The sequence below is a fragment of the Paenibacillus sinopodophylli genome, assembly GCF_005930355.1.
GTDB lineage: Bacteria > Bacillota > Bacilli > Paenibacillales > Paenibacillaceae > Pristimantibacillus > Pristimantibacillus sinopodophylli.
Genome location: NZ_VDBO01000001.1, coordinates 115,343 through 173,013, shown reverse-complemented (window position 1 = coordinate 173,013; position 57,671 = coordinate 115,343). Strand labels below are relative to the sequence as shown.

General features: G+C 43.7%; 44 protein-coding genes and 1 pseudogene (2 of these 45 running past the window's edge). 3 read left to right on the top strand and 42 right to left on the bottom strand.

From position 1 onward, the window contains the following. From FGT79_RS00600 to FGT79_RS00520, 17 genes are all read right to left on the bottom strand, one after another. On the bottom strand, nt 1–342 hold the beginning of the coding sequence (locus tag FGT79_RS00600) for an alpha/beta hydrolase (protein ID WP_138750861.1). Its footprint begins 441 nt before the window's first position; the window shows 342 of its 783 coding nt (coding positions 1–342); its start codon is at nt 340–342; its stop codon lies off the left edge, out of view. After that, complete coding sequence (locus FGT79_RS00595) at nt 317–1,231, bottom strand: glycoside hydrolase family 130 protein (RefSeq protein WP_171056027.1); 915 nt, start codon at nt 1,229–1,231, stop codon at nt 317–319. Before FGT79_RS00595 ends, FGT79_RS00600 begins: the two co-directional genes overlap by 26 nt. A 15-nt stretch (nt 1,232–1,246) precedes the next feature. After that, nucleotides 1,247–2,059, bottom strand: a complete 813-nt coding sequence (locus tag FGT79_RS00590; RefSeq protein ID WP_138750859.1) for a carbohydrate ABC transporter permease — start codon at nt 2,057–2,059, stop codon at nt 1,247–1,249. Next, nucleotides 2,056–2,946 carry a carbohydrate ABC transporter permease gene (locus tag FGT79_RS00585; RefSeq protein WP_138750858.1) on the bottom strand — a complete coding sequence of 297 codons (891 nt, stop codon included), beginning with the start codon at nt 2,944–2,946 and terminating at the stop codon, nt 2,056–2,058. The genes FGT79_RS00590 and FGT79_RS00585 overlap by 4 nt, the downstream gene beginning before the upstream one ends. 78 nt (nt 2,947–3,024) lie before the next feature. Further along, on the bottom strand, nt 3,025–4,329 hold the full coding sequence (locus FGT79_RS00580; RefSeq protein WP_171056026.1) for an ABC transporter substrate-binding protein: 1,305 nt from the start codon (nt 4,327–4,329) through the stop codon (nt 3,025–3,027). 139 nt (nt 4,330–4,468) lie between these two features. Next, a complete protein-coding gene (locus tag FGT79_RS00575; protein ID WP_138750856.1) occupies nt 4,469–5,203 on the bottom strand; it encodes a response regulator transcription factor in 735 nt (244 codons plus the stop codon). 41 nt (nt 5,204–5,244) lie between these two features. After that, nucleotides 5,245–7,029, bottom strand: a complete 1,785-nt coding sequence (locus FGT79_RS00570; RefSeq protein ID WP_171056025.1) for a cache domain-containing sensor histidine kinase — start codon at nt 7,027–7,029, stop codon at nt 5,245–5,247. A 116-nt stretch (nt 7,030–7,145) separates the two neighbouring features. Next, nucleotides 7,146–8,681: an ADP-ribosylglycohydrolase family protein gene (locus tag FGT79_RS00565; protein ID WP_138750854.1), complete on the bottom strand. Its 1,536-nt coding sequence runs from the start codon at nt 8,679–8,681 to the stop codon at nt 7,146–7,148. Nucleotides 8,682–8,761: 80 nt separating this feature from the next. Then, on the bottom strand, nt 8,762–10,396 hold the full coding sequence (locus tag FGT79_RS00560) for an S-layer homology domain-containing protein (RefSeq protein WP_171056024.1): 1,635 nt from the start codon (nt 10,394–10,396) through the stop codon (nt 8,762–8,764). Between the two features lie 64 nt (nt 10,397–10,460). Continuing rightward, nucleotides 10,461–13,592 carry a carbohydrate binding domain-containing protein gene (locus tag FGT79_RS00555; RefSeq protein ID WP_138750852.1) on the bottom strand — a complete coding sequence of 1,044 codons (3,132 nt, stop codon included), beginning with the start codon at nt 13,590–13,592 and terminating at the stop codon, nt 10,461–10,463. Nucleotides 13,593–14,089: 497 nt separating this feature from the next. Further along, nucleotides 14,090–15,175, bottom strand: a complete 1,086-nt coding sequence (locus FGT79_RS00550; RefSeq protein WP_138750851.1) for a YhgE/Pip domain-containing protein — start codon at nt 15,173–15,175, stop codon at nt 14,090–14,092. A gap of 98 nt (nt 15,176–15,273) precedes the next feature. Beyond that, nucleotides 15,274–15,729 carry a MarR family winged helix-turn-helix transcriptional regulator gene (locus tag FGT79_RS00545; RefSeq protein ID WP_171056023.1) on the bottom strand — a complete coding sequence of 152 codons (456 nt, stop codon included), beginning with the start codon at nt 15,727–15,729 and terminating at the stop codon, nt 15,274–15,276. A gap of 227 nt (nt 15,730–15,956) precedes the next feature. Next, a complete protein-coding gene (gene speD / locus FGT79_RS00540) occupies nt 15,957–16,379 on the bottom strand; it encodes an adenosylmethionine decarboxylase (RefSeq protein WP_138750849.1) in 423 nt (140 codons plus the stop codon). A gap of 3 nt (nt 16,380–16,382) precedes the next feature. Continuing rightward, nucleotides 16,383–17,270, bottom strand: a complete 888-nt coding sequence (locus tag FGT79_RS00535) for a carbon-nitrogen hydrolase family protein (RefSeq protein ID WP_138750848.1) — start codon at nt 17,268–17,270, stop codon at nt 16,383–16,385. A 15-nt stretch (nt 17,271–17,285) separates the two neighbouring features. Then, the gene (locus FGT79_RS00530) at nt 17,286–18,824 is read right to left on the bottom strand and encodes a bifunctional GNAT family N-acetyltransferase/carbon-nitrogen hydrolase family protein (protein WP_138750847.1); all 1,539 of its coding nucleotides are present in this window, start codon (nt 18,822–18,824) and stop codon (nt 17,286–17,288) included. Between the two features lie 118 nt (nt 18,825–18,942). Then, nucleotides 18,943–19,566 carry a class I SAM-dependent methyltransferase gene (locus FGT79_RS00525; protein WP_138750846.1) on the bottom strand — a complete coding sequence of 208 codons (624 nt, stop codon included), beginning with the start codon at nt 19,564–19,566 and terminating at the stop codon, nt 18,943–18,945. A 133-nt stretch (nt 19,567–19,699) separates the two neighbouring features. Beyond that, nucleotides 19,700–20,602, bottom strand: coding sequence for a DsbA family protein (locus tag FGT79_RS00520; RefSeq protein ID WP_138752867.1), 903 nt, complete (start codon nt 20,600–20,602; stop codon nt 19,700–19,702). A 153-nt stretch (nt 20,603–20,755) separates the two neighbouring features. Between FGT79_RS00520 and FGT79_RS00515 the strand changes: the two genes are divergently transcribed. After that, the gene (locus tag FGT79_RS00515; protein WP_138750845.1) at nt 20,756–21,091 is read left to right on the top strand and encodes a winged helix-turn-helix transcriptional regulator; all 336 of its coding nucleotides are present in this window, start codon (nt 20,756–20,758) and stop codon (nt 21,089–21,091) included. A gap of 63 nt (nt 21,092–21,154) precedes the next feature. On the opposite strand, the gene paiA is transcribed toward FGT79_RS00515, so the two are convergent. The 9 genes and pseudogenes from paiA to FGT79_RS00465 all read right to left on the bottom strand — a co-directional run bounded on the left by paiA (nt 21,155) and on the right by FGT79_RS00465 (nt 30,484). Next, nucleotides 21,155–21,691 carry a spermidine/spermine N(1)-acetyltransferase gene (paiA, locus tag FGT79_RS00510; RefSeq protein WP_138750844.1) on the bottom strand — a complete coding sequence of 179 codons (537 nt, stop codon included), beginning with the start codon at nt 21,689–21,691 and terminating at the stop codon, nt 21,155–21,157. 15 nt (nt 21,692–21,706) lie between these two features. After that, nucleotides 21,707–22,159: a MarR family winged helix-turn-helix transcriptional regulator gene (locus FGT79_RS00505; protein WP_138750843.1), complete on the bottom strand. Its 453-nt coding sequence runs from the start codon at nt 22,157–22,159 to the stop codon at nt 21,707–21,709. A 162-nt stretch (nt 22,160–22,321) separates the two neighbouring features. Next, nucleotides 22,322–23,728 (bottom strand): glucuronate isomerase, encoded by a 1,407-nt coding sequence (gene uxaC, locus FGT79_RS00500; RefSeq protein ID WP_425464981.1) that lies wholly within the window; start codon nt 23,726–23,728, stop codon nt 22,322–22,324. Between the two features lie 92 nt (nt 23,729–23,820). Next, nucleotides 23,821–25,311 (bottom strand): annotated as a pseudogene (larC, locus tag FGT79_RS31725) (nickel pincer cofactor biosynthesis protein LarC). 1 nt (nt 25,312) lies between these two features. Then, the gene (gene larB, locus FGT79_RS00485; protein WP_138750839.1) at nt 25,313–26,065 is read right to left on the bottom strand and encodes a nickel pincer cofactor biosynthesis protein LarB; all 753 of its coding nucleotides are present in this window, start codon (nt 26,063–26,065) and stop codon (nt 25,313–25,315) included. A 29-nt stretch (nt 26,066–26,094) separates the two neighbouring features. Continuing rightward, nucleotides 26,095–27,564, bottom strand: a complete 1,470-nt coding sequence (locus FGT79_RS00480) for a gluconokinase (protein WP_138750838.1) — start codon at nt 27,562–27,564, stop codon at nt 26,095–26,097. A gap of 4 nt (nt 27,565–27,568) precedes the next feature. Next, nucleotides 27,569–28,408 (bottom strand): ATP-dependent sacrificial sulfur transferase LarE, encoded by an 840-nt coding sequence (larE, locus tag FGT79_RS00475; protein ID WP_138750837.1) that lies wholly within the window; start codon nt 28,406–28,408, stop codon nt 27,569–27,571. A gap of 15 nt (nt 28,409–28,423) precedes the next feature. After that, nucleotides 28,424–29,194 (bottom strand): SDR family oxidoreductase, encoded by a 771-nt coding sequence (locus FGT79_RS00470; RefSeq protein ID WP_138750836.1) that lies wholly within the window; start codon nt 29,192–29,194, stop codon nt 28,424–28,426. 21 nt (nt 29,195–29,215) lie between these two features. Further along, the gene (locus FGT79_RS00465; RefSeq protein ID WP_138750835.1) at nt 29,216–30,484 is read right to left on the bottom strand and encodes a nickel pincer cofactor-dependent isomerase, group 22; all 1,269 of its coding nucleotides are present in this window, start codon (nt 30,482–30,484) and stop codon (nt 29,216–29,218) included. 244 nt (nt 30,485–30,728) lie between these two features. On the opposite strand from FGT79_RS00465, the gene FGT79_RS00460 reads away from it, so the two are divergent. Beyond that, entirely contained in the window at nt 30,729–31,889 is a 1,161-nt protein-coding gene (locus FGT79_RS00460; RefSeq protein ID WP_138750834.1) for an ROK family transcriptional regulator, read from the top strand. A 677-nt stretch (nt 31,890–32,566) separates the two neighbouring features. Continuing rightward, on the top strand, nt 32,567–34,585 hold the full coding sequence (locus FGT79_RS00455; RefSeq protein ID WP_138750833.1) for a methyl-accepting chemotaxis protein: 2,019 nt from the start codon (nt 32,567–32,569) through the stop codon (nt 34,583–34,585). Between the two features lie 200 nt (nt 34,586–34,785). Here the strand turns inward: FGT79_RS00455 and FGT79_RS00450 are convergent, their stop codons facing one another. The 16 genes from FGT79_RS00450 to FGT79_RS00375 all read right to left on the bottom strand — a co-directional run. Continuing rightward, a complete protein-coding gene (locus tag FGT79_RS00450) occupies nt 34,786–35,415 on the bottom strand; it encodes a polysaccharide deacetylase family protein (RefSeq protein ID WP_138750832.1) in 630 nt (209 codons plus the stop codon). 268 nt (nt 35,416–35,683) lie between these two features. After that, nucleotides 35,684–36,685 (bottom strand): NAD(P)/FAD-dependent oxidoreductase, encoded by a 1,002-nt coding sequence (locus FGT79_RS00445; RefSeq protein WP_138750831.1) that lies wholly within the window; start codon nt 36,683–36,685, stop codon nt 35,684–35,686. Between the two features lie 82 nt (nt 36,686–36,767). Next, nucleotides 36,768–38,282, bottom strand: a complete 1,515-nt coding sequence (locus FGT79_RS00440; protein ID WP_138750830.1) for an extracellular solute-binding protein — start codon at nt 38,280–38,282, stop codon at nt 36,768–36,770. A 52-nt stretch (nt 38,283–38,334) separates the two neighbouring features. Beyond that, nucleotides 38,335–39,201 carry a carbohydrate ABC transporter permease gene (locus FGT79_RS00435; protein WP_138750829.1) on the bottom strand — a complete coding sequence of 289 codons (867 nt, stop codon included), beginning with the start codon at nt 39,199–39,201 and terminating at the stop codon, nt 38,335–38,337. Nucleotides 39,202–39,225: 24 nt separating this feature from the next. Next, complete coding sequence (locus FGT79_RS00430) at nt 39,226–40,176, bottom strand: ABC transporter permease (RefSeq protein WP_171056022.1); 951 nt, start codon at nt 40,174–40,176, stop codon at nt 39,226–39,228. A 168-nt stretch (nt 40,177–40,344) separates the two neighbouring features. Next, on the bottom strand, nt 40,345–41,943 hold the full coding sequence (locus FGT79_RS00425; protein WP_171056021.1) for a response regulator transcription factor: 1,599 nt from the start codon (nt 41,941–41,943) through the stop codon (nt 40,345–40,347). Further along, nucleotides 41,924–43,675 (bottom strand): sensor histidine kinase, encoded by a 1,752-nt coding sequence (locus FGT79_RS00420; protein WP_138750827.1) that lies wholly within the window; start codon nt 43,673–43,675, stop codon nt 41,924–41,926. Before FGT79_RS00420 ends, FGT79_RS00425 begins: the two co-directional genes overlap by 20 nt. Next, the gene (locus FGT79_RS00415; RefSeq protein ID WP_171056020.1) at nt 43,675–44,658 is read right to left on the bottom strand and encodes a helix-turn-helix transcriptional regulator; all 984 of its coding nucleotides are present in this window, start codon (nt 44,656–44,658) and stop codon (nt 43,675–43,677) included. Before FGT79_RS00415 ends, FGT79_RS00420 begins: the two co-directional genes overlap by 1 nt. A 19-nt stretch (nt 44,659–44,677) precedes the next feature. Beyond that, nucleotides 44,678–45,058 (bottom strand): Rieske (2Fe-2S) protein, encoded by a 381-nt coding sequence (locus FGT79_RS00410; RefSeq protein ID WP_138750825.1) that lies wholly within the window; start codon nt 45,056–45,058, stop codon nt 44,678–44,680. Further along, entirely contained in the window at nt 45,055–46,185 is a 1,131-nt protein-coding gene (locus FGT79_RS00405; RefSeq protein ID WP_138750824.1) for an amidohydrolase family protein, read from the bottom strand. The genes FGT79_RS00410 and FGT79_RS00405 overlap by 4 nt, the downstream gene beginning before the upstream one ends. A gap of 160 nt (nt 46,186–46,345) precedes the next feature. Further along, complete coding sequence (locus FGT79_RS00400) at nt 46,346–49,474, bottom strand: 3-keto-alpha-glucoside-1,2-lyase-like domain-containing protein (RefSeq protein ID WP_138750823.1); 3,129 nt, start codon at nt 49,472–49,474, stop codon at nt 46,346–46,348. Between the two features lie 263 nt (nt 49,475–49,737). Beyond that, complete coding sequence (locus tag FGT79_RS00395) at nt 49,738–51,144, bottom strand: ADP-ribosylglycohydrolase family protein (protein ID WP_138750822.1); 1,407 nt, start codon at nt 51,142–51,144, stop codon at nt 49,738–49,740. Between the two features lie 83 nt (nt 51,145–51,227). Beyond that, nucleotides 51,228–52,082, bottom strand: coding sequence for an AraC family transcriptional regulator (locus FGT79_RS00390; protein WP_138750821.1), 855 nt, complete (start codon nt 52,080–52,082; stop codon nt 51,228–51,230). Nucleotides 52,083–52,488: 406 nt separating this feature from the next. Next, on the bottom strand, nt 52,489–54,933 hold the full coding sequence (locus FGT79_RS00385; protein WP_138750820.1) for a glycoside hydrolase family 27 protein: 2,445 nt from the start codon (nt 54,931–54,933) through the stop codon (nt 52,489–52,491). Between the two features lie 776 nt (nt 54,934–55,709). Beyond that, complete coding sequence (locus FGT79_RS00380) at nt 55,710–56,891, bottom strand: serine hydrolase domain-containing protein (protein WP_138750819.1); 1,182 nt, start codon at nt 56,889–56,891, stop codon at nt 55,710–55,712. A gap of 308 nt (nt 56,892–57,199) precedes the next feature. Beyond that, nucleotides 57,200–57,671 carry the 3' portion of a carbohydrate ABC transporter permease gene (locus FGT79_RS00375; protein ID WP_138750818.1) on the bottom strand. 362 nt of this gene lie beyond the right edge of the window, so 472 of the gene's 834 nt are visible here — the last part of the coding sequence; the start codon falls outside the window, past its right edge; its stop codon occupies nt 57,200–57,202.

The window sequence follows — 57,671 nt, the reverse complement described above, 5'->3', positions numbered from 1 at the left end:
AGCTGCCATTGACGCTAGATGTCCACCTGCCGAGAAACCGAGAACGCCTACACGATTAGGATCTATATTCCAACTCCCGGCTTGTTCTCGAACAAGCCGGATTGCTTGCTGCACATCATATAACGCAGCTGGATGCTTATGTGGTGAGACGCGGTATTTCAGAACAAAGGCAGAAATGCCTAATGTGTTCAGCCAAAGAGCTATGGGCTCACCCTCATATTCTGCTAAGCCCCCATAAGCACCACCAGGACATATGATAATCGCTCCTATTGGATGATCAGCGGCGGCTATATAGGGATGCAATTGTGTCTCCAAATTAAACGCAGGCTGAGATGATGTCATCCAGACGTCCCTCTGCAAGTCCAATATTCGTATCCGCTGCTCCGTAGTAAATCTTGACCGTACCATCATCCTCAACGATCGCATTGCAAGTAAATACGACGTTCGCGACTCTACCTTTCATTTCGTAGTCATGTTCCGGCCATAATATATAGTCCCTTGTATAGCCAATGACGAGTGAAGGATCTTCAAGATCGAGCAAACAAGCTTTGAGCCGGTAAATAAAGCCATTGCAAGTCTGCGATACGGTATGGTAAATCTCAAGCCAGCCTTTGTCGGTCTTAATTGGAACAGCTCCTGCTCCCATTTTGTATCCGTCCCGGAATGGCTTGCCTTCATAGGAAAGTGGTTTGCTTTTCCCCCAAAATACAAGGTCTGGAGAATAACTGACCCACATATAGGAGGGGTTCAATTCATTTCCGAATGGGCGATCGAAACGTAAATAAAGATTATCCCGCTTCTCAGGGAATAACACGCCGTTCCGATTGCCAAGCTCGCTCCCTGTACAAACACGTTCGAAATGGACAAAATCAGAAGTACGCAATATGCCGATTCTCACATCGTTTTGTGATAAATCACTGGCGTATAAAATAATAAATTCGTTATCGCTTATTTGTGTAATCCGCGGATCATATGTGCAGGTTTCTGGATGATCCGGATCAGGAGCAGGCCAATTGACTGGCTCAGGATCTGGGGTAAACTTATACCCATCATGGCTTCTGGCGATCCAAATGCGATGAATGTCATCCAAAGTCGTCACGTCCATCATCATGATGTATTCGTTTTTAAATTTGATTGCCCCCGGATTAAACGTATACAATACCTCTTGTGGCATTAGTTCAGGTGACATGATTGGATTGTTTGCATATTTGGTCAACACTCTAGTTTTCATGATCATTTCCCCTTCTTATTTCACGGCTCCATTAACGACACCTGAAAAAATATATTTCTGCAGAACCAAATAAAAGATAACCATCGGAATCGCTACGAGAATAATAGCAGCAGACTGCATCGTCCAAGACGAGCCATAACTGTTCGAGAACCTCATCAGCTCAGTCGTCACAACGCCTAAACTCTGTGACGGCATATATAAATAGGGTGAATACAGATCATTATAAATACTGATCGTGCGCAAGATCAGAATTGTCGCTGTTGCTGGCGTCAGGAGCGGAAATATAATCGATCGATAAATTCGGAACAAGGATGCTCCTTCCAAATAAGCACTCTCATCCAGCTCATAAGGGATATTCTTAATAAATTGCAAATAAATATAGATTTGCACTACATCAGCGCCTAGTGATAGAAGTACCATAGAATAGTGAGTATTAAACAAACCCAAGTTTTTAATAATTCCGAAGGTCGCTACCTGCGTTGTGATTCCAGGTATGACAAGTGCACCTGCATATGCACCTAGAATCAAAGACTTTAATTTGAATTGGAATCTGCCAAGTGCATAAGCTACCATCGTGCCTAACAAAATATTTCCTGCGAGAGAGAGAATAATAATATACGAAATATTAAAGTAAGAACGCAGGAACTTACCCTTTTGCAAAACATTTGCAAAATTATCAAAGTTGAAGAAGCTGCCTGGAAGTGCATATCCTGCAGATAAGGCAAACTCTGTAGGAGTCTTGAACGCCGCAACAATCACGATGTAGGGCGGGAACAGGATGCAGACTGCTGCAATGAACAGACTGATATATTTGAGCGTACGAATCATTTCTCATCCCTCCCGAAGAACAGCCATCTTTGAGCAAGAACTAGAATGATGGTAATAATCATTAGCAGAACTCCCATTGCCGAAGCTAGACCGAAATCACTATAGCGGAAAGAGGTCAGCAGTGTATTCGTTACGAAGGTATCACTCATACCAAGCGGCGAGCCGGATGGAAAAATGACAAACGGAAATTCAAAGGCCGATAAGGCTCCGTTCAAATTGAGGAAAAAGCATAATTCCAATATTCTTCTTAGGCTAGGCAGTGTAATGAAGCGGAAGGCCTGAAATCCGTTTGCTCCGTCAATGCTTGCTGCCTCATAAATATCATTAGGTATCGATTGAAGGGCTCCTATAATAATGACCATCATAAAACCCATGTACTTCCACGTTGACATAAAAGCCAGCGTATAGTTGATAATCTTCGGATCACTCAGCCAATTCATGGCTAAAGACCCAAGACCGATCTCCTTCAGCACGACGTTCAGAGCACCGACTTCATTGTTCAACAGGAAGGTAAACATGAAAGCGATAGCTACGCTATTAATGATATATGGCGAGAACAGAATCGCACGAAAGATATTTCTTCCACGAAGCTTACTGTTTAGAATGACTGCGAAATAAAGAGACAATCCGATTTGTACAAAGCCTACAAAAAAGTAGATGAGGTTATGACTAAAGATTTCGAAATATTTGGGATCACTAAACACCCGAATATAGTTATCTAAGCCGACTCCTGTTTTGACAGATGAAATACCATTCCAATCTGTGAAGCTTATCGTAATTAAACTGAATGCAGGGTAATAAGTGAATACACCTAGCAGCAGTAAAGGAATAATCAGAAACGACCACAGAATAATAATCTTCTGCATTCTTAATGATAGAACAGCCATATTCAGCAGCCTTTCCGGCTTATTTGGAGAACAGTTGAACGCGTATAGCGAAGCCCCTGCTCTCCAATAATCCCCTTATTATTTTCTTGCATCCGCCCATTTTTTATTGTATTTATCCCATATTGGCTGAATGTTGCTGTCCTTGTTCAACATGATTTCTTGGAGAATCGTTGGATTCGTAATTTGTGATTTATTCAAAATTTGGTTGTACCGATCTGGCGGAGGCAATACCGTAACGATGCGTGGCCCGTTAGCCAGGAACTCGGCAAGCGGAGCATTATTGGATTTCATATCTTTAAGTGCAGGAATCATGCCAGAAAAGTCCTGATAACCTGATTCCTCAATCCAAAATTTGTAGAACGCTTTGGCTGTCTCCATATTTTTGCTTTTCTTATTAATGACAACATTCCAGCCCGGAGTCATCATCGTGACGGGCTCTCCAGAATTATCAATTGGCAGCGGGAAAAATCCGATATCTTCTGCTGGTGTCCCCTCTAACGCTCCCAAGCCGTAGTTAGCCAGATAAAGCATTCCCACTGCTCCAGAAGCCATCTGCTTCCGCAAAATATCCCAATCGCTGGATAATAGATCTTTCTCAAAGTACCCTTTATCTACTAATTCTCTAACAAAACTGAATCCTTTTACTAACGGATTTTCTTGATTGTACGGTGCATCCTCGTTAACCATCTGCTCATACATCGCATTGGAATCCGCTGTATTCGCGAAGGCTACCGTCTCCCATGTACCAAGCGGCCAATTGCTTTTCAGCATGCTTCCCATCGGCAGAATGCCTTTGGCCTTTAATTTCTCCAGAGCAGCAAGCAGCTCATCGTAGGTTTTCGGAGCCGCGTCAATACCGGCTGCAGCAAATGTTTTCTTATTATATAAAACCCCAGTAACGTATACCCCTTCACTTACGGCATAAGCTTTTCCTTCATATACAGAAAGCGGCAAATATGTTTTCCCTTCGTAACCAAGGTCATCAATAGGGGCATAAAATTCCGGCCATAAGTCCGTTGTTGGCGTAATAATTGCATTCATGTACATGACATCCGGTGCCTCATTGGAAGCTAACCTGATTTTTAGAGTGCCCTCATAATCCTTAATAGGTTCGATCACCACTTCAGCTTCTGGATACTTCTCATGGAATTTTTCCGCATATTCTTTGAGTTTCTCATCTACATCCGTACGGTTGATTGCAAATGTAATCTTTCCTTTAATTTCACTAGTTGACGGCGTTTCCGATGCTGCCGCAGACTCGGCTGGAGGTGTGTTCGCCTCTGATTGCCCGTTGTTATTGCTTGCATTATTTCCACCACATGCGGATAACAACGACATAGAAAGAACGACTGCCAATAAACTGCTCAGTGATTTATTTTTCATAGAAATCCCCCTATTTGTCTTATTGCAGCTGAACCATTCGGCCGTATGGTATCGCTTACATATAAAATTGTAACATAGCATTTCCATGACCTTAATGGTCTGTAATTACATTTCCATAGTTACGATTACACTTTTCGACTCAGCACTTATTCCGATATTCCAACGGCGTATAGCCGTTCATTTTCTTGAATAGCTTAGTAAAATACGTTGAATCCTGATAACCGATCTGTTCAGCTACTTCATATACCTTTAATTCAGTCTGTTCCATCAGAAGCTCTTTAGCCTTCTGCATCCGGACATCAATTAAATATCCAGTCAAGCTCTCCCCTGTCTCCAGCTTAAACAAGCGAGATAAATAATTCGGATTCAAATGTACGAGCTCTGCGATAGCCATCATGTCCAAATCCATTTGAAAATGATCCAATATCCAGCTTTTAACGACTCGAATGGCCTTCTTCTCATCACCATTTATTGTTGCCGCTTTAATGAGCGGCTGCTTGGCAAGAAGAATGGCGGACAGCTTCTCATCAAGTTCATCAGGATCTACCGGCTTAAGAAGATAATCAATTACACCGTAGCGCATAGCCGTCCTTGCATAATCGAAATCCGAGAACCCGCTTATAATAAGGCAGGACAAATCCAAATGATGAATCTTAATTTCCTTAATAAGCTCCAAACCATCCTTAAATGGCATTTTGATATCGGTAATAAGCAGATCGAGCTCCCCCGGATGCATAGCATTTATCGCGTTTATCGCTTCTTGTCCGTTGTTGTAGGCAGCTACGATATGATAATTTGCATTCATTTCACCTATAAGCTTAGTCATTCCTTTTAAGATGGTTACTTCATCATCCACAATTGCAATATTTAACATACGGCTCTCCCCTTTCTAGTTGAAAACAAGTTACAATCGATTCAATTCTCCATCATAGGCAGCTTCAATTGTACAATTGCACCTTTACCGAGCTCACTATAAACATACAAGCCATACTTGGCTCCGAAGTGCAGCTTAATACGTTCATTTACATTTTTAAGTCCAATCCCGCTCCCTGAAGCTCTGTTACCATGATCATCCGCATTTCCCAATTGGATTCGGCTGTTCAAATGACTTACCATCTCGGGCGACATGCCAATACCATCGTCTTCGAAGGTGAAGTAGCAGACATCTCCTTCCACCTTTGATGAAATGATAATGGTTCCTGGTCCCGATCTGCTCTCGAGGCCATGAAAGATGGCATTTTCAACAATGGGCTGAAAAACAAGCTTAATCAACGTATAGTTTTCCAGCTTGACGTCAATATGATTCTGCAAGTGAAACCGATTCTCGAAACGGTAGTTTTGAAGCTTAATATAGTTCGTCAGATGCTCGATTTCCTGTTTTACTGTGACGGTTTCTCTCCCTTGAATAATGCTGTATCGCAACAGCTTTCCGAGAAATAACGACATTTGGGATACCTCCCTATCCTCATTAAGCAGCGCCTTCATCCTTAAGCTTTCTAAGGTGTTATAAATAAAATGCGGGTTAATTTGCGCTTGCAGCGCTTCCATCTCCGCCTCCTGCTTCCGATAAGAAGCTGCTTGTACATCTTTAATTAATTCATCGATGCGCTTGATCATTCGATTAAAATGTATGCCCAATATGCCAACCTCGTCCGAGAATCGAACAGGGAAGCTGACCGTGAAATCGCCCTCCTGCACCCTTTTCATTAACCGAGTTAAAGCCCGCAGTGGTTTGGTAACCGCCAAGGAAATGAATACGGAGCTGATCAACGTTATGAGCAAAATCACAGAAGTAATGATAAGGGTAGAATTTCGTACCTTTGTTGCTTTACTGAACAATTCCTTCGTTTTCACGTATACATATACTTTCCAGCCCAGCTTCTGAGAGGTTAGATAAATGGCATAATATTGCTCGCCTTTCTGATTAATATGGAAATTACCCGAATCCTGTTGTGATTTTTCAATGCTTTCCAAGTCTCCCCATGAACGCGATATATTCTCGTAAGCGCTATCAAAAATAACGTTATTTTCATTGTCCACAATCGTTGTTTTACCGCCCGTAATCTGATCCAGATGTTTGAAATAAGCTTCTACCGCGCTTAAATCCGTCTCAACCACTACAAAACCAACAGGCTTATACGTCGTTAAATCAATAATGTCACGAACCATCGTCAACACATATTTCGTTTTGCCAGAAGCTGTTGTAGCCGCTTGCGTATTAATTAATACGGCAGAGCCGCTCTGATCCCTTGCAATTTGCTTTAACCGGTCATAGTGCGTGGCAATCTCCTTGTTGTTTCCATCCAGACTGTTGCGGTAGAAGGTGTTGCCATAATTGTCGAAAATGTAGACCGCATTCGTCCCCTTCTTCATATCGGACATCAAGCGGATAAAAAAATCGATGCGGCTGTCCTTCTCTATTCCCTTCTCAGGAGAAGCGATGTAGCTCTGAAGCTCGCTAGAGTACATCGGAATCTTCGTAATCATACGCATATCTTCAATATAATCTTCAATTCGATTTAGAACCTCCAAGGACGTTTGTGAAACGTAATCAGCTGTATTTTGTTCAATTGATTTTCGGTAATAATTGTAAGAAACGATTGCAGAGATGGTAATTGGAATAATCAGCATGAAAACAAAGATAATGACTAGCTTTCTAGACATGCCTAGACTAGAAAATTTGAATCTAATATTGTGCATCCTGCACCTCATTTCTAACGGTTAGCCGTTAACCTCATTAAAACATATAAAGTGTCAGGAAACATGAAAAAAGCAAGCGAGAACGCTTACTTTTTTCAATATCATCTTATCATGAATCAATAGCCGTTATTTATTAATACAATAGGTATTATCCCTTTGGTAGGACGGCCTACAGATGTCACTTCTATTAAGAGGTCATACCTCGGTTGTGAGAGCCCATGACCGGTTACGGTAAACTCGATTTCAGTCGTGCCGATGTTGCAATGATAGTGCTCTAGCGGAAAGCCTAGATGTGTCCCCGGTGTTACTTCCCAATCAGCTGGAACATGCCATTTCACCTGAATAAACTGCTGCATGTACAAATTATTTTCGATCATCAGCTTAAAGGTACGAGGCTTTCCTTCACTCACCACTGGTTCCTGTCCATAATGCAAGAATGCGTTGAATATAGAAAAGTCATATTTCACCGTAAATGGACTAAGGGATAACGTGTCTTTGAAGCTTCTGTCTTTCCATGCATTAATGTGAACGGGATGGTCAAGCAGCTCGTCACCTTCATTCATGTCAATCAGATAACCTTCGCCTGCATGAAGCAGATCGCAATACTCGGTGCCCAGAAATTCAGGAGCAAGCCTCATTACACGTTCAGTCAGCTCTCCGACTGTACTAGGAATTCGTGTTCCCTGATCACACACATTGAGCGTTATAGTCTTGATAGAGTCGCCAATCGGATCGAGCCATTTCGCAGGAAGCCCCTCTTTGCCAAGAATAATACCCATAATGGACCCGATCGTGGCAGCTGTACAGTCCGCGTCTTCACCACAATTCGTAGCGATGCAAATACTTTTCTCGAAATCACCTTCCCCATATAACCAACCAATGATCATAATCCCAACATTGCTAGGAGCATCGTAACCGATTGGCCCTACTGGAATATCACCTTCAGCTTGAGGTTGTATGGCGGAAGTACTCAGAAGACCAAAGCTTCCAGGAACCGCCGTTAATACATGTATTCTTGCTTCTTGCCAAGTCGCTCCCGATTGATAAGAATGAATGGCCGTATGAACGGCCTTCGCAATCCCCGAATCTTCAGGGATATAGGACAGCCCGATGTCTATTAATCGGTAAGTATCACTTTCTACGAAAGCAGCACTTTCGATAGCTGCGCAGAATACCTCCGCATAGACCCCTTCGTGGCTATGATCAACGATGGCATCCTCATAGGCGTACTTGACGGCAATTTCCGGATGCCCAGGTGCCAAGCAGGCCCAAATCTCGGAGCGTATGAACGCACCGTTGCTGTCGCGGTATAGATTATGATTGTAGCCAGATAATGGAGGCACGATTCCTGCACGCAAGTTGTTTTTCCCTGCTCCATACTCCCCCATATTAGGAGAGATATAAGAAATCCAATATTCGCCTAATATTTGAGCATTCAAAGCGCTTCCATATTTCTCAGCGGCATTCAACCAGATCAGCTGCAAATCCAAATCATCATTCGGCAAAGGCTCCCCATACAGCTCCTGCGTATAAAACGAAACATCGAATACGCCGCGTTTACATTCAAAAGGAGCACCGAGCGTTCCTCCAATATTTTTCCCTAACCAACAGCCTTCCAACTTACTTTTATATTCCTGAAAACTTAGCTTCACTGTATCTCCTCCTGATAGTAAAGATGAACAAGTTTATTATATCGAATCCGATTTTCGATCTTAATGGTCTGACATTACATTTATAGTCCTTCAAGTATGGATATTTGGTTCAAGAGATTCATCATGACCTGGGCCGCTTCCACGCGAAGCGAATTCGACTTCGGATCAAACACATCACCTGATTTACCTCTCATCAAGCCCGCAGCTATTGCCATTTCGACTTCTTTGGCTGACCACCGAGAAACTTCCTCAGCGTCACGATACCCTTCCAGCTCGTTCACTGATTGAATAGATTGCTTGGTTTTCCATTCGAATGCTCTTATGATAAGTGCGGCCATCTGTTCGCGTGTAATCTTAGCATTGGGGACGAATCTGCCGTCGGAAATTCCGTTAATTAATCCCGCTTCATAAGCCATTTCCACATCATTCGCATACCATGCTCCTGCTGCAACATCAGCAAATGCTGAAGAAGCAACAGCTGAACCTTGTGATTTCATGCCAAGTGCTCGAACTAATAATGAAGTGAATTCGGCTCTTGTCGTGGATGCGTTTGGCTTGAATTCATCATCCGTCACACCATTAACGATATGCCGGGCCGCCATGATCTGCAGTGTTCGAGATGCCCAGTGAGCAGCAGGAATGTCCTTAAAGGTTTTGTTGTACTCCAGCAATACATATTTGCTCAGATGATCAAGTGAAACAGCTACACGATCTGTTTGAGCGTCGAGCGTACCGCCCACATACTCCCAACTACTTGCTGCCTCGTTGAAATAATAGACACCTAGAAGCTCTCCATCTATTTCTTTATCCAAGTAAGTGAAAACAAGTTCTACACCTGATCCCACTTGCTCCGCTACTGCTTTGCGCCCGTCAGGTGCAACAAGCACGAGGCTAATATCGTAAGGCTGCCCGACGACTTTCACCTTAGCATGACGCTGTTGCAGCATCATTTCCGCAATTCCTGTCTCATCGACTATTGGAAGAAATTCAACTTTCAACAAGGCATCCTTTACGTTCCCCAATTGGTTTCTCAGTGCTTGTATCACTTCCGGCTTAACGTTAATCGTCAGCAGCGGCGTTTGTACTTTAAGCGGCAGACCTCCAATTTCACTATTTAGAATAGAAGCGAATTTTTGATTGGAATCCACTTTCGCAACTGCTATTTGATCGATTATTGTTACTGGAGTTAAACCATTGCCATTCCCCGCTGCGCCTTTGCTGCCGCTGACAGCAGAATGTGAGCTAATCTGAATGCTAACCCCAGCTGTGGGGGATTGTACGGTCGATAACAATTGACTATTAATCGCTTTGACAGATGTTAAGGATATGGAAGCAGCACCGCTAGCAATCGCCTTAAATTTAAATTCACTTAATGTTAATGATCCATTGTCACCCTGTACAAGACCGATCTTAGTACCCGCATATTGAATTCGATTCTGAGTAACGATAGGATCAATAGCAAAACCGCCAATCTTATCTTTGGTTTCCTGAAGCTGCAGGCGGGTTGAATCGTACGCTAGGTTTACTTCATAGCCATAAAGATCGACGATATTGCTGCCTTCGACTTTAACCGTAAACTCGCTGCCAGCCTGAATTGACAGTGTCGAAGGGATTAAAGAATAAGAAGGCACTGGCGCTGCTGCTGCTTGATTCGGTACACAAACAATAATAGCTAGAGAAATTACTAAGCTTACTAACAGCCATCTATTTTTCATTAATGGACCCCATCCTTTTATGGAAATTGAGAGAGACAGCATCATCGCTGTCCCTCTCATCATTTCAGTTTAATATTAGCTGTGCTATAGCGGCCATATCCGCAATATCAATCACATTGTCTTGATTGTAATCTGCCTTCATATACGTATTGTTCCAATCCGCATCGGCGGACGTTTTCCCATAATAGGAGCCTACTATAGCAAGGTCACCTATACTGATCCTGTTATCCGCGTTTAGATCCCCTCGTTTTTGAATCTGAATCGTATGAGAAATGCCATCCACTTCAAACTCATCTCCTTGACTGTTTGCAACGACAATATCGCTTAAGGCAGTGACCGCTTCTGTGATCTGAGTCGAAGGCTTGGCTTTGAACGTAAATTTCAACCAATCCCCGTTAGGTGCAAATCCCGTCCCTTGTGCTGCTGCAATGACTCTTACTTTCCCAGGCTCAATTTCCTGTCTACTAAGTACAGCAAATCCCGACTTCAAAGAAATGGCGTCGATAAATTCTAGCTTCGCAGAGTCGAATGTGACTACCAGATCCTGCGCGTAGATGTTTTCAAACCCATTTACATTAAAATCTTTCAGACCGTACGTCAGCCCAAACTCTGCCCCGCTGTATATCTGATCGACACCGACAAGTGTTGATTCATTGCTGGATTCCGTAACCCTGCTAATAAAGAAATCATCCAGATAGACATCATCCAGTGAGCCGTCTGACTGGAAGTACATGATTGCGCTGCTAACCGTGCCTGTCCATGTAATATTTTCGACACCGATAATTTCCGTGAAATTTTCATGGCTTATCATTGTTATTGGTGCCGTGAACCATCGTGATCCCGCGCTATCTGTAATATTAAGCGTTACGAATCCCCCGGCAGAGCTGTCAGCATACTTCGCCCATACCCCAAAGGAATACGCTCCTTGTCCATTAACATTCAGTAAGCTTGTAATGTCTTGATTGGCTCCAGCCCAAGTATCTGTACGATTAAAAGCCCAAAGTGAATAATTGCCCGAATGTGCATAGATATTGCTCACATCAATGGAAGCCCCTTGTGCAGCCCATGGCGCTATACCTTCTTCAAATCCAGGATTAACAAGCTCAGTAATATCTGCTAAAGTGGATGCGCTTGCCACGTTGGATAAGAGGGATACATTCGGGATATCGTTCTCTGTTTTAATAGCAAAATAATAAAGGCTGTCAGCCGTTAAAAAAGGCACAGTAACGGACTGTGAAGTTCCAGAAGATTCAGGGAATGGTCGATTTCCCAGTCTCGTAGCACTTGACCAACTCGCATCGGTTATTGGTGAGGTCGAGTAGCGGATATCATAACGATTCGCCGTTCCTGTAGCCCCATCTCTTCCTGATGCTGTCCAAGTTAAAACCGCTTTATTATGATCAATTGAACTTATCGCAAGATCTGTAATTGCACCAGGGACCATGGAAGCACTTGCAGCATCATGTCCACCACTCGTGAAAGCTACAGTAGGTGCCCAACTAATCACATCATGGACTGCGCTGGTTCCTCCATTATTCACCTCAAACCTTATCACATCGTTCTGAGTGATAGATATAGCGTCCAAATTCGTCGCATAGCCTGCCAAATCGTCGGATGAGATTAACTGTGCAGCTTGATCAGCAGGCCAAATAACTTGACCGTTTTTGGTCACGCGAGCCAGTGCACCGTCCCCACCGATTTCATTCTTGAATACTTGTCCTCGAATGCTAAGCACGCCGTTATATGGAGCAGTCCACGCGTTAGATATCCAATGGTCTGCTGAACCAGAAGCGCTTAAATTAAATTGTGAAATATAACCGCCTGCTGTCCCGTACCAATTCTCAGCCAGATCATAGGTCAAGCTCGAGTAGCTATTTCCGTCGAATAGGTGATACGACCAGTTTCCTGTCGTTCCCGTCGCTCCGAATTCGTTTGCAGCATTATTAATTTTGTCAGCGGACGGAATGGACACATTATTAGATATATCCGACCATTCGATAAATTTACTTTCATCAATAATGAATTCATTCTCGAAGAACAGGCTGTCTTTAATGGTTCCAGTTGATTGCCCTGTATCGCTCGTTGCCCAAATGGCCCCAACCCCGTTACGAACAAACGTGTTGCCTAGCACTTCGTTGTTGCTATTGAAATCGGTACCGAATCTGTCCGGAACGACACAATTACATAGCAGCCATTCCAAAGCTCCTCCATAGTTATTAGCAAAATAATTGCCTCTGAAATGATTGGAGTCATTTTTCCCTTCGTTGTCGATAGCAGATTGATCAGTCGAACCCGTGTCCGGTGTATTTAAAAACAGATTATTGGCTATCGTCATATTCTGAGTCCCGAATAGAAAGCTTGCCGTTGTTCCACCACTCTGATTTACGTTGGCAGCTTTGTCTATCCGATTGTCAATCCAATACGAATTTTTTGTACTCATAAATACGAGCGCCTTGGCAGAAATATCATGCAGATGATTGTTTTTGACGACTACGTTTTGGAATGTGCTCGTCGGTGCTGCAGAGTTGTTATGCATAACAACAATGCCATACGAGGATGTTGGACCGATCTCGTTATGCGAAATCTCAACATCTTTCACCAGCCACTGTCCTGAAGTTGGAGTTGCCGCAATATCAGCACTTCGAACTTGCATCGCTATGGCATTAGGGCCTCCTACCATACTATGGATATAATTGTCTCGGAATTTAATACCTTGATGACCCGTTGTGGAGTACAGAAACTGCGGCCCTACGCCTGCATGACTGAATTCCAAATTGCGAACTTCCCAGTAATCAGCATTCAATAACGTAAGCGTCTTATCCGTCGCATTGTTATTTCCGCGAATGACAGGACGATCACCTGTGCCATAGCTATCGACAACGATCCAACTGCTTAGCGTTCCTGTCCCTCCAGCAGGCTTAAACTCTTGTGTCCAACTACTTCCCCGCTCCAGATAGATTGTGTCACCTGCTGCAAATGTCTTTGTATTCACATTCGTGAAATCACACCATGGGCCTTCGTTTCCAGCTGTGAGCGTTCCAGAGCTCCCTGTGTTCTCATTGCTGCAGGCATTATTACTTATGTAATAATTAGCCGCGTACGCAGACGTAGGTGTGCTGAATAGCACAACTAGCATGACGATGAAACTGAAACCGAATACATAATAAAAATATGATGCTGTAAGCTTGCTCTTCATCCTGTTCTCGCCCCTTTAAATTATGGTATAGGGTATCCATGGAATGAACTCCATAATGATACCGCTTACATTAAAAATGTTATCATATTCATTTGGAGCGGATAATGGATCACCGTTACTTTTATAGTCCTATGATGACTATAAAGATCGTTATTTTGTTACAACGGGAGTTCTTATCTTTTTACTATTTCAGATACCGGAAAAAGACCCACTTTATTCAAATTCCATATGATTCGTTATATAGGGATGCTAACTAGTCCGCATTTTCTAAGCTTAGGGGCACTAGCGCAAATTCACTTTAACACGCAAAAAAACGGCAAACCATAAATGGGTCTGCCGTTTTGTCATTAAATAGCACTGTATAAAGACTTTTTTTCCATGTCTACCTTAAGGGGAGCATATCGCTTTCTTGACAGTTCTATTCTTAGTATAAGGGCGTTCAACTCATCTTAAACAAAAAGACATTCATATACATTTTGCTTTTAATTCCCTTTTCTTTAGTGATGTGCGGCAACTGATGCTTGGGCAGCAGGCGCTGTTTTCTTCCTCCTGGCCACACACACCACCGTAACTCCCCAGCTTATGCAGGATATCAACAACAGGTTAATAATATACGAAGAGATTGATCCGCCGCTGCCATAAATGAGCTTCATATAACCTTGAATTGCATTTGGCGCAGGTAGGAATTGACCGATATTTCGATAAGGAGCAGTCAGCATCACAGCAGGTATAATGTTCCCTGCTGTCAACAGCTGAAGCGGAACTAAACCAACATTAAACAAAGGACCAGCCTGTCCGAATAATGCAAACGCCATTTGCGTTACGCAAATGCAAGCTAAGTATACAACCATATGAAACGTCCACATGGTAATGAAAGAACTGCTTACATCCACGAAGAGCATTGCCGCAGCGGTAATAATGAACGGAAAAACGATTGTAAGAAGCAATAAAAGCTTCTGACGGGCGAAGAAGATTTCCCATTTGCTAAACGCACTTTGCAGCTTAAGCGATGATAAATTCAATTGAATGTTCATTGTCATAACGGCAATATAAGAAATAAATCCAAGAATCATCGGAAGCATCGTCGTGGAAAAGTTGCTCACGCTGTTCGTCTTCACAAGTTCCTGATGTACGGGCAGTTCGTTCATACCTGCTAAGCTTCCGCTTACATTGCTCGTAATTTGAGCCGCAACGGATTGCATCATTCCTTTTGCAAGCTCTGAATTGGCTTCATTCACATAATAAGTAATCGCGCCGTTTCCTTTATTTTGCACATCATCCGCCAGTTGATCAGCAATGACAATAATCATATGAATCTCGCCTTCGTTCATTCTAGCCTGCGCATCCTCAAGATTAGCCATTCTCTCTGCATGGAAAGGTGCTTCATTCTCGATTTGATCCGCAATGCCTGCTCCTTGCGTGCCTTCAGTTGCCACAATCGCTACATCCAGCTTATCGAGCCGTTCTGACGCTCCGTCATAACCCGTCATCCATATCATAACAAATAACAAAGGTACGATTAATCCAAAGACCATACCGATCACTGTCGTAGGGGCCTTCATAAAGCTTTTGAATACGTTCACGCTAATTCCTCCATTATCTACTTATATACTGTCATCTGATATATATGCATATGCATGTATGTGCGCGAAAAAAAGTGGGGTTCAACATACCCCAGCATTCAATCTACATCTTCTAATTTGGAGGCAGTACCTAAATTATCATACAATTTATTAATAACACTAATAAATACGTCGATATCGTCCTCCGGAATCCCCTTCGTGGCTTCATCATGGATATGTTCAACATGTGAAATGAGAAGCTCGCTTAGCTCTCTTCCTCTTGGCGTTAAGTACAGTAGAAATGCTCTCCGGTCGGACGGATCATCCTTCCGTACAATAAGCTCCTTCTTCTCCAGCTTATCGAGCACCTTGCCTATGCTCGTCTGATCCCTGACTACCAGCTCGGACAATTGCTTCTGAGAAATACCGTCATTGCTTGAAAGTCGATTAAGAACCCCATATTGCTGCGGCGTAATATCATAAGGCAGCAGTACTCGACTCAACACTTTTTTGTTCGCAATACTTGTTCGCGTGAGCAGAAATCCGATCGAGCGTTGATTGATGTCGAACCCCATATTAATTCCTCCATCACATAAAAATACATGCATATGCTATTATCAATTTCATTATTATATACCCATCTCAATGAAAAAGCCATAACCACTTTGTTGAATGGGTTCGTAGAAACCATCTGCTGAATTATTTCGAAGGTGTTTAATAAATAGAGCAGGCGATTTTAGCACCTGCTCATTAGAATTACTTATTGTGTTACCGTATAATCAAACCTTATTTCTTAACTTTCCTATACATCCGATTGTCCCTCGTTAAGCGTCTCTATCGGTTCGTTCGAACTCAAAATACGAACGTCCATCGCTCCCAAACCTCTCGTTATCTTCACTTCTGATGTGGATTCAGGCTTCAAAAAAGCTAGCATAGCGCGGATCGCCACTTCAGGGTCTACGTTCTCACCGCAGGTATAGCAATCAAGTGCAGCAAAGCCCTTCTCCGGATATGTATGAATAGACATGTGGCTCTCCGACAACAGAATCAGTACCGTGGCGCCTTGTGGCTCGAATTGCTGAGATTGAACGGATAATATCGTTGCACCACTCGCTTCTGCGGCTTGTACCATCTGTGTGCGCAGCAATTCCGCTGCATTTAAATATTCGAACTTTATTCCCCAAGCATCTACCGCTACATGCCGACCATACGTTGAATATTCCACCACTCAACACTCCTCTATTGTCATTTTGTCCCTTTGCTTCCCGTATAGAGCAGGTCGGCGGTCATAAAAAGGCGCGACAGCGCCATGCATGCGATTATTGTGAAGCAGGCTGAAATCAATTTCTCCTATCGTGAGCTCATTCTGATTCAGCTCTCCCACCTGTAAAATACCAGATTCTGTAAATGGAAAATCACAAGGGGAGAATATCCCCGCTTGGCAATAGCCTTGATCGATCTGAGGACGAGCTTCCGTCAACGACCCTACGAGCCCGCTAAGCGCAACGAATACTTGGTTCTCGATAGCTCTCGCTTGGCTGCAATAACGCACTCGGTAATATCCGAAAGCGGTATCCGTATAGGAAGGGCAAAGAATGAGCAAAACTCCCTGCTCCGCAGCCATTCTCGCCAATTCAGGAAACTCAATGTCATAGCAGGTTAGAATCGCCCATCTCCCCCACTGTGTGTCAATGATGTTCAGCTCATTTCCTTCAGAGAGGGGCCATCTCGTTCTTTCCTCTGGTGTCAAATGAAGCTTGTTCTGCTCTTCGATACGGCCATCTGGGAAGAATAGGAACGCTTTGTTGACAAACCTATCTTCTTCCCGGCAAATATGAGTACCCGCCAGAATCATCATATTAAGCTCACGGCTGCTGCGCTGAATAAAAGTCTTATACCTATCGGTGTATGAATCTAATAGCAGGCACGCATCTTCATGACTCAGAAGAGGATGGCACCCAAGCAGCTGCGCAGTGACATACTCAGGTAAAATAAGCAGGTCTGCACCTTTTTCGGCTGCATCACGAAGCTTAAACGATAATCCAGACCAGAACAGCTCTTCGGATGCCACATCCGATAGGCCATATTGAGCTACTGCGACGGTTAGTCTATTCATTGGGTTCTTCCTTGTCTATGACCGAATTTGAAGAGAATAGATGTCCGTACGGCGATCGCGAAAAGTGAGTACATCAGTCGATTTCCGGTGGCGCTGCAAAATCTCCATATCGACCTCGGCCATAATAACCGTCTCCGTATTTTCACTGCATTCCCCTGCAATGCCGTCTCTTGGAAACGAGAAGTCCGCTGGCGTATAAACACCCGACTGGGCATACTGAATATCTACATTGTCCACATGCGTAAGGTTGCCCACCGTTCCCGAGGTAACCGTGAATACTTGGTTTTCAATTGCACGTGCCTGTGCACAATACTTGATACGCAGAAATGCCTGACGATCCTCTGCACAGAACGGTACGAAAATAATTTGAGCCCCTTCTTCCGCAACGATCCGCGAAATTTCAGGATATTCAATATCACTGCTTAGCTGAATCGAAATCTTACCGCAATCCGTATCGAATACTTCCAGCTTCGAGCCGCCGTTAATGCCCCACCATCTCCGCTCGTTCGGCGAGATATGAAGCTTATACTGCTGCTCAATCGTGCCGTCCCTGCGGAAGAGGTGGCCTACGTTATAAATCCGATTGTTCTTCTCGACGAAATGAGAGCCGCCAATAATATTTACGTTATATTTTACCGCCAGTTCTGAGAAGAGCTCTACGTACTGGACGGTAAACGTGCTAAGCTTGCGAACGGCAAGGCTGGGTGAGCGTTCCTCCAAAAATGAGAGCAGCTGCATCGTTACATTTTCCGGAAATACGGCAAAATCCGATTTGTAGTCCGCAGAAACATCGACGTAATGCTCACACTGCGTCGCAAATTCCTCGAAGGAATCAATTTTTTTCATCATATATTGAATTACGCATATTCGTACGGGAAAGGAAAGCTTGTAATGCGTTTTGCTGCTGCTTATTTTATAATCGATATTATTCCATTCCAGCAAAGCGGCAAAGTTTTTCGAATCCTCGTCATCGGACAAATAGTTCGTAATGATTCGCTTCAGCGTAAAACCATTCATCATTTGAAAGGTAAGCACAGGATCGTAAATGTTCTGCTGAAGCACCTCTTCCGCATATTCTCTTGGGGACATCTCGTCGCTATGCTTGTGATACCCCGGAATACGGCCTCCGACGATAATACTCCTAAGATTCAGCTTCTCGGCGAGGCGCTTGCGCGCCTCATACAGCCTTCTGCCGATTTTCATTCGACGGTAATCGGGGTGTACCATAACCTCCATCCCGTACAAGCTGCCACCACGCGGGTTATGATTGCGAATAAACCCTCGATCAGTAATTTCAGAATACGTATGCTGCTCCAAATAATCATCGAAATTGACGATCAGGCTGGAGCAGGAGCCAATAATTTCACCATCCAGCTCCACGCATATTTGTCCCTCTGGAAAAATACGGATATGACTTTCCAAATGATCGACTTGCCAGGGGTTCATGTTAGGAAAGCAAATATGCTGCAGGTTGATGATTTTGGAAAAGTCTGCCGCTTCTATGTTTCGAATGATCACTTTCTTTTCAAATTGCGAGATTTGATCGGATGTCATATAGTCTCCTCATTCAAGCGTTAGTTTCACTTTAGTATACGAGGAGACCTTTATTGGCGTATTAATGGATAGTCATCGGATTGTAAACTTTTGAAATTGCTGTTCTATCCTTCTATCGTTATTTCTTGCATGTTATCGTTATAAAATGAATTGGGGGTTTATTTTCCGCATGCTTGCTTGGCTCATCTATTTCTGACAACTCTACCAGCCCATAATGTTCAAAATCTTGTTTTACGGAATCAGCATCATAAAAAAACATTTTTACGCCGTCCATGATCTCAAAATAGTCTTTATCCAATTGTTTTCCTTTTCCAAACATCGGAGCTTTTTTCGAAACGGTCGTAAATATCATATATCCATTCGGTTTTAACTGATTATAGCAATCACTAATAAACTTTTCTCTCTCTCCTTTATTCAATAAGTGAATGAGTGCATGGCAGAATATACCGTCATATTGTTTGTTATCAAAAGGCATGTCTGTTACCGAACCATGAAAAATCGGAATAGCTAGACCATTCTGTCTCGCCAAATCAATCGCTGTTTTTGAAATCTCAATACCGGTTACATCGATTCCATTGTCAATGAACACCTTTGCATTTCTGCCATATCCGATACCTGGCACCAGTACGTCCTTCACATTCTTTTCATGAAAAAAGTCCTTTGTCACAGCAGCAGAGTCTGTAGGCTCAAATCCCCACATCGTTTGTTTTTCTATAAAACTGGCTTCCCAGAATTCCGTCATCGCTCTGTCCCCTTTATGTTTTCATCTAGTATAATGCTTTTCTGTGTATCAAAAAAGCCACCTCGAAAGGTGGCTAGCATAGAAAAAATCTTCATTTCAATCGAAATAATGTTAATGAATTTAGTGCCTGGTTTTAGTTATTAGTCGTAACATACGTTTCATCTAAAATTTGATGCAGGGTAAAGGATCGTTCTTCCAACTCAGAATTAATATAATTTTCCAAACTGGCCTGCTCAATGTCGTACATGATTTCTAACTCTTTGGAGAATAGCAGCTGTTCTTCCTCTAATAACTTGGATAGACTCGGAAGGTTATTAGGCTTGAGCTTCTGTTTTGAAATTTGCTGAAGAGCGTCCACGTACGTTTTCAAAGATTTTGCCCCTCCGATTTTAACCCCTTTATTGTCCTCGTTTACCAAGATGATCGTTGGAAATCCTCTTACACCGAGTGACGCTGCCAATTGAAGGTCCTGATCCAGCAAATCCTGCGCCGCATCTAAGCCTGACTCTTCAACCACGGTCTTCCCATTTAAACCAAGCTGATCGACGATTCGAACGAGTACCTTCTCCTCTCCAATATTCTGATTGAACACAAACACGGCCTCTCTTGCACGACGCAGAAATTCATTCTCTTTTCCAGCATGTTTACTCTGAATAACCTTGAAGACACGTGACGGTGGATATGATGAAAGAATAGGGTTCGAATGCCATAACGTCCCATCAATTGGCATACGAGAATGAACACCAACCTCTTTCCAATGCTCCGCTACATCAGATGGCTTCTGTATGCCATTTGCTTGATCAGCGAACCCATTCCAATGAGGCAGCAAGCCTCCCATAACGACTTGTATATTGAAATAATGTCCGTACTGGCGAATAAATCGATTTAGTACAGGCTCAAGTGCCCAGCAATGTGAGCAGATTGGATCTGTCACATAATACATTGTAAATTTTTTATTTATTTGGTTAAGGTCAATAGATTGAATAGAATCTTCATCCGCAGCACCACAAACTCCTGTTTCTAGATCACACATCATGTTATTTTGATCGCTCAACTTCTCCACCCCATTGTTCAAAGTTTGATTCATCATGTCTCTTGTATGGTATGATTATAATACTTGATATTATTTAAACAAGTACTATTATATTTATAACCAAGTATCAAAAAAGTGACTAATAGAGGTGATTATATGAAGTATGATTTCAAAATGAATGAGTTATGTCCTGCAACTTATGCTTTCCAAGTTATTGGTGGAAAATGGAACTTACCTATTCTAGCCATAATGAGTGAAAATGAAGTTATCCGTTTTAATGAACTAAAAAGAAGATTGGTCGGTGTTACAGGTACTACATTAACAAATTGTCTCAAAGATCTCATTGAATATGGCATTATACATCGGGAACAATTTAATGAAATTCCTCCACGTGTGGAATATTCTCTCACGGATGCTGGCAAAGAATTAGTACCTATGCTCGAATCCCTTGTTTTATGGGGGCAAAAAAATATAGTTATGATGAATCAGTAACGCTTATGGAGCTTTACACTAAAAGGACAATCCACTCATCTACGACGACGGTGAACTGTCCTTTTAATTGAAATAAATATGCTCATTCAACGATTTGGTCATAATTAAATCTAATTGTTCTTCATCCCCCATATAGAAGGAGTGGACTCCTGTTCGAACAAAGCCCATTTTTGTATAGAAGGTAATGGCACTTTCATTTATATCCCAAACGCCCAGCCAAATCTTCTCTTTTTTCTGCTCCGTCGCTACTTCTATCGCTTTTTTTATTATAGATTGGCCAAGTCCCTGTCTATGCCATACTTCCCTTATATAAATCCTCTCAATTTCAAGCGCAGCATGACCCATATTTTCAGTTTGAGCATCATCCGTGTTTAGTTTTAAATACCCCGCGACTTCCTCATTTGAATAAATAAAATAAAATGCCGATGAGCTATTTGACATTTCTTTTTCTAATTGGTTGACATTAAATGCTTTTTCCAAGTAAATTTTCATATTTTCGGGTGAATTTAGGTTTTTAAAGGTATCATAAAATGTTTCGATACAAATCTTCTGAAGGATTTCTAAATCTTCAAATGTACACTTTTTTATCATGACAGTCATGCACTTGTCCACCTTTTAATATATTCTCTTGTTTCCCTTTTTTACAAACTCCCAATCCTTCTCTACATTCGCTCTGACTTTTTGCAGCAGGTTATGAATCGCTTCCACATCACTTTCAGTCAATCCAGCAAGTGCGACCCTATTGGAATAATCATTTTCCCTTCTTATATACGGGTACACAGTCAGCCCTTTCTCTGTAGGAAATAGCTTTTTAATTTTTTGATTAGATGGATCATCCTTCTTCTCAATAAAACCATTAATCTCTAATTTTTGTATAGCACGCGCTGCAGTTGTTCGGTCAACCTTGATCATTTCCGCCAACTTTTCTTGAATAATGCCTGGATTCTCAACGATCCGCACAAGGTACAAGTATTGTCCTTTTGTAAGGTCAAATGCTTTAAATTCAATATTACTAATAGAATCCAATGCCCTAGCAATCATCCCAACCTCACGTAAAATCTCTTTCAAGTTGCAACCCCTATACGATTTTATTTTTCAATTATAATACTAAAATAGTACTGTTTTTTATTGCATTTGCAACAATAATACCAATTAATAAAAAAACAGAAGCCCTCTAAAAACAAGGAGCTCCTGCTTAACGTTTTTATATTTAGACTACTCGATTCTCCATTATTCGAAAGAGAAATACTTTTCGGCATTATAATAACATATTTGTTGTACAATCTCGCCTAGCTGCTCTTTATCATTAGGGTACTCGCCTTTTGTGACCCACTCACCGAGCAGGTTGCACAAAATTCGCCGGAAATACTCATGCCGTGTAAAAGATAGAAAGCTGCGCGAATCAGTAAGCATACCTACGAAACGGCCTAGAAGTCCAAGTTCAGCTAGAGATTTAAGCTGAACGATCATCCCCTCCTTCGTATCATTAAACCACCAGCCCGATCCAAACTGCATTTTCCCAGCAATACCACCGCCTTGAAAATTACCGATCATCGAACCAATCACTTGATTCTGCGCTGGATTAAGCGAATACAGAATCGTCTTCGGAAGACCGCCTTCGCTCTCTATCGCATCCAACAATTGGGATAATGGTCTAGCTATTGCGCCGTCATTAACTGAATCATAACCAGCATCAGGGCCAAGTCGCTTGAATGCAGGCGTATTATTGTTTCGAAGTACATTCATATGATATTGCATCGCCCAACCACGAGCAGAGTACAAATTTCCCAAGTAGACGAGTAAAGCCGTTTTATAAAGCTTCTCTTCATTGGGGTTTATTTCACCTCCTGCAAGTACTTTGGCGAATACCGCTGACACCTCATCCTTAGTCCCACCAACAAAATGAATATCATTCAGCCCATGATCGGAAACTCGACAACCGACTGAATGGAAAAAGTCGACGCGGTTTTCAAGTGCCTGCAGCAGACTGTCATAATCTGAGACGGCGATGCCAGAAGCACGCTCCAGCTTGCTAATCCATTCCAAGAAATGATTGCCCTTGATATCAAGTCCCTTATCCGGACGGAAGGTTGGCAATACCTTTACATCAAAGGTAGGGTCCTGTTGGATCAGAACGTGATATTCAAGTGTGTCTGTCGGATCATCCGTCGTGCATATGACTTGGACATTCGATTTCACAATGAAATCTCTTGCGCCTAGACTCCCCTCAGTAAGCAGCTTATTCACTTTCTCCCAGATCATAGGAGCAGTATTGCGATTTAGTATTTCGTTGATACCGAAATATCGCTTCAGCTCTAAATGAGTCCAGTGGTACATCGGATTACCGATCATTAGTGGAACTGTTTCGGCAAAAGCAAGAAATTTGTCATAATCGCTCGCGTCACCAGTAATCAGTTGTTCTTCAATGCCATTAGCCCGCATTAATCGCCATTTGTAATGATCCCCGGATAACCAAACCTCCGTAATATTACGATACTTCTTATTTTCATACATTTCTTGAGGATTCAAATGACAGTGATAATCAATAATCGGCATATGTTTGGCATATTCATGATACAAAGTATGGGCAATCGGGTTTTCTAATACAAAATCCTCATCCATAAATACTTTTTCCACAGTCATCCTGCTCCTTTTCTTTACCTGTAATCGATGAAAAATTTATGTTAAAATCAACCATATTTAAAAACCTGGCGATTCGCAATTCCACTCTAATTACTCAAATCTTGCTTCATTAATTCCGCCCTGCGAACGGCATCATATACGTTCTTGAGCGGAATGCCATATGTCCTCGCGATTTGTTTGCAATCCTCATATTCAGGTGCCCATTGGACGACTTCTTCGCCGTATAGTCCTTTCTTCACCGTAATCGGTCCCCATTCGGTATGCACGGTTACAAATATACGCTCTAGGCGATGGACGGACAAAGGGTAATATCGGATACCCAGTGTAGTCGTCTCCCTGAATAGGATGCTTTTCATTTCGTCCACTTTGCGTTCGGAGCAAAGCAGCTGCAGAAGCGTGCCTGGCCTGTTCTTCTTCATAAAGATTGGCGTGTAATAGACATCGTTAGCTCCATGTTCGAAGAGAAGATCCATCACGTAGCCAAGCAGTTCTCCTGACATGTCATCCAAGTTCACTTCCATTTTCACCATCTCGCAATCGATATGCTCATTTGGCGGTGGCAATTGCTTACCCATCAGGAGTACTCCTCTTCTTTTTAGTTATCTCAATTATTCGCCGATCATGACGCGCAGCACATTAGGTTGTTCAGGGAACGTCTTTGTTCCTGCACCGTAACCGATGGACGTAATGCTCAGTGAAGGCAATGGACCGAAGCTTTCCGCTAGAACCGAAACAATTGCCGCGCCTGTTGGGGTCGTAAGCTCGCCTCTTATATGCGACTGCTCAATAGGTATACCTTTTAGCATTTCAAGCGTTGCTGGTGCAGGTACAGGATATATGCCGTGATCAATACGGATTTTACCCATGCCGACTGGGACTGAGGAGCAAATAACCTTCGAAATTTGCAGCTGATGAATCAGAATGGCCGCCCCAACGATATCGACTATCGAATCAACAGCTCCTACCTCATGAAAGTGAACATGCTCTAGCGGGATGCCATGAATTTTGCTTTCAGCTTCCCCTATTTTCCGGAAAATCGATAAAGCCATTTGCTTGACCTTATCCTCTAATATGGAATCCTCAATTAAGCGAGTGATATCCTTGTACGCCCGATGATCATGGTGATGATGGCCGTCGTGTGAATGATGGTCATAATGGTGATCATGATTGTGGTTGTGGATATGATCATGACTATGGTCGTGAGAATGTGAATGCTCGTGGTTATGTGAAAGATCATGTTCGTGTGTATGCGTGTGGCTATGTGTATGAACATGTTCATGGGTATGCTCGTGGCTATCTGTGTGCACATGGCTATGTGAATGATCATGAGCGTGCTCATGGCTGTGCTCATGTTCATGTGCATTCTCGTTTGACAAAGGCAGGAGCACCACATCGAATTTCACAGCGGTGATGCCGTTTTTGACGACTGTTTCCCGCTTAAGCTCGTATTCGCCGTTGATAGCAAGCTTGCTCAATTCCTCCTTGAGCAGATGCAGATCACCGCCCGCGTCGAGCATTGCTCCAATGAACATATCTCCGCTAATGCCGGAGAAGCAGTCGATATATAACGTTTTCATGTCAGCATTCCCCTTTGTGAATAAGTTGATGGATAAGCGCGGCGTTGTAGCCGCCTCCGAAACCGTTATCAATATTGACGACGCTGATGCCTGAAGCACAAGAATTAATCATGGTCAGCAATGCCGACAGTCCGTTGAAGCTTGCTCCATAGCCGACGCTTGTAGGAACGGCTATGACTGGATGAGATACCAAGCCGCCAACTACACTTGCAAGCGCCCCTTCCATTCCAGCTACGACAACGGAAACCGTCGCTTGTTGAATTTCCTCAGCATGATGCAGAAGGCGATGTATCCCTGCAACCCCGACATCATAAATGCGATGAACCTTGCTCCCCAGCACTTCAGCAGTAACTGCCGCTTCCTCCGCGACGCTTATATCGGATGTGCCTGCTGCGATCACGGCAATATATCCTTGACGTACTATGCGTAATTGTTCGAAGCGTTTCCAGTAGAGAATTCGAGAAGTGCTGTCATAGACGTATTCTGGACATACACTTCTAATCGCATCCGCTTTCTCCGCAGTAATCCGCGTAACAAGCACCTCGTTGTTTTGCGCTTGCAGCGACTTTCCAATGCCAATAATCTGTTCTACAGACTTGTTCTCACCATACACAATCTCAGGGAATCCTTGTCGTTTTTTCCTGTGATGATCGACCTTTGCATAGCCGAGATTTTCGAATGGTGCCATCTGCTTCAATGCATCCTCGACACTCATGCTTCCGTCCTGTACCTGCTTTAAAATCCTTTCTAGCATGCTGCCCACCTCCTAGCATTTTGAGTGGCTTAGAATAAAGGCACAATACGAGCTGCGAGTTCCTCGTATCGCTTGTAGATCTCTTCATACTTCCAACTATTCTCACGATTAGGAAGTACCGGATCACTCATTGGAATATTATTCTTTATATCCTCGAAACGCTCTTCTTCCTTAATTGCGACCAATGCTGTCCATGCTGCTCCCCACGCAGCACTGTGATGGTTCTCTGATACACAAATCGCCGTATTGAATACGTCAGCCATCATCTGCAGCCAGATTGGTGATCGTGCTAAGCCTCCACTAACATAAATTTGCTTCGAAGGGCCTGCCAGGTTCTCCAGCGCCCGATAGATTTGATATAAGTTGAACGTAATACCTTCCAAGACCGCTCTTACATAATGAGCTTTCGTATGTGTCATCGTCATGCCGTAGAAGTTGCCCCTCGCTCTTTGGTTCCAAAGCGGCGCGCGTTCGCCGTTAATATAAGGCAGGAATAGCAGCCCTTCGGCGCCGGGAGAAGATTGATCAGCCACCTCTAAAAAGCTTTCGTAACTGCCGGAATCGTTCAGCAACTGCTTTAACCACTGCAGCGCGATGCCCCCGTTGTTCGTCGGTCCGCCAATAATATAGGAATCACTCATAAAAGAATAACAGAACGTTTCCCCGCCTGGACTGACCTTCGCTTCGCGGGTAAATTGCCGAATCGCTCCGCTCGTTCCTACAGATACAGCCACCTCGCCTGCCAATAGTGCTCCGGTTCCCAGATTGGACAACTGGCCATCAGCAGCTCCGATTACGAACGATACAGATGAGGCTAGTCCCATTCGCTCCGCGAGTTCTTCGTTTAATTGTCCTAATACGGTCGTTGGCGGTACAATCTCAGACAGCTGATGTGTATGAATACCCGCAAGCTCCAGCAATTCCGTATCCCATTCTAAAGTGATTGGATTAAACAATCCTGTAGCCGAGGCCATCGAATAATCGATCAATCGTCTGCCAAACCAGCAATAAGTAATATATTCCTTAATAGACATAAAGTACGCAGCCTGATGGTATGCCTCATCTTGTACCTCTTTCATCCAGAGCAGCTTCAGGAAAGGCGTCATGGGATGAATAGGTGTCCCCGTCTTCGCATACAAACGATTGCGCTTTTCTGCCGTCATCTGTTCAGCTTGTTCTGTTCCTCGACCGTCCGCCCAAATGAATGCAGCGGATAAAGGCTCGCCTTGCTCACTTACAGGCAACAGTGAGTGCATGGCAGCGGAGAAACCGACCGCTATAATCTGTTCTCTATCTATCTTCGCCTTGTTTACAGCCTCCCTGACGGCTTGAACCGCCAGCCGTTCAATCTCGGAGGCATCCTGCTGCGCCCAGCCTTGCTCTGGATATTCCGTAACAATCAATAATTCCGCTTCCGTAACGAGATTTCCGATACGATCGAATAAGCATGCTTTCACGCTCGTCGTTCCAATATCGAGTCCCATAACATAATTAGACATGCGATTACCTTCCTTTTTGCAAATCGAGTGAAGATTCAGCTTCCAGATTAAGTGATTTGTTCATACTGCCACTCCGATAACCAAGCAAATCCAATGTGACGAATTTATAACCATAAGACTGCAAACGTTCAACGATCACCTCATGATTGAACAGAACCGCAGCCATATCACCGGCTTCGACTTCAATTCGAGCAATATCTTGGTGTGTTCTCACACGAACTTGGCGAATATGAAGCGATTTCAAATAGGCTTCAGCACGCTCCACCTTTTGCAGCTTCTCATTCGTAATGGTTTCCCCATACGCTATCCTGGATGAAAGACACGCGAAGGAGGGCTTATCCCATGTCTGCAGACCCAATGAGCTGGATAGCTTACGAATCTCAGCCTTGTACAAGCCCGCTTCCAATAGTGGTCCACGAATCCCTCTTTCCTTAGCGGCCTGCATGCCCGGACGATGCTCATTCATATCGTCAGCGATAACGCCATAGACAATATTGGCGAACCCCTTCTCCTCGAGGAGAGGAAGCAAATGGTCGAATAGACTGCTTTTGCAGAAATAACAACGGTTTTTATTATTTTCTGCATAGCCGGGAATAGCAAGCTCGGAGGTCGATATAATCTCGTGACGTACACCAATTAGCGCTGCCAACTGCTCTGCTTCCTTCAGCTCGCTTGTTGGATACGTTTCGGAATCGGCCGTTACAGCAAGAACATGCTGCTCACCCAACGTGTCTATGGCAGCCTTCAACAAAAACGTACTATCAACTCCTCCCGAAAATGCAACGACGACTGATCCCATCTCACGCAAAATTTGTTGCAGGACAATATATTTATCCGAAGTCACTTTCTAGCCCCCTCTCTAAATCGTCATGCTGCCGAAACCGCCGTCCACTCGTAAGAGCGTCCCAGTGACAAATCCGGATGCTTTGTCCGAAGCGAGCCAAACTGCTGCGCCTTGCAGCTCCTCAGGTTTTCCAAACCGATTCATCGGCGTATGCCTCATAATAGAGGCGACACGTTCTTCGCTTAATATTTTTCGATTCTGTTCCGCTGGAAAAAATCCAGGTATAATCGCGTTTACCCGAATCCCTTGCTCCGCGAACTCGCGAGCGAGAAACTGTGTAACACTATTCAAACCTGCTTTGGACACGGAATACGTGAAAACCTTAGATAATGGCGTGATAGACGAAACCGAAGAGATGTTAACAATACTGCCTTGCCGTCCTTGCTCAATCATACGCTTAGCGAACACTTGGCAGGTGAGAACGATACCTTTCAGATTCACATCCATAATGTCATCCCACTCTTCCATTTCCAGCTCAAAAAATGGAGTAGGACTATTCTTGCCCGGCGCGTTGAACAAAATGTCACAGCCACCTGTCCATGCTTCGATTTCAGATGATAATTGGACAAGCGACTCTTTGGAACCGACGTCGGCTTGAAATGCTTTTACACTTCCTCCGTTGCCTGCTATTTCTTCAGCTACCGATTTCGCTTTTTCAAAGTTCCGGCCAACAATTGCGACTTGTGCCCCGTGAGCAGCTAAGCCTGCAGCAATCGCAGATCCAAGCACGCCATTGCCTCCCACCACTACAGCCGTCTTCCCCGTCAAATCAAACAAGTTATCCATTTCTGATTTCCCCCGCTACTGTTATAGTAAGTTGCCTTCGTTATCGAAAGGCAGTTCATACAAATCCTCGATGACTTCCATTTTGGGATGACGCTGTACGTCCTCCAGTAAAGCTTCGGATACTTCAATCATGCCAAGCTCCAACGTGTTTTTAATCCGAACCATTCTGACCTTTTCAAAATGTAAGATGTTGCAAGTTTTAATCGAAGCTTGGATCGTCTCTTTGTCATTGGGCAGTGTCGTGGCAATCTTAGTAGGTGCGACAACCGTGGACGTCAAACCGTTCGCATACGTTTTCTCCCGATCCATTTTGTCGACCAGCCTCTGCGTTGTAAAATCGGCTGTTCCAACGCCATTTGCATTTCCTTCACTCTGATGAGTGAGATCGAGCACCGCCATTTTGTTCACATCAGGTCCACCATGAGCATATGGCGTAGGGTACCTTCCTGTAATATTGGGGTCCATACCGTCACCGCTTATGTTCTTTCCGATCTGATCAATAATGAGAACATCCAGCTGTTCGAAGTACAGCTTAGGAAGCAATGCTTTCGCCTTAACAAGCAGCGCAGGCTCGTGCTCCACAATTTCTTCCTCAGTCATCGTTTCAATGAGCGTTACTTTATCGAAAGCATTCTCAACCGAAGCGACACCGAACAAGAACGGCTTATGCGCCATAATCATTTTGGCCATAGCCGGCACATTCTCAGCCATATATTTGAATCCGAGCTGATGACAAGCCTCCGCTCCCTTTTGCTTGCCCAGCCCAATACTGATCATCTTCATCATGCCGCTCTCAACCTCACCTCGGAATGCTGTATGAGGCTTAATTCGGTTAATAACGACCATGCCGTCCGCAGCGGCAGCATATTGATCCACATAGACAGGCAAACCATTAGGCAGCTCGCCGATTTGAACGACTTCCATTGACGATTTGATTTCACAGCCAACAGTCTCTCTCGTAATCCCTAGATGTGCGAGCACTTCACGCTGCCCTTCCGCCGTCGCTCCGCCATGACTGCCCATACTAGGTACGATGAACGGTTTTGCACCGGCGTCTTGCAGAAACTTCACGGTTACTGCCGTAATCTCTACAAGCCGATCAAGACCTCTGCTGCCGACTGCGATTGCGATTTCCATGCCTGGCTTTACTTTTCCTGCGATCGCTTCGCGTTGCAGCTTTGGCAATAGCTCACTTCCCAACTCATCGATCCTTGTCTCGTCGAAATTCACTTTAACCTTCGCCATTTTCGGTATTGGAATATCTTTTACAAGCTCTTGAAGAATGCCCATTATAATCCCTCGCTCCTTTGTTTGTCTGGTATCATTTTTCGTTCGATTTATTCATATTGACTACTGTTTATTATTCCTCCATAATTAATTTGTTTAGTAAACAAACAAATTATATTAATAATGTAACAAGGCTCTAATTCCTTGTCAATTCTATCTTTGGCCCAATTCACAGACTTTTTTATCCACCATGTTATAATAAACGCTTACTAAACTTATTCGTTCGGATTTGGAGGATTACATACTGATGGTAACTGGCGACGCATCCTATATCAAAAAAATGAATCGATCCTTGATCATGAAATATATTTTACAAAAGGGTATGATTTCCCGCGCCGAGCTTTCCAAAGCAACCGCCTTAACTCGAGCTACGATTTCGGCCCAAGTGTCCGATCTCATCGATGAAGAGCTGGTTCTTGAGAAAGATATGGCGTACAACCTCGTCGGGCGCAAGCCGATCATGCTCACCATCCATGCAGAGGCGGGTTATGCACTTGGTATTGATTTGGAATTAGGAAAAATCTCGTTCGCAGTTGCCAATCTGCAAGGCGCAATTGTGGAAACGGAATCCATACCTATTAATACGACGTTGTATACGGACATTTTGAGCCTGCTTCTAACAGCAATTAGATCCTACCAAGAACGGTATGCCACCTGCAGATATGGTATTGTTGGCGTAGTCATCGGCATTCATGGTCTCGTATCGACAGATGAGATCATTCACTACATCCCATCCTTCGATTGGCATAACGTAACGTTAAAAGCAGACCTCGAGAAATCACTTGGCTTCGCTGTACACCTGGAGAACAACGCTAATCTATGTGCATTCGCGGAGCGTACTTTCTTCCATCACGAATCAGACAATCTGCTGTGCGTTACGCTGTACACAGGCATTGGCTTAGGCATGATGATTAACCATTCCTTCTTCCGTGGACAAGATGGCTTCGCTGGCGAGATCGGCCATATGATTGTCGTTCCTGACGGCATTAGCTGCAATTGCGGCAATAAAGGCTGCTGGGAGAAATATGCGTCGGAAGCAAGTGTTTTTCAACAGTTAAACAAGGATAAAAACGGAAATCCACTTACCTACGAACAAATTCAGCGTTGGATAGCTGAAGGTAAGCATGAGGTCCATGCAGCGATGAAGCACTTTATTTACTATCTATCCATCGGATTAAATAACATTATCAACATTTATAATCCTGAAATCATGGTACTGGATAGTGAGCTGCTGCGGCTTTACCCGAACGCTCTGGATGAGATCCGTAACCTTATGCATTCCCGTATCAGCCATTGCCGCGAAATTAAAATATCCTCAATTGGCAGGCACTCTTGCGTCCTTGGTGCAAGCGCCCTCGCTATTCAAAAATTTCTCCAAGTCCCTACATTGAATTTACGTAGGAGCTAGTTGGGTTGCAACGTCCTCTTGCTGAAATAGATTATGATTGAGGATGAATATACGACTTACTTAAAAAGGCCCGCCAATAAACTGGCTGGCCAAACGGGTACTATGCACTGGACACTTTGAAAAGGGGGACTAGTGCGTAAGTACCCGTTTAGCTTAGTTTTTAAGTTCACTTGGATCTTTATCTGTCGAGATTGAAAATAATGACTAGTTAATAACCGTGTTACCCCCACTATGATTAGCACAACAATGACCGCCAAAAGCATAAAATAGAAACTGAGCTTATACATTCTCTTCATATATTCAACCTCTCCATTTATTTACTCACCAACCATTTCTGCATTAGGCATGCATAACATGTCTCATACGCAAAAGCAAACGCAACAGAGCCCCTGTAATCATCTTTTTAAGCAGTTAAGCCCCCCTATATTTATCAACTATCTGACCTTGCTGGTGAATGCAACTAAAACTTAACTAACCATCATTAGAACAAAATAAATAACATATTAATCACATGGATCATTAATTAAACAAGATATCTCCAAGTATTCCGCAAGCGTTTTCATTTTTAAATTAAATAATATGAAGAATTTACAAATTAAAAAGAAAATAATAGTCATAAAGTTATAGGGTGCAACCGATATTAATAGTACATACATTTTATACAGAGGAGAATAGTAATGCCCTTTAAGAATTCCCGTTTTATACACAACTTGCTTATTCTTGGATCGATTCGTCAGACTGCAGGTAGAATTGTCTTATCCACTCTGCTCATTGTTATCGTTTGTGTCTCAGTCCTCTCGTACACGTTCTATGTCCCAACCGCCAGAGAAGTTCAAATCCAAGCCGAGGAACAAATGGAGCTCTACTCCAGCTTGCTGGCCAAAGAAATTGATGCCAATTTAGTAGAGAAGCAAGCTATTATGCAAGTTATCGCTGAGCAAGGCTCTAAGGTAGAAGCTGATCGGGTGCAGCAGCTTGATTTCCTCGTCCAAGCCCACAAGCAGCATCCCGAATTTGAATCGATTTTTTTCTCGCTTGATTTGATCGGTGCCAACGCTGTTAACGTCAAAAATACGAACGTCAATGTAGCCGATCGGCCATATATCCAGCTTGCCAAAGCAGGCAAGCCGTTCATCTCTAATCCCGTTATTTCTAAGACTATGGGTACCATGGTCGTTATTGTTGGCGCTCCATTAGTTAAGGATGGCAAAGCCTATGGATTTTACGGGGCTTCCTATTCCATTAGCGATGCGGTACATGGTGTTAGCGCAGCTCAATTCGGGGAGACTGGACAAGCTTATATGACGCTGCCTGACGGAACGTTCCTCTCATACCCCGATGAATCGTATCTATTAAGCAAAAAATTGTCTGATCTAGGCATTGCCCCACTCGATCAAGCACTCACGAATGCAACCCAAGGCAATACCAGCGCAATTCATTATTCGGAAAATGACACTAAAAAAATTGGATTTATGAGTGTAACAAGCCTCAACTGGGTCATTACGATGTTTGCAGAGGAAAATGAAATTTTAAAACCTGTTCATACTTTGCTAAATTTAATCGTCCTAGTTGGCTCAGGCATTATTTTTCTTGCCCTCATCATAACCATTCTGATTGCTCTAAGAATTGTACACCCCATTCGCCAATTGACACATGGCATTGATGTTTTGGCGCAAGGAGACTTAACCTACCGCATTCCAGTCAAAGGCAAAAGCGATATTAGCAAGGCGCTTCTATCCTTTAACGCTGCTGGCGACCAAATGCAGCTGTTAATGACGGAAGTTAACGGCTTGTCAGAGCAACTGACAAATTCTGCGAAGCAGCTTGCTGAGGGATCGGATCAAGGCGCACGTGTGGCGCAAAGCATTTCCGAAGCGATTCTCGTCGTAGCTGAGAGCTCAGAGCGTCAAACGTCCAGCTTGCAGGATGGAAGCCAAGCAGCCGACAGCATTGCTGTACAGATTGATGGTATTGCTTCTTATAGTACGAATGCGGCAGGTATTGCTTCTGAGGCATCCAATCTTTCTGATGATGGAGCAGCCTCTATGGATCAGCTTAATGGAAGAATGATCGAAATGGAGCAAGGGATCAGTGAGCTTTCTCAAACGATTCATGCACTTAGCGGATTGTCTGGTAAAATCGGCGATGTCGTAAATATTATTAGTCAAATCGCCCGTCAAACGAATATTTTATCATTGAATGCAGCGATTGAGGCTTCTCGATCCGGAGAGGCAGGGCGTGGGTTTACCGTTGTAGCTTCTGAGATTCGCAAACTTGCCGGCCAATCGATGGAATCTGCAGAGCAAATTGCCGGATTCATCGGAAGTATCCGCATCGAAATTGATCGGACTCTGAAGGCATCCGAACAGACTGTCTCCCAAGCAGCTGCAGGAAGACATACTGGCGAGGAAGCCCGCGAGCTATTTGCCCGCATTCGCTCTTCCATTCAAGAAGTAGCAGCTAGTATTCAAAGCGTATCACAAGCATCTGGCGAAATGGTCTCTGGCACAAATACGTTAGTAGAATCCATCCGCCTCATATCCGACTCTGCTGTTGAAACTTCGGCAGAATCACAAAATGTTTCCGCTGCGGCAGAGCAGCAAATGGCTTCGATGGAAGAAGTAGCCTCATCCTCCGCAGAGCTTGCTAATATGGCTGAGAAGCTGCGTATACAAATTAATAAATTCAAGCTTTAATCTGGAGGTATAACAAAAGTCTCGCTGCATCGTCAATAGCTGGAGACTGTCCCCTAGTTATGGGACTGGGATTAAAACACCTTAAAACATGAAATAACCAGTCACCTCTATTCAACCGGTGACTGGTTATTTCATTTGGTTGGAATACGAACGTCGTTTTCGCCCCCACTACATCATGCAGACCATATCCTATGTAAGCTTTAATCTGTATCCTTCATATTTAGAAGCTCGCTGACCGTTACAAACTGATAACCTTGATCAGACAGCTCCCGTGTTAAAATTCGTACAGCTTCTATCGTTTGAGACCGATCCTCATAACCGTCATGAAAAATTAAAATACTCCCGTTTTTCACGTTCCTGCGTGTTACATTGAGAATATGATCAACTCCGGGCATTTCCCAGTCTCTTGTTCCCAAATTAAGGGCACCGATGGCATGGTACCCGAACTTTGATGTTATTGCATGCACATCCTCGTTATAGTCCAAATAGGGTGGCCTCATAACGGAAGGTGGTGCCCCCGTTATCTGAGTAATCAGTCTCTCTGTCCTTAAAAGTTCATTTTCGCATTGATCGATACTGATTTGAGTCATAAAAGGATGGGAATACGTATGGTTTCCAATTTCATGATTATGCGCGTGTACTGCGGCTGCTACTTCAGAATGTTGTTCAATCATTTCACCAATCATAAAAAAGGTAGCCCGTCCGGAAACCTCACTAAAAATATCAAGAAGTTGTGGTGTGTATAACGGATTCGGGCCATCATCAAAGGTAAATGCAACTACTTTTTGACTTGTTGGTACTTCATTAATGATATCCACATTTAAGCTCATTCTAATTCTCCTTTTCTTTTATTCAGAACCAGTAACGATAGCGCTATAATCTTTCTCAATAACATAAAGCTTTCCAATACGATGCATCGCTCCGAATTTCCATCGACGGGCGTTACCCCATTACGCTAGATTCCAGCTCGTCTAATATATGGTAAGGGATCGATATGAACCAGATCAAGTTTTTTTTGATCAAAGAGCAACCAAAAACATAAAAGCACTCCTCAATTTTTCGAGGAATGCTTTCAAATTGAACTTTATACTGGAAAATTTATTTCAGGCTTAGCTGTGGAATTTTCATGTGACTGCTATGTCCTGGAGACAGCTTCGCCTCTGGGTCGATGTAGGTCATGGCGTTGTTAACTGCCGTCGGTGCCTCCCCGAATCCGACTGCAATCAATTTCACCTTTCCCGGATATTTCGTAATGTCTCCAGCTGCAAAAAAACCAGCAATATTCGTTTGCATTCGACTATCTACTACAACGGCGTTTTGTTCCAAAGCAATGCCCCATTCCGCAATTGGACCTAGTGAAGATACAAATCCGTAATTGACAATAACGGCATCCACATCTATTTTCTCTACAATTCCTGAATGGCAGTGTTGAATCTTTACTTGCTGAATGTGGTTCACACCATCCAGAGACATCAATTCCCACGGTGTCCTAATCTCGATCGCTGAGTTTCTGAGCCGTTCTACGCTATGTTCATGAGCACGAAATTTATCCCGACGATGGACTAATGTTACCTGTTCAGCGATCGATTCAAGCATTAATGCCCAATCGACCGCCGAATCTCCTCCTCCACTTATTAATACTTTCTTCCCTTTGAACTTTTTGAGATCGTTTACAAAATAATGGAGATTCTCCTTCTCGAAGCGCTCCGCATGAGGAAGCTCAATCCGTCGAGGCTGGAATGCTCCTGCTCCCCCGGTTAGAATGACTGCTCTGGCATAATGCTCTCCTTTGTCTGTTACCACTTTAAACAATTGCTCTTCAAGCTTCGTTACACAAAGCACTTGCTCGTTCAAACATATATCAATGGGGAACGGCTTTATTTGCTCAGCAAGACGATCAACAAGCTCTTGAGCAATAACTTTAGGGAATCCCGGAATATCATAAATATATTTTTCTGGATATAAAGCTGCTAGCTGTCCTCCCAACTGCGGCATACTTTCAATCAGCTTAACGCTCGCTTTACGCATGCCGCCATAGAAACAAGCAAACATACCCACCGGACCACCGCCAATGACGAGAAGATCTGTCTTATTGCTCATCTTATATTTCCTTTCTATTCGTCATCTAACGCATTCTACTTCCAAACCAAGTAATGTAATGGGGGACACTAATATCACTTTGTTATTTCTTTGAATACCATTCATTCACCGCATCGATAGCAGCCTTCCCGCCCTTAGCATCGAACTCCTGTGTAAATTTGTCGAACTCCGACAAATCACGTTTACCCATAATAAATTTCATCGCGTTTTCTTCAGCAAAATTACGTAATTCCGGGAATTTTGAATCGAACGCTTCAATGGATGGCGCAAAGTTCGTTTCCTCACGCGATTTTTCAAATGCAAGCTGAGGCTCATAATACGGCAACAAGCTTTTGGCTTTAAGTCTTGCACCAATACCGAAATCCGTATCTCCTAAGCCGTACATCGAGCGCCATGCAATGTTGTCGCTCTGTTCCTTCGACTGCGTGTATTCCCCATTCGCTTCTGTGTAATCCTCATCCTTAATACCGTAATTGAGCAAGACATCCGTTTCCTGCTTATACAAGAAGTTTAGATACTGGGCTGCGCCAAGTTTGTTTTTTGCTTGTTTTGGAATAACAATGTACTGTGTTGAAATCGAAGCATCTTGAATCCCTGATTGTCCATTTATTCCAACTGGAGGTGCAATAAACTGAACAGACCCGCCATTCTTCTTTTCCTGCAATGCCTTGTCAACATCAATGCCTGATGAGAAATACAACGTGTTGAATACAGCTGTTCCGTTAATCAGCTTATCTTTGCTGTCTTTATTTACCGCAAATTCCGGATCTAACAGCCCTTCATCAAACCACTTTTTGAGAGTTGTTATGAATTCCTTGTATTCCGGCTGCACCCATGAGAATTTCAACTCTCCGTCTTTTACGACTGTAGGAGTGGACACGCCATATGCAGCGGCGAATGGGAAGAAGCCATCAAAGAAAGATCCCGCACTTGAGGTGGCCATGGTTAGCGGGGTAATATTTTTCTTCTCTTTAATCGTCTTCATTGTCGAATAAAACTCATCGATTGTTGTTGGCGCATTCAAGTTTAATTCCTGCAAAATATCTGCGCGTGCTAGAAGACCATTCCCTACCTTTAGCGCATTTCGATAAGGAATTGCATAAAGTTCCCCTTCATACCTCAATGCATCAAGCGACTCATTGCTTGCCATTGTGGACAAATTCGGAATTTCCTTTGCAATTAAATCATCAAGTGGTTCAAGCGCACCTTGTTTGGCCAATTTAAAGTAGTCGGATTTGCCAGCAACCATAATTAAATCGGGCACATCACCTGACGCAAAGATAATGGAGATTTTTTGCGATGGATTTTCATTTGGAAGTGACTCATATTGAATATTAAAGCCTGATTCTTCCCTTAGCTTATTAATGATTTTATTATTATTCATGGTATCTGAACCTTTGAACTGCTCCATTACCCCGTGATAAAGCCTTGTAATTTTCAAATCCTTTAGTGCTTTTGCTTCTCCACTGCTCTCACTCGTTGCTGCTGTCTGTTCAGATCCATCCTGACCCGCTTCCTTGTTCGTGCCGCACCCCGAAATAGCAAGCATACACATTACTACGCTAATACTAATGGCCACTGTTTTTCTAAAAAGCATGATTACGCCCCCCTAGTTCATTATTTATATGAAAGTCCAGATTAGAGATGGATTATCCCTTAACCGCACCTAACATAACACCTTTAACAAAATACTTTTGGATGAAAGGATATACACAAAGGATAGGAAATACGACGCAAATGATTGCCGCAGCCGTCGTAGATTCTGGCGTGAGTTCACTTAGAACTCCACCCGTCGTCATGTCTCCTGTCTTGGAATTCGACACGATTTGCATTAGGAATACTTGCAGTGGCATCAGATCTCTATCCGTGATATACATCATGGCTTGAAAGAAGCTATTCCAGTAACCGACGGCATAAAACATCCCGATCGTTGCAATAGTCGGCAGAGATAAAGGTAGATAGATCGAGACAAGAACCCGCAGGTTGGAGGCCCCATCCATAACCGCTGACTCTTCTAATGCCTCAGGCAGGCTCAAAAAATAGTTGCGGATCAGGATTAAATTAAACGGTGCCAAGGCCATTGGCAGCATAACCGACCAGAGCGTATTCAGTAATTCTAGCTGTTTCACAACTAGGTAGGTAGGAATTAGACCACCGCTGAAGAACATCGTGATGATAAAGAACAGCATAAACGCTCTTTTAGTAGGAAAGTTTTTTCTAGAGAGAGAAAACGCAGCTAGTATCGTGACAGCCATGCTGATTACTGTTCCAACTACGGTAATAATCAAAGAATTCCAGAATGAAATGTAAAATTGCTTATACGAGAGTACATATTCATAAGAAGCAAAGTTAAATCCTTTCGGCCAAAGCCAAATTTCTTTAGCTAGAAGATACGTTTCGCTACTCAATGATTTCGCTACGATATGAAGCAAAGGTAAAACGGTTGATAGTGAAAGTAACGACAATACAATGATATTTACATAACTAAATAGGGATACTCTCCGATTTCTTTTCATCACAAACCCTCTACTTTCTATTCTTTAGAAAATTCCTTCTTCCCCCATTTTCCTCGCAAAAACGTTCGCTAGAATAAGAAGTACGCAGCCAATGACTGACTTGAATAATCCCGCAGCTGTCGTTAGACCAAATTGCATAGAGCCTAGGCCCACGCGAAACACATACGTATCGATAATATCCGCCACATCATAGACAGTAGGGTTATACATAACAAGCACTTGTTCAAAGCCTGCATCTAAGATATATCCGATACGCAGCAAGAGAATTATGATGATGGTCGACTTTAAACCTGGAAGCGAAATATGCCAAATTTGTCGAAATCGATTAGCTCCGTCTACGGTAGCTGCTTGATATAGCTCTTCATTAATCCCAAGCAGTGCAGCAAGATAGATGATAGCTCCCCAACCTGCTTCTTTCCAAACATCTGAGCCGACAAGAATCCAGCGAAAAAGTCCTTCATCCGACATAAAAAAGATCGGTTGAAACCCTAACATTTCAATAATTCTATTGATGATCCCGCTGCTTGGAGATAGCATATCAATGGCAAGGCCGCCAATAATGACCCATGAAATAAAGTGAGGAAGATAAGTGATCGTCTGCACCATACGTTTAAGCTTGACGAGTTTGAGTTCATTCAGCAGCAAGGCTAGAATAATAGGAATCGGAAACCCTACGAGCAGTTTCATCAAGCTGATAATAACGGTATTTCTCACCACTCTTGGAAACTCATCAAAAGTGAATAGTTCACGAAAATATTGTAATCCTACCCAATCGCTCCTCCACACACCTGCCATAAAGTTATAATCTTTGAACGCAATAATAACGCCATACATCGGCACATATTTAAAGAGGAGGATAAGGATGACCGCAGGTAACAACATTAGATACAAATCCCAATACTTTAGAAGCTTCGATGACCTCCATTTTGTTAATTTCACTTCCCTAGTAACGACCGAAGAATTTGTCTTCATCATTTGTGATCTCCTTAGCTATCATGCTCTTTCTTGTTTTAACTATAGCCCTTCAGGAAATGAAAAAGTAGACTAATCCTTCTACTTTAATGACAACAAATTCTACGTTTTTGAAATGCAAAAAAGACACCAACAGTTCCTGTTGAATGTCTAGATTACATTAAAAGCTGTTCACTTGTTCATTTCACTCGGCTTAATTCCCCAGTACTTCTGAAAACTTCGCGAGAAGTAATTCCCGTTTTTATATCCGACACGTTCTGCTACTTCATACACTTTGCTCCCCGCTGCCAGCAGTTCCTTAGCCTTTTCCATCCGCAGTCTTAACACGCTATCCGAAAAAGTACTGCCGGTCACCTCTTTAAAGATACGGCTCGCATAAGCATAATTCATATACATCTTCTCAGCTACTAAATATAAGCTTAGCTCTTCTTCATATAAATGGCGATCAACGAAAGCCAAAATTTCGCTCACTGTAATATGTGTTCCCGATTTTCGGCGCTCGCTAATTGATCGGCTGATCCGTGTCATCATGCGATGCAGCCACTCCCTCAGTTGTTCCTTCGTTAGCAACTGATTAAAGTTAATAAAATCCGTGTAATCCTCGGCAAGCGTTTCGCGTAAGCTCCACCCGTGGGAGTTAACAATTCGCGTCAGTAATGACGTGATACGAAGAAGCATCTCTTTCGCATTGACAATGGTATGGTGCGGCGAGAACCCGATATCCATTAACTTGCTGATGAGCTCTGACCGCTTGCTCTCATTGCCTGTTTGCACAGCTATTTCGATCTCTTTCTCCAAATCATTCATATTCAGCCAGACTGACTTTGAGGGAGCATCGTTCCGATAAGGAATCACCGTTTCGTTGCCCAGCACGATGCGTTCCTGCAGCGCCATTCTACTCTGCTTATAAGCAATCGGCAGCAAGGCTAGATCATCCACACAAGTTCCAATGCCGGCACTGGCTGTTAGCTTCAAACAGGATTTAACCGTGCTAAGCAACCTACCGAGAAGCTGATTGACTTTACGTTGAAATCCTGATACTTCTGTACTTGAAGGGGCAAAAAAAATAATCGCCGTCAACCCGTCATCATCATGCAGCACTATGCCGTCCATGTCATCCATAACATCTCGGGTAATGTTGAAGAGGGAATATTGAATTAACGGCCGCTCCCCTGAATGGAAGCGACTATCGGTTTCGGCAATAGGGTCCATATCCAGCGTGACCGGCAAATAAATATTGCCTGCTAGAGATATGCCAATCTCCTGACTGCGTTTCTCTATTTCCCACGTAGACAAACGCCCGTTCAACCAATTTTTATAAAAGGATAGTTTAAGCTGAGGCAACTGCTCGATCCATCTCTGCTTCAACAGCACGATATTATGGATCGCATTCAATTCCTGTTCACGAAGCTGTTTCGCTCTTAACACCGTTTCCAGTACGAGCTCATTCTCCGCTGGCTTTACAAGATATTTAACGACGCCATAATCGATGCTGTCACGTGCATATTCGAAATGGTCAAAGCCCGTTAAGATAATGACCTTCACATGAGGATATTCACTCCTCAGTAGCTTTGCAAGCTCCAAACCAGTCATATCGGGCATATGAATATCTGTAATAACGATATCAATACATTCCTTCTCTACTGCCATAATGGCTTCTCTGCCGTTTCCCACAGCTCCGGCAATTTCAATGTCATAATCTATCCATGAAATGCCATAGGCAATCCGCTCCCTGACTTGAAATTCATCTTCAACGACGAGCAGTTTCATGATCTTCATCCTCCAACCGTATAGGAATAATTAAAGTGATCTTTGTTCCAAGCCCCTCTTCACTTTCAATCAGGACGTCCGCATCTTCTCCATAATATAGCTTCATTCTCGATTTCACATTTTTCAATCCAAAAAATTGAATCGACGGGCTTTCTTGCGGTACACGATAAAGCTTGCTTGTCAGTATACTTAGCTCCAGTTGGATTTGCTTCAGCAACGTTTCTGGCATTCCTATGCCTGTATCTTCTACCTCGATAAACAAATGCTGTTGACGAACTCTGGAGCGAATGCGCAGCTCGCCTTCGAACGGGCATTTCTCAAGTCCATGAATAATTGCGTTTTCTACAATGGGCTGCAGCAGCAATTTGAGTACAGGGATGGCCTCGGAGCCTTTTTCTAGATCAATTTCAACTGAAAAGTGTTCTGTTCGCATCTGCTGAACACGAATATAATACAGCAGATGCTGCATCGTTTCCTCTAATGTAAAATGATTCCGTCCTTTACCCAAGCTAACTCTAAAAAATTTGGCCAAATTCAACACCATCTCACTGATTTCTTTCATTCTGAATTTGACAGCAACCGAATAGATCGAATCCAGCGTATTATAAAGAAAATGCGGATTGATTTGAGATTGCAGCAAGCTAAACTCAGACTTCGCTAAGCGCAGCTCCTTCTCATAATCCTCCTCGATCATGATCCTCTGGGACTCCGCCATCTGATTAAAACCGTTCATCACGAGTCCGAATTCATCTCTTCGATCATGTCTGATTCGATAGTTCAGATTTCCCTTGCCAACGAATTTGAAAGCGCTTGATAATTGACGCAAAGGCTTCAATATTTGAATATAAATCAACCAGGCTGTCCACATGGCAAGAAGGATGCTAAGCAGAATAGTCAGATAGGTAAATAGCTGCAGTCGATGCGATTGCTTAAAAATTTCTTCCTTCGGCTGCTCTAATTGAATAGACCAAGCACCGTTTGCTTCTTTCATCGAGAACATGTCTAATGCATAAGCTTGCTTAGCAGCAGGATTGGTTTCGAGAATAATCTTGTTATTATAATATAGAGAAATGTTCATTCGTTCAGTCGTTTGGAGATGTTGAATCATACTCAGGAGCGACGATTTATTTACAGCAAATATCAAAGCATTCGGCTCAGGATTATCTCTTAAAACGTCTAGCAAACGAATATAGTAGATATTAGATTCTCTTAAATAAAAGTTTTGTTCCACGCTAGAATCCTCATTAGGAATATAAATGACCAAAGAACCGATTCCTCGAACGACTTGCCTGAACCAGCCTTCTTCACTCACCTGAGGCCATCTAAGCGCCCCGAGCGCTGTAGAAACACCGTTCCCACTCGCTCCATGTACAATATACGCCTCCTGAATGGCACCGTTAATATTGACAAGAGAGCTTAGTTGCTGCATAACGGTATGAATATCATACAAATGTGCAGGGTTAAGCGGATCTTCAATATCTCTAAAGATGTTTACGATATTAGGATTGGAGCTAATCAGCAGCGTTTGCTGATCCATCGTATTCGCTATTTGCTCCATATAGGCAAGTGACGTCAGGAGTGCACCTTTCGTCCGGTCACTAATTTGCACATTCATAATGCCTTGCGAATAATTGTTTGCAAATAGACTTACACCGACCAGCGGAATGAGAATAAGCAAAAAAGTTAAGGTTAACTTGAGCTGCAAGGAAAACGTAGTTCGCGTGCTCTTCACTATTGCCCCTTCCTCTCTATGCCTGAACCTCGTTGCGCAGCTCTCCAACCGCCAGGAGGTCTGCCGTAATATTTGCTGAAAGCATGTGTGAACGCGTAGGAATCAGAATAGCCTAGCATGGAAGAAACCTCACTAATCATAAAATGAGACGAAAGCAGCTCGGCTGCTTTTTCCATTCGCAATCGGTGCAAATATTGGATAGGGGATACCCCCATAGCCTCCGAGAACATCTTCGAGAAATAAGTGCGATGAAGAGATAAGAAATCAGCAACATCACGAACAGTAATATGTTCCATATAGTACGTGTCCATAAAAGCAACGCTTTTTGGAATCCAGTTCTCTTTGCCGTTCTGGTTCTTTTCGGACGGGTCCGTTGAAATCATAAGTCCAAATATGCGGTATAGGAGTGAACAAAGTTCATTATGCCGTTTTAGATCGTATTTTTGAGGAAGAAATAGTTGTCGAAACGTGGTTTCCAGTTCCTTAGACATGATTCCTAATAGGTAAGGAGATGCCTTGCTAAAGCCAGACGCGGCAAAAAGTTCAGGTGCCTGCGGTCCATCTATAGAAATCCATATCATCTGTAAATGGCTCTCACTCGGAGCTAGCCGGTAACGAAACGTACTGCCTGGTACCATCGCAAACACATCGCCTTTAGACAAAATAATTTTTTCTTTATCAAAGGTAAACTCTACCTTACCTTCCATAATAAAATGCATATTATAATACTCCAGAATCATTGGCCCTGAATGATAGCTAGGCTTAGCAATATTTCGACCAAGTCGGAGCGGCCAGATGCCCCCTTTCTTCGCGAATTCGTCAGGAACGAATAGCTTTGATTCAAAAAATTCCTTTGCAGTTTCCTGCACGCCAATCACCATCCTTTCATTTGTCACTTCTATTGTAGCAAATGGATAAGTTGATTGAATATCACAAATAAACGAAATAAAACCTCTCTCTTTGGCTGTTGCTCTAGCCAACATGAGAGAGGTCTTCATTTTCTTACATATGAATTAAGATAAGATCGTTATCAATCGAGACACCGAATTTCTCCACTGTGACATCATACGTTTTGGTGCGCATCACCGCATCAGTGATCATACAGCCCGTTGGAATATCAAACTCCCACTGATGCCAAGGGCAGCGTACGATTTCACCCTCTCTATCAAACTGAAAATCACCTGGTCCATCGGAAGTAACGTAGGCACTCACTATTCCTTTGCACAGCTCAGCACCCTGATGCGGGCAAATATTACGCAGGGCATGAAAGACTCCATTGATATTGTAGATGCCGACACTGCGTCCCCCGACCTCTACAATCTTATGAGTGCCAGGCGGAATCTCCCCTACCGTCCCTACGATGTGCTGCGAGCTTTGCTTCATTTTGTTTCCTCCGTTTTCCGAGGAGGCAAGCCATATAGTTTCGCTGCATTCTGATAGTAGATGCTGTCCCATAGCTCAGGCTCCAGTTTGGGCAAGGCCTGACTCGGTGAATCATAGTCCCAATGTGGATAATCACTGCAAAACATGAGTGTTTCTTTGGCATAGATGCTCTCTAACAGGTGATCGAAGATCTGACGGTTCGGTGTCTCCTCAAACGGTTGAGTGGTCACACGAACATGGTCTCGGAAATATTCGCTCGGCTTCTTGCGAACCCATGGCGTTTGTACCCGCAGTCCTTTCCATTCTTGGTCGAGCTTCCATAGGAATGGGGCAAGCCACAATACGCCAGCTTCCTGTAAGACGACCTTCAATGTTGGGAATCGCTCGAACACCCCATCGAAGATAAAGCTTGCCAAGTGTGCACCCATTACCGCAGGACGTGCGCATCTTTGCTCAATGTAGTGGGCGACATACCCTGCCCCTGTATGCGGGCTATTAATACCTTCCCCTTCTAATCCAACATGGATTGTGAAAGGAAGATTATGACGGACGCAAGCTTCATAAATCGGATCATAATGCCTGTTTCCATAAGGTATGGAGGAGCCGCTGGAAACAACAACCTGAACCATATCTGATCGGCCACCGACCCGATTAATTTCTTGCGCAGCAAGATATGGCGCTTGCTTGGAGATAAAAACGGAGCCTCTCAGCCTGCTATCTTGCGATAGCCAATGCTCGATTGTATATTCATTAATCGCCCGACACATGGCAGCTGCGTAATCATAATTCGGAATTGCATGCACAGCATAGCCCTCTCCAGTGAGAATGCCATATTCGACATTGTAGCGATCGAGATGCTGCTTTTGCATCAATTCCAGATCACTTCCGGCATTGCCGCCGTCTTCGGGATAAGCGTCAGCCATTCGGCCGCCTACGCCTCCATTAAAGTGCATACCTCCAGGCAGCGCAGGACCGTATTGCTTCACAAGCTCTTGATAGGCTCGCGGTAAGTACGGTTTTATTGCATCCAACCCCGTTGCTTGATGAATGTCGCAATCAATAATGGATCGTTTCAGCTTCGGACGTTTGTCCACTGGTAACTGTGTGTTGGTATTCGAAGTCTGCATATCTTTTGTCCCTCCAGCAATTCACATTAGATAGCAGGATGTGAGGTCGTAGCTACGAACCATCCTTGCTCCTTGACCTTAATGTTACGTTTCCAGCGGACAAACAACAATGTTGTCGTGTCTTGTATCATTTGCGATTTTGTAAGGTAGATACATTCTCCTAGGGGATCGCTCTAACGAATACATCATCAAAATCGGCCTGCGCAAAATGTGTATATACGCCAATTTTCCCTGTTGGCAACTCACTCTCGGTAACATCAATTTTGAGCTGTCCATTGACATACGCCTTAATTGTAGTCCCATTAACTTCTAGCTTGAACAGATGCTGAACGCCTGTACTCAGAGATAATGAAACAGATGCAAGGTTAGTTTCAATACCGCCGACAGTCTTTCTAAGAACGAATCGCCCTGCATGGTCATCATAATATACATAAAAATAATTGTTATTATCACTAAATCTGGCGACCAGCCCCATACGGCCAACCGTTCCACTCCAGCTATTCGCCTTCACTTTAGCTTCAATGCTATAATTTTGCCAATTTGTATCCCCGGCTGTCGATTTGGAACCGCCTTTGGTCAGATTGTCAGCCCGATAGGCATGCAAGCTTCCATCCGTTATGATGCTGTAACTGCCCCAAGAGCTCGCAACTGTCCATGCTGTACTCCCACTCTCGAATCCTTCATAGAAGATGATATCCGAGGTGGTCACCGATGCTGTAATGCTCCCAGTTGAAACATTTCCAGACGGATCAATTGCTTTGATCACGTAGTTGTATGGCGTCAGTGCAGTTACACCCTTATCTACATACGTGTTCACATTACCATTTACAGACGCATATTCAGTACCATTGCGATAAATTTTATATTCTGACACACCAGCGTTGTCTGTAGATTTGTCCCAGGATAGATCCACCTTCGTTGAGAATGGAGAAACAGCTGCAACATTGGCTGGGGATGTAGGAGCCGTCACATCGGTACCGATTAGCGGCGCATACACTAGTTCAAAGCCATAACCCTTGTCGGTCTCCATTGGAACTGTAATCGTATCGCCAAGCACAGTTGTTGGGATTTCCTGCAATCTTACGCCATTCATTGATAGCTTATAGGCTTTGTAGTCCCCCGCGGGTCGTGTGGTCTGGAGTTGAACTTCCGCAGTGCCATACTTAGCAAGCGTCGGTGCTGTTCCACGATGATAATAGGTCGAACCGCTGACCGTTTCTTCATATTCACCAGTCGCTGCAGCATCTGTTGTATAGATGATCAGCATTCTTTCACTTTCATCCAGCGGTTCGTTATCTAATGAGGCTACAGATAAGGTTCCTTTCGGCAGATTCGCAGACATCGTGACTGGCCCAAGCTCATAGCTGTTGTTATCCAACGTCCCTGCAGCGGCCACCACGTAAGGTGTGTTAATGAAATAGGTGTTTAGGTTAAGGTCAAAGAGGAGTTCACCCGTGTCGGAAACCAGCTTATTATTATTTAAGTTCGCTAACATACTGGATTTAAGATCGACATCATCAATTGCAAGGATAAAGGTTTCTGCGACTTCCTTCAGCGTCATACTATTCGCAATCGTAATCTTATTGGCTGCAGGAATATCACCGCTTGCAATCTGCTCGTCCGTAAGTTCAGGCGTAATCTTATAGATGGTATAAGGCTCTGCTGGATGATCAGCATAGACTGTTACCATTTTGAATAGATGAGGAATGTAAGTGCGATTCCTTTCTGGTGATTCATTTTCCGTAGCGGAGGCATGCGTCTTCACATAGGTTTTATCCCTTACAATCACAAATTTGGCATCCGCTGGCGCAAGATGTGCTTGCCTAAATACGAGCGTACCCTGGTATTCGGACATCGTAGCAATCACATCGGTCAAAGAGTCAAATGAGGTCGTTCCGCCTTGCGCCGTTTCATTAATAGCTTCATTCACTCGGCTCACATAATGAAATCGGTTCAGCATATCCCATCCTTGGTATGCGCCGGTTGCTGCTGTCATTAAGCCAATGTCGTCACGGCCTTTATTTGGGAATTCATGATTGAATTCTGTCAATGCAAATGGCTTGTTATACAGCTGCCCTAGTGCAAGAGCCGGAACATAATTTTTGAAAATAAACGAGCCATACTGTGACACATAGTTAGCACTCGATTCTGGAGCAAAAATCATGCTGTAACGCGGATGTGTCAGCGGATTGTATTTGAAGGATGCTCCTCTACCGTCAACAAGCCCGTTATAAAGATGTGTTTCATGTACATCAGCCTGTGTCCGCCAATAATTCGCTAAGGAATCATTGATATAGTTGATGCCGCCAATTGGAGCTTTTATACCTATCACATTCTTAAGATATGACTTCATTTCACCATAGGCAGCAAACTGCAACTCTGTGAAATATTCAGCCAGATCATCTCGAATGCTGGGAGATGCTTCCCAGAAATTATTCGGAAACGTTGTGAGTGCCGGCTTTCCTTTGCCCGTCAAAAAAAGATTGAAATCAGCAAGCACCCAAGCATTAAAATTCGGATTGGAGAAATTCGCATTATAGAGAATCACTTCATTTATCGGAGAAACACCCATGATTTGGGGCTCATCCTTCAAGGCTAAGCCGGTATACGGATTCACATGATTAAACAGCTGGTAAGCAAAAGATTGCCAGATCGCTTTCCCATCGGGAAGTAGTGTAGCCAAATACTTGGATGCGGTTGAGCCATATACACTTTCACCTATGCTAGGCACATTTTTAAAATTTGAAAAGGACATGATGTCAAGATCAATGTACACGCCGCGTGATTTCAACAAAGCGTTAAAATAATCAAAATTATCCAGTTTACTCGTATTTAATGCCACCGTCGTAGAAGTGAGCGGCTGCATCAGACCTTTGGCCCAATCATAATTTTGGTCTATAGAAGAATACCGCACCACATTGTAGCCCATCGCAGCAATTCGATCTGCCATGATGACCATTTCCTCTCTCGTTGGGTCTACCATATAGCTGCCATTTAAATTTCCACCATAGAACTTTACTTTCGTATCGGGGTCATCCTCAAAATAATAATCACCGTACTCATCGATCTCTACGAAACCATTTGTACCCGCCGGATCAGCATTCAGAAAGGACAAGTCCATAGCGCTTCCCGGTGCAACGGCCATGGTTGTATCAATGGGACGCCAATTGATATCTGCTACAATGGGTGACGCGCTGACTGCTGGAGCATAGCCAGTAGCGCCACCAAAGGAAAGCAATACAGCTGCAAGCAAGATTCCCGCAAGCTTTGATCTTATCTTTTTTCTCATCTTTCATACCTCCTGCATTCGTTTCATTTTTTAAAACACAGAAATGAAAGCGCTTTTAAAACTCTTCGCCTTTTGATCCTCACATCACTCCCCCATAGTTAATAGCTTAATTTAGTGCGATATGCCAGATTAATATAAGGGATTACCCAAGAAAGCAACAATGATCAAATGTCTTTCAAATTTGTTATTATGTAGGGTGACGGTTTGACATATAAAGAAAAGACCAGCCCACTTGAGCTAGTCTTCGATCATCATGCTTGAATTTATGAGAACATCTTTCCAGCAGCATATTCGGCAGAAATCTTCTTAAATACCTCATAGCTGCGTTTGGCGCATTCCGAAATCGCAATCGGATGAAACCCTGTTACTTCTGCGTATAACGTATCGTTAAGCGGTTCGACCCACTGTGCTGGAAGCTTATCGGCTCCTAGCTTTGCACCTAAAATTGAACCAACAGTTGCTCCATTGCAATCGGTATCCCAACCGCCTAGCACTGCTGTCGTAATAGCCAGTTCAAAATCGTCCTTAGCGAAAATAAGTGACGCCGCAACTAAAGCGGCATTATTGTTCGTATGGACACAATGATAGTGCTTGAACGCTTCCCAGATCCGATCGACTAAGTCCAATTGATCGACAGCTGAATGCGCAATATCTACCGCTTTGCGAATATCATGAGCCAAACGACAATCCCTTGGTATTTCGCTAAGCCCAATTTCTACGATACGCTCATTATCAGTTTCGATAAAAGCCGCTGCTATCATAGAAGCCACAAACATTTCTCCATATATACCGTTCTTCACATGGGAAAAGGAAGCATCCCGCCAAGCAAATTCAGCTGCCAGCTCTGGATTTCCCGCCGCACCGTAAGCAAGGCCATCGGCTCTAATTTGAGCCCCAATCCACTCCCGATACGGGTTGAGCCAGGTTCGCACCCATTCACTCTTCTGTGCCCAGTCCTCCGTTTTTTCACCTTGTATATGGGAAGTTACCTGCGCGAAATTCAAATAAGCCTGTGTCTCAGCTGTACACACTTGCTGGTAGCTTAGATACTTATGCCACAGCTTGCCAATATCCCAAGAATCGAAATCCAATCCTTTTTCCTCTAGAAGAATTAAGCCTAACACGGTATAACGAATATCATCGTCGGATTCCATAAACTGAATATGCTCTTTCCAACTTTTCTGGCACCAGTCATTCACTTTCAGCTCGTACTCGGCAGCCGCCCGTGAACTTCCGGGGGTATATCCGCGAATGGGCCAAGCATCTGCTCCTTTGAACCAGAGCTCGATATTTTTCCAACCAGCTCTTCCACCGCTGCCATCCATGAATTGACGGTTTTCAAGCGGTTTTCCCAAGGCACACCCTATACTTCTACCGAGCCAAGCACCTTGGAATTGATTGAGCCATTCCGCTTCAGATTTATCTACTGTTAGTTGACGTGGACCATCAGGCCTCAACAAGTGAATGCTCAGCAAATCGGAGGGCTCAATATATGGGAAGCTTGTACTAATTTCAAGCGACATTAACTGCCGGTATACCACCATCAGCATCGCTTCATCCTCTCCAGCTTCGACCCACTTGTCTTCGAATCCGCTTACATCACAGCCCTCTTCTCGCCTTTGTACGATTTCCAAATATATAATGTCCTTTAAACGCTCCCAACCAGCCATCGTAAAACCACCTTTAATGTAAGATTTTAAGCTGATTATACGAATTTGACTTCAGGGAATCTTCTCAATTTCTTTCACACTTCTCAAAATAATTGCTTTACACCAAATTGTTTGCGATACTCTTGAGGCGACGTGCCGACAACAGCATTAAAAGCTCGGTAGAAGGACGGCAAGCTCTGAAACCCACTAGAAAAACTAATAGCTGCAATACTATCAAGGCTCGTAACGAGTTGTTTCTTAGCCTCGCTAATTCGCAGTTGAGTCATATAAGCAATAAAGCTGATGCCTGTATGCTCCTTCACAAATCGACTTGTTCGTGCGGTGCTCCAACCAAGATGCTCAGCGACATCGGTAAGTTGAAGGGGCTCTTGAAATCGTTCTTTCATAAAAAGCATCATTTCCTCAATCTCGCGCTTCGAATTGTGCATTTTCATCCATTGCTCATCGCTAAATGTACTTCTGTAATGACGAAGCAGAATCACACCGAGCTCTAGTAATTTGCAACGAGTAATCGTTAGATAACCCTCCGCTTTTGCGTTAAGCTCTTCATATATCTGTTGAATAAGTAGCCCAATTTGCTGCGAGAGCGGTGTTCCAGCTGCAATATGATTCTCAAATCTCTCTGATCGATAGGCAAATGGCAGCAATAATTTTTCATTTTCTTCAAGGAAGAGACTTGGATCGAAATTCAAAAATATATATTGGCTGGGGTCGTGCATGGAGGATTGAGCAATATGAAGCTCTGTATTGTTGACAATGAAGACATCGCCTTTGCGAACCTCGTAAAGCTTATTTTCAAAAATAAATTGCCCTCGCCCTCCCCGGCAATAGCCAATTTCCAAGCTAGAATGGAAATGAAGTGGCTGTGGATACGGTTTTGGACACCAAAGATAGGCATTAATCGGAATGAGATTATCATATTCTATTTTCTGCTTCATTGGGTTACAGTCCACCTTTAAATGAAGCTGCCCTTGAACATTGCGCAGCCCAGAATAATTCAGCTCGGTTACAGTCCATATTTTAACATACTTTGTTGATAATAACTGCCCGTTCATCGGTTTAAAGCAATGACTCATCTTCAGTTATATCTTCTCTCATTTGTTCGAAATGAAGAATCGTCAATAGCAGGAGACTCCCCCCTGATTACGAGTTCTTGATTGAAACACCTTCAAATATGAAATAACCAGTCACCTATATTCAACTGGTGACTGGTTATTTCATTTAGTTGGATTACGAACGTCGTTGTCACTTCCACTACATTATGCAGACCAACAACAATAGCTGTACACTAGCTAATGCATGGCGTTTAGAGCGTAACGGTCTGAAACCATTGCCATTCTGTACTTACGGCGTTACCCTAATTGAATCCAACAGCATGTAAGTGCCCGATTTCTTCACAGCCTTGAGCGTATGACTGCCATTCGTCAATCCTGTCGCCTTATAAACGACCTGATTGGTCAACCGCGTAGAATTGGTTGTGTTAACTGTGGTCTGCAGCACATTGTCCAAATAAATGTCCACGTTTCCTTGCGAAGCGTCCTTCTCCGTAAGCAATTCCACACCTGTTCCGGAAAAGGTGAATTGGAAATAATCGTTATTCGTCTGCGTAAAGTGTACGTCGTTATTAAAGTCCCCATATCCACGATTGCCGCTTAGCGACCATGAGCCCGTGTATGAAATGCCAGCGTCCGTATTGTTGTATTGCTTCTGGTTGCTCTTAAACCGCAATTGATCAAGCAGCATGTATGTGCCGGACTTCTTTACGGCTTTGATCGTATGCGACCCGCTCGTAAGTCCGTCAATGCTATACACGGTTTGCGCGGCGAGCCTCGTAGGGTTGTATGTGTTTACGGTCTGCTTGAATACGTTATCGATATATATATCGATATTTCCTTGCGACGCTTCCTTCTCAGTGACAAAGTCTATGCCCGTTCCATTAAACGTATATTGGAAATAGTCGTTGTTCGTCGTTGTGTAATGAACGTCATCCTGATAATCACCGAAGCCTCTTGCACTGCTCGTACTCCATGTGCCTGTATACGATATACCGGAATCCGTATCGTTCACAAAAATCGGCGAAGGAACGCTGAATTGCAATTTATCGACCAGCATATACGTCCCCGATTTCTTGACGGCTTTCAGGGTATGCGGGCCATTAGAGAGTCCAGTAATACTATAGACGGTCTGCTGTGCCTGGCGAGTCGCATTATAGGTATTGACCGTTTGTTTGAAGACGTTGTCAACGTAAATGTCGATGTTGCCCTGTGAAGCATCCTTCTCTGTAATGAAATCTATCCCCGTACCTTGGAAGCTGTATTCGAATGCGTCGTTATTCGTCTGCGTATAGTGGACGTCATTCCCATAATCACCAAAGCCCCGATTGTAGCTGCGCTGCCACGCACCCGTATATTTAATGCCGGTGTCATCGTCGTTGGCTGTCACTGATCCACCTGATGCCTTTACTTTGAGCAGCCTCGAAGCATGCGCGGGCAGATTGACGGAGCTATAACCGGTATTAAACGATCCGAGATCACTGCGGGTCCACAAATCTCGAACTGTCGCAGCACCATTCAGACCAATGTCGCTCCAGTTCACGCTGACCGTCGCGGCGGTGCTGCCGAGATTGAATAAGCCGACGGTATAAGTGCCATCCCCGTTGTTGGCGTACCACACCTGTTGATTAGAAGCTGTCGATACCGGATGGGCAGGCCGTCCCGCCTGATTAACGGCAATAACTTCTTCGTTCGTCAGCAAGGAAAGTCCGAAAGCGTCCAAATTGGTCAAGTCGTTGCCCGTATAGAGCTGTGCCGATGACATCGCCCATAATGACATCGCAGTTCGTCTTTCATCCTGCGTCATACCGTCCATGGAACCATTCCCCACGTTGAGTGAATCGAAGTCATTCCAGCCGCCCGGCCCGGCATCGCGCCACCAAATTTCTGCCTTCGGGAACAGCCTGGCAATGTTCGGCCAAGCCGTCAATGCGGTGTTGGTGCAATAGCATTCAACGTCCCAATCTACACGCCAGCCATTCGCATATTGCTTCCACGTATCCACGTAGTTGTGGTCCAGAGCCCAAGAAAGCTCGAACCAAATGTTATGAGCGCTCAGAGCCTGCGACCAAGCGGCAACGTCGCCGCGAGAGTCAATTGAAGTGTCGTTATGCCCGGAACCTGGAGTGACACTATCGAATTTCACAAAGTCAACACCCCAAGTTCCGAACAAATCGGCAATCGAATTGATGTAGCTCTGCGCACATGGGTTGCTGAAATTGATCTTGTAGCCCAAATTCCAATAGTCTCCCGTCGTCAGCGGCTGAACAGCGATATCCTGCATCGAACAGCCAGGCGCGCCGTAGATCGGAAGATCAGCATTGTATGCTTGCGGAGAAATACCTGGAATCATGTAAAGCCCGAACTTCTGGCCGTTCGCATGCACGTAATTGATAAGCGCAGTGAAACCGCCTGGATAAAGCGTGCTGCTCGGAACCGGCCTGCCGTAGCCGTCGATACCACCGTTCCAGCCCGCGTCGATATTGATGTAATTGTAGCCGTATGGCTGTAGGTACGTGTGCATGGCATCGGATTGCGCCTTGATCTGCGCTTCATTAATCCAAGCGGAATTGCCTGAGTACACTTGCATGCTGTAGCTGCTCCAGCCCATTAGTGGCTTTAGCGCCAGCCCGTTGTTGGCCGCATTCACAATCTGTTTCTCTGGAATCACAAAACCCGCGAACGCCAGCCATAATGCAAATGCGAGAAAACCTGTTCTTCTTAATACCGTCATCATCCATTCATCTCCTTTTTATTGGACGTACGCGAAATCAAGAGCGAGCGCCGCAGGCATGGAGTGGAAGCATTACATAGTTCATAATGACAGCGCTTTCTTTGATTTGAGCATAGCGGGTATCCGAAGCCGCGAACAAGGTACAGTTAGGCGCTTTCAGGTACAACTTTCCGTTTGGACGAGAAATTCGAAGGTTTAGGCGACAATCAGACGGCTCAGAAGACCGCAATTTCGAATCGCCAGCTATATCCGGCGGTTTCAAGCCAATCATTCGGAGCTTAGGCTTCGGAGGACAAAAAATAACCGGTCGAGAATGTATCTCGCTGGCTAATTGTGTTTGTTGTACTAGGCTTTGTCGTTAATGACCTCCCAAGTTCCGTCCCTTCTCAGCCATTCTTGATTAATGAATGCTCATTCATGGTTATACCAAATTTGAGACCAACCGTTTCACCTTCAACAGATTTCTGACTCACTATTTATTTTACTCATTGGAATGTCTGGTCTTATTGCTAGTAGTGGCTTACTAGTTCGTTACAACGCAAAAAAGGACAACCAGATCATTCAGGTTGTCCTAATGATTAGAAAAGTCATCTGAAAGGCTCGCTAACAATACATAGCCCTATGCATATTCATCTTAATCGAGATGCTTATAATATTAAGATAAGATGTTGCGTTACATTAATGATAATTAAGCCGTAATGATACCTACCATATTTCATAATCCATCAATTTCATCTTTAATATTGAACGGTGCTAAACGACTTCGTTATCAGTCATTATTATAACTTCAGAGTGCTGAACACGATATTACGCAACTTGCGCGTAATCGCCATCGTGCCGGCATCTTTTTTCTGGATCATGAAAAGGATAGTCAGACCGTCTTGCGGACTGTTTGTGAAATAGGCTCCAAGCCATCCGTCCCAGCCGTATTCGCCTTGACTGCCGATAATTCCAGCTTTTCCGGTGTCAGTCATGATACGCATCTGGTTACCGTAGCTATGGCCAACCAAGCTATGCCACGAATCGAAACCTTTTTGCTGCCAATCGTTTAAACTAGCCGACGTCAAATATTGAACAGTTCTAGGTTGTAACAGCTGACCGCCATTATAGCCGCCTTGATTCATCAGCATTCTCGTAAATTTTGCTGCATCGTCAATCGTAGACACAAGACCCGCTCCGCCAGACTCAAATGTCGGTTCCCGGTCCATCTGGTGATAGATGCCCAGATGGCTATCTGAATACAGCTTCAAGCCTCCTCCACTGTCATCTTGGTAGGTTTTGGCGAGGCGGTTTCTTTTTTCTTCTGGCAGCCAGAAACCAGTATCTAGCATTTCCAGCGGTCCAAATATTTCCTTGTACAAAAATTGGCTGAATTTCATACCGCTAACCGCTTCCACAATTGCTCCGAGCACATCTGCCGACGTTCCATATTGCCAGTACGATCCCGGTTCGAACGAAAGGGGGCCTTGGCCCAGTCGGTTTGCGAATTCCAATGTGCCCATTGGATTGTCACCTTTCAAACGGCTACCGAGCTCTTGGAATAATGCGTCGGTATGCAGACCTGCTTTGTCAGATCCGCCGTATACCAATCCGGATGTCATATTCAACAAATCATGAATGTTGACTTCCCGGTTGACTGGCACCAGTACTCCGTTTTGCTCAAGCTTTTGGTTTTTAAAGCCCGGAATATAGCTGCTAACCGGATCAAACAAATCGATATCCCCTCGCTCGAGCAGCATCATGACTGATGCAGCGGTAACGGGCTTCGTCATTGAATATAGTCGGAAGATCGAATCCCTCGTGATAGGACGCCCCGACTCGAGGTCTGCCATGCCATCTTCATGATAAAATAATTCGTGGCCGTCCTTGATCACCATGAAATTCGCACCTGCGATTTCCTTGTTGTCAATACTGGCTTTCAGCGTTTTTTTCAGTTGATTGGTTATGTTTGGCTCTAGCATGTCCCTTTTGCCTCCTTGTCCAAGTAAGTTCCTTTATACCAAATCGAATGCTATTTATTCACATTTTGAATATTAAATGCTTTTAGAGCGTTTGTATATAACAGGTACACCAAATGAAGGCACCATTATACCAAAACCCCATTTGCTAGTTTCAAAAGTTTATGATCGTATGGCTGTGATATTAACGGATAAATATCAAACAACTCAAATAAAAAACCACCCATAAGGGTGGTTCGTTCGCATGATAAGCATTATTGGATTTGGATAGGAGTGGTGAGTCCTGTTCTGAACCTATCGTTTTGTTGAAACTAACCTTTCACTGCTCCTGCTGTCAATCCGCTTACTATATATTTCTGTGCAATTCCAAAAAAGAGGTAGATCGGAATCATGGATACGATTGCTGATGCAAAAGCCAAGTTGAAATTAGAAGTATACTGCCCAAAAAATATAAATTGCTGCAGCGGAATCGTTTTCACTGCATCTTTCTGCAGTAAAATAAGGGATACATTAAAATCATTCCAAGTCCACATCATTTGTAAAGCAATTAAACTGGAAGTAATGGTCTGCAACAACGGAAATACGATTTGCCAAAAAGTACGAATGGGGCCAGCTCCATCGATTTTCGCGGATTCCTCCAATTCACGCGGGATTGATTTAATAAAGCCGATGTACATAAAAATAGCGAACGGTATGGACAGCCCCACTTTGACCATAATGGCTCCGGCAAGCGTATTAATGAGATCAACCTCATAAAGAAATTTATATGTCGGAATCATGATT

What these genes read in the sequence shown, in the direction of transcription:
- FGT79_RS00555 (WP_138750852.1), bottom strand. Translation starts at nt 13,592, where the DNA reads ATGAAGAGCAAGCTTACAGCATCATATTTTTATTATGTATTCGGTTTC.
- FGT79_RS00480 (WP_138750838.1), bottom strand. Translation starts at nt 27,564, where the DNA reads ATGTCTAATTATGTTATGGGACTCGATATTGGAACGACGAGCGTGAAA.
- FGT79_RS00425 (WP_171056021.1), bottom strand. Translation starts at nt 41,943, where the DNA reads ATGAAACTGCTCGTCGTTGAAGATGAATTTCAAGTCAGGGAGCGGATT.
- FGT79_RS00535 (WP_138750848.1), bottom strand. Translation starts at nt 17,270, where the DNA reads ATGAATAGACTAACCGTCGCAGTAGCTCAATATGGCCTATCGGATGTG.
- FGT79_RS00430 (WP_171056022.1), bottom strand. Translation starts at nt 40,176, where the DNA reads ATGATGAAGACAAATTCTTCGGTCGTTACTAGGGAAGTGAAATTAACA.
- FGT79_RS00585 (WP_138750858.1), bottom strand. Translation starts at nt 2,946, where the DNA reads ATGGCTGTTCTATCATTAAGAATGCAGAAGATTATTATTCTGTGGTCG.
- FGT79_RS00525 (WP_138750846.1), bottom strand. Translation starts at nt 19,566, where the DNA reads ATGACGGAATTCTGGGAAGCCAGTTTTATAGAAAAACAAACGATGTGG.
- FGT79_RS00460 (WP_138750834.1), top strand. Translation starts at nt 30,729, where the DNA reads ATGGTAACTGGCGACGCATCCTATATCAAAAAAATGAATCGATCCTTG.
- FGT79_RS00455 (WP_138750833.1), top strand. Translation starts at nt 32,567, where the DNA reads ATGCCCTTTAAGAATTCCCGTTTTATACACAACTTGCTTATTCTTGGA.
- FGT79_RS00445 (WP_138750831.1), bottom strand. Translation starts at nt 36,685, where the DNA reads ATGAGCAATAAGACAGATCTTCTCGTCATTGGCGGTGGTCCGGTGGGT.
- FGT79_RS00515 (WP_138750845.1), top strand. Translation starts at nt 20,756, where the DNA reads ATGAAGTATGATTTCAAAATGAATGAGTTATGTCCTGCAACTTATGCT.
- FGT79_RS00580 (WP_171056026.1), bottom strand. Translation starts at nt 4,329, where the DNA reads ATGAAAAATAAATCACTGAGCAGTTTATTGGCAGTCGTTCTTTCTATG.
- FGT79_RS00405 (WP_138750824.1), bottom strand. Translation starts at nt 46,185, where the DNA reads ATGCAGACTTCGAATACCAACACACAGTTACCAGTGGACAAACGTCCG.
- FGT79_RS00470 (WP_138750836.1), bottom strand. Translation starts at nt 29,194, where the DNA reads ATGGATAACTTGTTTGATTTGACGGGGAAGACGGCTGTAGTGGTGGGA.
- FGT79_RS00545 (WP_171056023.1), bottom strand. Translation starts at nt 15,729, where the DNA reads ATGGGGTTCGACATCAATCAACGCTCGATCGGATTTCTGCTCACGCGA.
- FGT79_RS00570 (WP_171056025.1), bottom strand. Translation starts at nt 7,029, where the DNA reads ATGCACAATATTAGATTCAAATTTTCTAGTCTAGGCATGTCTAGAAAG.
- FGT79_RS00590 (WP_138750859.1), bottom strand. Translation starts at nt 2,059, where the DNA reads ATGATTCGTACGCTCAAATATATCAGTCTGTTCATTGCAGCAGTCTGC.
- FGT79_RS00575 (WP_138750856.1), bottom strand. Translation starts at nt 5,203, where the DNA reads ATGTTAAATATTGCAATTGTGGATGATGAAGTAACCATCTTAAAAGGA.
- FGT79_RS00530 (WP_138750847.1), bottom strand. Translation starts at nt 18,824, where the DNA reads ATGACATCCGATCAAATCTCGCAATTTGAAAAGAAAGTGATCATTCGA.
- larB (WP_138750839.1), bottom strand. Translation starts at nt 26,065, where the DNA reads ATGCTAGAAAGGATTTTAAAGCAGGTACAGGACGGAAGCATGAGTGTC.
- FGT79_RS00385 (WP_138750820.1), bottom strand. Translation starts at nt 54,933, where the DNA reads ATGATGACGGTATTAAGAAGAACAGGTTTTCTCGCATTTGCATTATGG.
- FGT79_RS00400 (WP_138750823.1), bottom strand. Translation starts at nt 49,474, where the DNA reads ATGAGAAAAAAGATAAGATCAAAGCTTGCGGGAATCTTGCTTGCAGCT.
- FGT79_RS00410 (WP_138750825.1), bottom strand. Translation starts at nt 45,058, where the DNA reads ATGAAGCAAAGCTCGCAGCACATCGTAGGGACGGTAGGGGAGATTCCG.
- FGT79_RS00435 (WP_138750829.1), bottom strand. Translation starts at nt 39,201, where the DNA reads ATGAAAAGAAATCGGAGAGTATCCCTATTTAGTTATGTAAATATCATT.
- FGT79_RS00465 (WP_138750835.1), bottom strand. Translation starts at nt 30,484, where the DNA reads ATGGGCATTCTTCAAGAGCTTGTAAAAGATATTCCAATACCGAAAATG.
- FGT79_RS00440 (WP_138750830.1), bottom strand. Translation starts at nt 38,282, where the DNA reads ATGCTTTTTAGAAAAACAGTGGCCATTAGTATTAGCGTAGTAATGTGT.
- FGT79_RS00390 (WP_138750821.1), bottom strand. Translation starts at nt 52,082, where the DNA reads ATGAAGCAGAAAATAGAATATGATAATCTCATTCCGATTAATGCCTAT.
- FGT79_RS00520 (WP_138752867.1), bottom strand. Translation starts at nt 20,602, where the DNA reads ATGATGTGTGATCTAGAAACAGGAGTTTGTGGTGCTGCGGATGAAGAT.
- FGT79_RS00450 (WP_138750832.1), bottom strand. Translation starts at nt 35,415, where the DNA reads ATGAGCTTAAATGTGGATATCATTAATGAAGTACCAACAAGTCAAAAA.
- FGT79_RS00560 (WP_171056024.1), bottom strand. Translation starts at nt 10,396, where the DNA reads ATGAAAAATAGATGGCTGTTAGTAAGCTTAGTAATTTCTCTAGCTATT.
- FGT79_RS00595 (WP_171056027.1), bottom strand. Translation starts at nt 1,231, where the DNA reads ATGAAAACTAGAGTGTTGACCAAATATGCAAACAATCCAATCATGTCA.
- FGT79_RS00395 (WP_138750822.1), bottom strand. Translation starts at nt 51,144, where the DNA reads ATGGCTGGTTGGGAGCGTTTAAAGGACATTATATATTTGGAAATCGTA.
- FGT79_RS00415 (WP_171056020.1), bottom strand. Translation starts at nt 44,658, where the DNA reads ATGTTGGCTAGAGCAACAGCCAAAGAGAGAGGTTTTATTTCGTTTATT.
- paiA (WP_138750844.1), bottom strand. Translation starts at nt 21,691, where the DNA reads ATGACTGTCATGATAAAAAAGTGTACATTTGAAGATTTAGAAATCCTT.
- FGT79_RS00380 (WP_138750819.1), bottom strand. Translation starts at nt 56,891, where the DNA reads ATGCTAGAGCCAAACATAACCAATCAACTGAAAAAAACGCTGAAAGCC.